We start from the raw sequence: 57,671 nt of genomic DNA on the forward strand, positions 1-57,671 counted from the left end.
GTTCCAGTATTTCTCCGTTGTACTTTTTGCTCATCGTTCCTGAAAGGTCCATCATGCGTAACTCCATCACCCGTTTCCTGCGCGACGAAGAAGGCGCTACCGCCATCGAGTACGGCATCATCGCGGGTCTCATCTCCATCGCTATCGTTGGCGTGCTGTCGGGCGACACCGGCCTTGGCAAGAAGCTTTCGGGCGTCTTCACCTACATCAGCGGCAAGCTGACGGTCCCGACCTCCTGAGCATCCCTATCAGTGATGCGTTTGGCGTGTTTGCTGTGGTTGCTGTTCGTTGCCGTGTATGACTTCCGTCAGCGCCGCGTCCCCAACTGGCTCGTGCTTGCCGGCGCCGCAGTGGCACTGGCCGCACCGGGCCTCGGGATGCAGCCCTTCGGCCTCGAATGGACCACAGCACTCACGGGCGCAGCCGTCGGCTTCGGCTGCCTGCTGCTCATCTACGCCGCCGGCTACATGGGAGCCGGGGACGTGAAATTCGCAGGCGCGCTCGGACTCTGGGTCGGCCTGTCCGCGCTGCTGCCCATCTGGATCGGCGCCAGCCTGCTGGCCGGGCTCCATAGCGCCGCATGGCTCGCGCTGCAGCGCTGGCCGCTTTCTCCCCGCCTTGCACTGATGCTGCAGGGGCCGGCTTCGCCGGTTTCGGTTTCCTCCTCAACCGCCGTCGAGTCCGACGGCAGCGCCCCGCCCAAGCGCCGGCGCATCGTTCCCTACGCGGCTTATCTCGCGATGGCCACAGCGGTCTGGATGGTCTGGGGGCGACAGAGCTAGCAGTCTTCTGCCTCTGTCACTGCGGGTCATCCATCTCTCCATTCCCATGATCGCTTGCCCCCACTCTTTCATCCGCCGCCCATGATCAACATCACGAAAATCATCGCCGCCGTCCTCGTGCTCCTGGCCATCGCGCTGGGAGGCTATGCGTGGATGCTGAGCCGGCAGGCCCCTGCTCCGGCCGTGGCGGCCGCGGGTCCGGCCGCCGAACCGGTCAAGGCCAAGGAAGTGCTGGTCTACCCGGTCGTGGTGGCGGCCAAGCCGCTGCCCGCGGGCGAGGCGATTCCGGCCGACGCGCTGCGTGTGGAGCGCCTCACGATCAACCCCGCCGGCGCGTTCCAGGACGTGAACGTGGCCGCGGGCCGCGTGCCGGTGCTGGACCTGGCCGAAGGCACGCCGGTGATGGAGAACCAGCTCGTGTCCGGCCTGGCGATGCGCATCGGCGAAGGCGAGCGCGCCGTCGCGATCAAGGCGGACGAAGTCATGGGCGTCGGCAACAAGATCCAGCCCGGCGACTTCGTCGACGTGTTCATCACGCTCAAGTCGGACGGCAAGGACGTGGACCGCAGCCAGGCGCGCCTGCTGCTCGCGCGCAAGCGCGTGCTGGCATTCGGCAATGCGTCGGTCGACGGCATGGCCTCGAAGTCGCCCGACAAGGCTGCGCAGCAGGCGCAGCGCAACGACAACGCCCGCACCGCGGTGCTCGCCGTGCCGATCGACGAGGTGAACCGGCTGACCATCGGCGACGCCAGCGGCCGCCTGATGCTCGCGCTGCGCAATCCGGCGGACAAATCGGAGCCCGATCCCAGGCTCTTCGCCGAACTGCCGACGGCCCTGCAGCCGGCGCAGCCCAAGGCCGGCGATGCACGCCGCGGACCACTGGAAGGACTGGACCTCGCACAGGCCGGCCTGACGACCGCCGACCTCGTCACCGGCGGCAAGGGGCCCACCGTCCGCCCACTGGCCACGGAGGCCCGCGCCGTCGCCGCCACCCCACGCGCGGCACGCACGACGCGCAGCGGCGGACTCCAGGTCGAGGTCATCCGCGGCGATCGCAGCGAAACCGTGAACTACTGAGCCGATGCCGGCCAGCCGCCACCAGACACAGGTCACCCAGGAAAATCAAATGGATCACATGCCCCGCGAGTCGTCGACCCGTGCAGCTCGCAGTCACAGGGAGTCCCGCAATGCCGCGCCGAGGCTGCTGCGCTCGTCGCTGATCGCCGCGCTCGCGATGTCGCAGGCCGCCTGGCCGCTCGCCGCGACCGCGGCCGATGCGCAAGGAACGGGAACGCGCCCGGAATTCCAGCCGCAGCGCTCGCTGGCGCTGCCGGTCGGCACGCAGCGTGAACTGCTGATCGCCAAGGGCATCGACCGCATGGCCATCGGCGACGAAGCCGTGGCGGCCGTCACCATCACCCGCCAGTCGCCGAATTCGCCGGCTGCGCGGCTGATCGTCACGGGCAAGGGCGTCGGGCGCACCACGCTGATGGTCTGGGAAAAGGGCAGCACCGCCGCGACCACCTACGCGATCGAAGTGCGCCGCGCCGTGGCCACGGTCACGGGCACCATGGACAACATGGCCTCGCACCAGGCGCAGCGCACCAATGCCCTCGCCAGCCTGCCGCCGGGCGCAGAGAAGACCGACCTCGTCGACCGCTCGGTGGTCAACGTGCGCAGCAGCACGGTGCAGGTCGAGGTGAAGGTCGTCGAGTTCAACCGCAGCGTGCTCAAGCAGGCCGGCCTGAACATCTTCAGCACCCGCACGAACTCGCACGGCTTCAGCTTCGGCGTCTTCGCCCCGTCTTCGCTCAACAAGAGCACTTACGCCAGCGACGGAAGCATCACGACCGAATTCACCAATCCTCTGACGCAGGCCTTCGATCTCCTTTTCAATTTCAGCAAGGCCGGCATCGGCGCCAACGTCGGCTTCCTGGAAGGCAACGGCATGGCCCGCGTGCTCGCCGAGCCCACGCTGGTGGCGCTGTCGGGCCAGAGCGCGAGCTTCCTGGCCGGCGGCGAACTGCCAGTGCCCGTGCCCCAGGGCCTGGGCACCACCAGCATCGAATACAAGCCCTTCGGCATCGGCCTCACGCTGACGCCCACGGTGCTGTCGAACGAGCGCATCGTGCTCAAGGTGGCGCCGGAAGCCAGCGACCTCGACTACACCAACTCGCTGAGCATCAACGGCGTCGCGGTGCCCGCGATCACCACGCGCCGCGCCGACACCACGGTGGAACTGGGCGACGGCGAAAGCTTCATCATCGGCGGCCTCGTCAGCCGCACCACAACCTCCAACGCCGACAAGGTGCCCCTGCTGGGCGACCTGCCGATCCTCGGCACCTTCTTCAGCAAGAACAACTACCAGATGAAGGAGAAGGAGCTGGTGATCCTGGTCACGCCGCACCTGGTCAAGCCCATCGCGCGCGGCACCGACCTGACGCCCTACATGCCCGGCACCGCCGAGCAGCGCGACGGCGCTGTGTGGCGCTCGTACTTCCTGGGCGGCGCGATCGACACGCCCGTTCCCGGCTTCTCCCGCTGACCTCTCCGATATCGATGACCCGGAACATGCATCGCAGGCTGGCACCATGAACGCACCACGCGACAGCATCCCAGAGACAGGCAGCGAGACCTACCTCTTCGCGTCGAGCAACGGCAGCCACATCACCTGGCTGACGGACGCGCTCGGCACCCTCGGCTCGGTGGTGGTCCTGCCGCCGGACACGAAGTCGATCGACGAACGCATCGCCCTGCTGGGGCCGGTGGCGGTCTTCATCGACTTCTCGCCCGACCAGGGCGCCACTGCCAGCCAGCTCCACCAGCGCCTGAAGCGCGACTGGCCCACGCTGCCGGTGCTGGCCACCGGTGTGTCGGCCGAGCCAGCCGCAATGCTTTCGGCCCTGCGTGCGGGCGTGGACGACTTCATCGACATGGCCGCGCCGCCTGCGGATGCGGTGGTCACGCTGCGCACGCTGCTCGAGCGGCGCAGCACGCTGCAGGGCGGCACGCGCGGCAGCACGCTGGCGCTGCTGGGCGCACGCGCCGGCCTGGGCGTGACCACGCTGGCCACCAGCCTGTCGCTCACGCTCAACGACCAGCTCACGCAGGCGCCGCAGCGCCCGCCAGGCCGCAGCTCGCGCCATGGCGTGGCCCTGCTCGACCTGGGCCTGCCCGCGCGCGACGGCCTGCTCTACCTCGACACGCAAAGCGGCTTCAGCTTCGTCGACGGCGTGCGCAACCTGCGCCGCCTCGACCAGACGCTGCTGCACACCGCGCTCGCACACCACACCAGCGGCGTGGCGATCCTGCCGCTGCCCACGAGCCTGGCGCAGGTGCGCGAGATCTCGCACGCCGACTCGGTCTCGCTGATCAAGCGCCTGGCCGACTTCTTCGACTTCCAGATCGCCGACCTCGGCGGCTTCTCGACCATCGACTTCATGGCCCAGACCGTGCGCGAGGCGCAGCAGGCCTGGGTGGTGTGCGACCAGAGCATCGGCGGCATCGTCTCGACCGCCAACATGCTCAAGGAGCTGCGCGCGCGCGGCATCGAGACCGAACGCCTGTCGCTGGTGGTGAACAAGTTCGACAGCCACGTGGGCCTGTCGGCCAAGGACATCGCCGAGCGGCTGGAGCTGCCCTTGCGGCACGTGCTGCCCTCGCGCAGTGCACAGCTGCTCGCTGCCGCGAGCCGCGGCGAGATGCTGGTGCGCACCGCGCGCAACGACCCCTACTCGCAGGCCGTGACGGGACTCGCCCGCAGCCTGCACCAGGAATACATGTCTGCCTCGGGCCAGCCACCGGCCAAGGATCCACGCTGGGTTGCGCTCATGTCGCAGGTCACCGGCTTCTGGAAGAGTTCACACGAAGGTTGAGCCCATGTCCACCGATATCGAATTCGCCGACGACGACCAGGCGTTCATCAACTCCCAGCAGTTCCAGGACATCAAGAGCTGGACGCACGACCACCTGCTCAGCCGCATCGAGGAGCTTGGCGCCGAGTTTGGCCGCTGGTCGCGCGCGTCGATCCAGCAGTTCGTCGAGCTGGAGGTCGACAGCTTCGTGCGCCTGCGCCGCGTGCCGATCAACGACCGCGAGATGCAGCTCATCTCCGACGCGCTCACCAAGGAGCTCGCCGGCTTCGGTCCGCTGGAAGACCTGCTCAACGACCCGGCGGTGGAAGACATCCTGATCAACGGCTACCAGAACGTGTACGTCTCGCGCCACGGCGTGCTGGAGCGCGAGACCGTGCGCTTCGCCGATTCGGAACATGTGATGCGCATCGTGCGGCGCATCCTCGCGCCGCTGGGACGCCGGCTCGACGAGTCGAACCCGATGGTCGACGCCCGCCTGCCGGACGGCGGTCGCATCAACGTCATCATCGAGCCGCTGGCCATCGACGGCCTGTCGGTGTCGATCCGCAAGTTCCGCAAGGAGCCGCTCACGCCGGCCGACCTGGTGAAGCTCGGCACCTTCGACGCGGGCATGGCGCAGCTGCTGGAGATCGCGGTGCGCGCGCGCTGCAACATCCTCGTGAGCGGCGGTACCAGCTCGGGCAAGACCTCGCTGTTGAACGCACTGGCCAGCTTCATCCCGGCGCGAGAGCGCGTGATCACCATCGAGGACACGGCCGAGCTCTCGCTGGGCACCAGCCACGTGGTGCGGCTGGAGAGCCGCCCCGGCGGCTTCGACGGCCAGGGCGTGGTGTCGATCCGCGACCTGCTTCGCAACAGCCTGCGCATGCGGCCCGACCGCATCATCGTGGGCGAGGTTCGCGGCGCCGAAGTCATCGAGATGATGCAGGCCATGAACACCGGCCACGAAGGCTCGATGGGCACCATCCACGCAAGCTCGCCGCGCGAATGCCTCTACCGCCTCGAGATGCTCGCGGGCTTCGCCGGCTACCAGGGCAGCGAGGTGAGCCTGCGCCGACAGATCGCCAACGCCATCGACTTCATCGTGCAGATCGGGCGCCTATCGAACGGGCAGCGTCGCATCATTTCGCTGAGCGAGGTCACGGGCGTCAACGACAACGTGGTGGCGATGCAGGAGCTGTACCGCTACGAGCCGATCGTCTCGCCCGACGGCGAGGAGCGCGACCGCTGGGTGTCGCTGGGCATCGCGCCGCACTCGCCGAAGATCACGCGCTTCCGCCAGTCGCTGCAGCGCGCCTCGCAGCACGCAGGAGACAACCGTGCGTGAAGCCCTGCTCGTGGCGTTCTGCATCGCGCTGCTGCTCGCGGCCGCGGGCCTGCTGCTGTGGCAGTGGGCAAAGAACCGGCAGGGGCGGCAGGCGACGGAGCGGCACCTGAGCCAGCAGATCCAGGCGAGCGCCGCGGCAGCCGACGCGGCGCCGATACCGATGCCGCTGCGGGACATGCCCACCGACGGCCTCGTGTCGGGATTGACCACGGACCCGTGGCTCGACGCGGGCACCACACCCGCGGCGCCGGTGCGCACCAGCCTGCTCGAGCGCGCGATTCCCGGCTGGATGATGGGCGTGGTCGAACCGCGCACCATCGTCTTCGCTCTGGCCGTGATCGCCGGCATCTGCCTGCTGATCGGTGTGCTGGTCGGGTGGCTCGCCGCACTGGGTGTGCTGTTCCTGCTGATGCTGATGACGAGCTTTGCACTGTGGCTGCAGCTGCAGAAGTTCCGCCGCAAGCTCATCCACCAGCTCCCGGGCTACATCGACGCCATGGTGCGGCTGATCACCATCGGCAATTCCACGCAGGCAGCTTTCCAGCTGGCGATCGCCACCACGCAGGCGCCGCTGCGCGGCCACCTGGAGCGCGCCGCGGCGCTGGTGCGCGCGGGCGTCGATCTCGACCGTGCGCTGCACCAGACGGCGGAGAACGTGCGCATCGAGGAGATGTACCTGCTGGCTTCCATCCTCGGCCTGGGTGTGCGCTACGGCGGACGCGCCGACCTGCTGCTGGAGCGCGTGGCCAACTTCATGCGCGACCGCGAACAGGCGGAGCAGGAACTCATCGCGCTGTCTTCCGAGACGCGCCTGTCGGCCTGGATCCTCGGCCTGCTGCCTGTGGGTGTGGGCGCTTTCCTCATCTTCACCAACCCCGGCTACTTTATGGGGATGTGGAACGACGACACGGGCCGTATCCTGATCTTCTCGGCGGCGGGGCTGCAGCTGACGGGCGCGGTGCTTCTGTACAGGCTCGCGAGACTGGCATGACGATCACGCCGAACCAACTGCTCATCCTCAGCCTCGTCCTGCTCGCGGTGGGGCTGATGGTCGGCGCCGGCGCGCTGGTCGCGGCGGAGATCCGCCGCACGCGCAGCGGCCAGGTCATCGGCCGCGCCATCCGGCAGGCCGTGGTGGCGCCCGATCTGAAGGCGGCCGTCGACGCTCCCGCCGACCCCGATGCGCCGATCAAGCCCGAACTCGAACTGCCCTTCCACTGGCTCGATTCGCGCATCGGCCGCGCCCTGGTCGCGGACGAAGACCGCAACCTCATCGACCAGTGCGGGCTGCCGTCGAAGCGGGCTCAGCTGGTGTTCCTGGTCACGCGCATCCTGCTGGCCTTCATGCTTCCGCTGCTGGCCTACGTGTTCTGGAGCAGCGGGCACACGCAGAACACCGTCACCTTCGTGCTGGCGGCGTACATCGCCATCGGCTTCATGGCGCCCAAGTGGGTGCTCGGCCGCATCGCCGCAGGCCGGCGCGAGCGCGCCGCGCAGGAGCTGCCGCTGTTCATCGACCTGCTGCGGCTGCTGCAGGGCGTGGGCCTGAGCCTGGACCAGAGCCTGCAGATCATGGCGACCGACTTTCGGCACGTACTGCGCGTGCTGGGCTTCGAACTCGCCATCGCCAACGCGCAATACAGCCAGGGCCGCACGCGCGAGCACTCGCTGCATCGCCTCGCGACCCTCCACAGAAACGAGAACATGCGCGGCCTCGTCTCGCTGCTGGTGCAGGTCGACCGGCACGGCGGTGCGGTGCAGGAACCGCTGCGCATCTTCAGCGACCGGCTGCGCGAAAGCCGCCGCTCCGAGCTGAAGGAGCGCATCGGCAAGATCACCGTGAAGATGACCGGCGTGATGGTGACCACGCTGCTGCCCGCGCTGGTCATCGTCACCGCAGGGCCGGGGTTCATCGCGATATTCCGTTCACTGGGAGCCATCATCAAGTGACATACGAAGACTTCTCCCGCATGTGCTCGCCCCGGGCCAGCCGCCTGCTGGCATGTGCCGTCGCCGCCGCGGCAACGTTCGCGCTCACCGGATGCGGCGCGCTCAAGGACCAGTACGCCGCTGCCACCGATGCGCAGCAGCGGGCATCCGCCGAGGCCACGGCCGACACCAAGGCCGGCGCCGCGGTCGACAGCAAGGCCACGTACCTCAAGCTCGTCGAGCAGATGCAGAAGGAAGGGCTGTGGTTCGCCTCGCTGGCCCACATCGATGCACTGGAGCAGCGCTGGGGCGTGTCGCCCGAGTCGACCCGCATGCGCGCCGATGCGCTGCGCCAGACCGGGCAGGCCGCGGCGAGCGAGCAGGCCTACAGACGGCTCGTGGGCACGCCGCTGGAAAGCGCCGGCTATCGCGGCCTCGGCCTGCTGGCCGGTGCGCGCGGCAGCTTCGCCGAAGCCGTGCAGCTGCTGAAGCAGGCGCAGCGCCTCACCCCCACAGACGCCGCCCTCCTCAGCGACCTCGGCTATGCCAGCCTGCGCGCAGGACAGATCGATGAAGCGCGGCTGCCGCTGATGCAGGCGCTGCAGTTGCGGCCCGACAGCACGCAGGCCCAGTCCAACCTCGCGCTGTACCTCGAAGCAACCGGGCAGGACGAACAGGCGAACAGGCTGATGGAGGCCAACCGCATGTCCCCTGCGGCGCGCGCCGCGGTCCGCGATGCCGCCCAGCAGCTGCGCGCCGGAGGTTCAAGGCCGCTCGCGTCCACCGGTTCCCTTCAACCGGCCGCAGCCGTCGACATCGTGCGCCCGCTGCCGGACACGGCCACCACCGCCGCACGCGAAGACCAGGCGCAGCAGCAGCAACCGCTGATGCTCAAGGCGTCGCGCTGGTCGGGCAGCGCAGGCGTGCGCACCGCCAGCCAGCTCAACCCTGCCACCGCCGACGCGGCGGCTTCCCTGTCGCCGAATTCGACCCCACGAGGCACCCCATGAGAAAGACGACCATCGCCCGCATCGCCTCGCTGCCGGCATTCGGACTTGCGGCCACGTTGCTGATCGCCGCTCCGGCGGCAATCGCCCAGCAACAACAGCAACCGCAGGCGCAGCCCCCGGCAGCCAAGGCACAGGAGCCCGCAACACCCGCTCCTGCTGCCGCCGCGCAGGCATCGACACAGCCGCAGGGCCAGGAAGAGATGGCGCAGGCCGAAGACTTCACCTACGAGCCGCTGCAGGTCGGCGACGCCACCCAGAGCCTGCTCGCCTGGCAGCGCGGCGGGGAGATCGCATCCAGGACGCCGAGAACCATCGCCGGCGACGTCGCCAGCCGCAGCTACCAGCGCTATCTGAAGAGCTTTGAATACCCCATTCCCGAGCGCATGACCTCGAGCCTGAAGTCCAACGCCGGCAACGGCAGTTCCGGCGCCGGCGGCGACCCCAGCGCGCCGAAGTAGCCAAGGCGCACAACGCAGATCCGGCAGCGCCATGACCACACCACGCCTTCGCAACCGCACCGCCGCGCACGCCCAGCGCGGTGCGTACGCGGTCGAGTTCGCCTTGGTGTTCCTGATCTTCTTCGCGTTGCTTTACGGGATCATCAGCTATGGGATGCTGTTCGCGTTCCGGCTCGGGTTGCAGAACGCAGCCGAAGACGGCGCGCGCGCCGCGCTGCGTTACCAGTCGACCTTTGCAGCGCGCGCCACCCAGGCTCAGACGACTGCCCTCGCGAGCAGCAACTGGATGCCCGCGGTGGTGACGCGCAACGCCACTGCCACCGTGTGCGGTGTGGTCAGCAACAACTGCACGGCTCCCGCCTGCGGCACCACCTGGGACACGCGCTGCCAGATGGTGGTAACCGTGACGGCAAGCAATTTGCAGATGCTGCTGCCGCCGTTCCCCAGCTTCGTCATGCCTACAACCATCGTCGGCAAGGCCAGCATGCTGCTGGACGGGAGAGCGCCATGAACGGCAATGGCAACGGCGGGGCTTGCACACGCAGGAAGGCTCGCGAGCGCGGCGTGGCCGCCATCGAGTTCGCGCTGGTCTTCAGCGTGCTGTTCAGCGTGCTGTATGCGCTCGCAACGTTCGGTGCGGTGCTCTACACGCAGCAGGCGGTGACACGCGCGGCGGAAGAAGGCGCCCGCACGGCAGGCATCATCACTTCGCCCGTTGCAGGTGACGGACGAGTAAAGGACGCCGTCTATGCGGCCCTGACCAATTCCCTCGTCGTGCCTGTTTCGGCGAACACCGACGTGACCAGCAGGCGCAACTGGATCGTGTCCAACGTGACCGTCGACCCCATCACCAGCGGCGCCGGAGCATCTGCCACCTACGTGGTGACGGTGATCTACCCCTACAGCGCGAACCGCCTGCTGCCGTCCATACCTTTCCTGGATATCAGCACGTGGATGCCCAATCAGCTGCGGAGTCGCTCGACCATCGCAATTCGATCGTCCTGAGGAGTTCCATTGCCATGAACGCAGCACTCCATCACCTCTCAAGCCGCAAGCGGATCCGCGGATCGGTCCTGATCAATACGGCCATCGCGCTGAGCCTTGTGGTCATCACGCTGCTTGGCACGCAGCTCGGCTATCTCTTCTTCATCAAGCGCGAGCTTCAGAAGACCGCGGACCTTGCGGCGCTGTCGGGGGCCCAGTCACTCCAGCCCTTCGTCTGCACCGACGCGAAGACTGCTGCGGTGACGAACGCTTCCCAGAACATGCCGCCCCTGCTGCCTGCCCTCACACAGGGGGATGTGGAATGCGGCAACTGGGATCCAGGCAATCCCAGCCGAACGGCACCCCAGTACTTCGGTACACCCGGCACAGGCCAGGCCTTCAATGCCGTACGGGTCACCATCACGAGGACTCCGGCCCTGCTCCTGCCAGGAATTTCCGGCAGTCCTGCAGCCACCATCAGCGTGCAGGCACTTGCGGCGCAACGACAGCCGCTCGCTTCGCTCACCATTCGAAGCACGCTGGTGACCATCGACTCCAACCAGTCGGCCTTGCTGAACGCCCTTTTCGGCGGCCTGCTGGGCGGCGCGCTGTCGCTGCAAGCCGCGGGCTGGCAGGGGCTGCTGAACACCGACATCCAGTTGTTGAGCTTTCTCGATCAACTCAAGGTCGCCCTGAACATCAGCGCCGCCAACTACGACCAGGTGCTCGCCACGAACGTGGACGCAGGCGTCCTGCTCCAGGCCATGATCTCCGTCATGGAACGCAGCGGCAACACCGCCGCCGCCACCATCCAGGCACTGCGGGATCTGCTGGTCACCGTCCAGGCTGCGCCCTTCACCCTCAAGCTCGCCGACCTCCTGGGCGTGGCGAGCGGAACGGACGCTGCCGGCCTCAACACCAACCTCCAGCTCTTCCAGCTCGTTCAGGGAATGATCCAGGTCGCGAACGGCAAGAACGGCCTCGCGGCCACCGTGCCGATCAACGTCCCCGGCATCGCCAGCGTCACGGCGAAGGTGCAGGTCGTCGAGCCGCCCCAGGTTTCTGCCGTGGGAAATCCGATGCTCATCAATCCGGCACTCGGGGTTAATGATCCGAACAGGATTTACGTCCGCACTGCACAGGTCCGCATGCTGCTGTCCGTCAATCTCGACGGGATCACAAATCTTCTTTCGAACTTGCTTTCCACGGTGACTGGTGCGCTGTCTCCGCTTATCAATTTTCTCGATAGCGTTGCAACTTTGAATCTCGGAACGATTGTGTCCGACTTGGTTGCAACAGTCGTCTGCAGCGGCAACTGCCCAGTGACCAAGGTGATCTACGCACAAGCTCTCCCCGCACCCATTGAAATTGGTCTCAGTGCTGGCAATGGTGCGGGACTGGTTACAGGCCATACATGCAACAGCTCTGATAGCAAATCATTGAATGTCCAAGCCAGCACTAGTGTGGCTCGGTTGAATGTCGGCAAGGTTTCGAACATCTTTTCGTCTTCTGTGCCGGCAACAGCCGCTCCTGTAGGCATCGTCGAGATCGGCTATCGCGAAGCCAAGTTCGACTGGTGTCTTCTGTCGCTGATCTGTAGCCCCAAAAAATGGAAAGCTGAGAACGGCACGTATGTGACTGACATGGGGCTTGCCCAGAAAACTGTCATCTCCGGACTTGGCCTTGTCGTCAACTCGGACGTCGGCGGAAGCGCAAGTGGCACCGCACTGACTTATGTTGCTCCAGCTCCGGCAAACCTACCAGAGATCGATGCCGCGCCATATGACGGCACAGGCAAAGATCCATCATTCAAGCCCATTAGCTCCACGTCGCTTGTGCAAAGCTTGGGGTCCACGCTAGGTGGAATCCAGATTCAGCCCTACTCGAGCGACAGCAGCGGCGTCCTCGGAGGCCTGCTGAATGGCACCTTCAGCCTGATCAGCAATCTCCTGAACACCCTGCAGACGGTGGTCACGAACGCACTCGGTCCCCTGCTCGACCCTACCGTCAATGCACTACTGAACCTCCTGGGAATCGATCTTGCGCAAGCGCAGGTCGGCGCTCGCCTCTCCTGTAATCGAGGTGCCCAGCTGGTCTACTGATATGCGCGTACTTCCAACATGAGCTCACCCGCCGCCAATTTCGACGAACTCGACCTCTTTGTCTGGGAAGGCAAGGCAGACATCCTCGACCGCATCGCGCGGTGCATGGCGAGCTTCGACGTGGAGGTGATCCGGGCCGACGGCATGCCGCCTCCGCATCAGGAGCAGGGGGCCGCGCTGCGGCCTTCGGTGGCGATCATCAGCGTCACGGTCATCGACGGGGGCGGTCTGGCGCATGCGACCGAGCTGCTGCAGGGCATGCCGGTGATCTGGGTGGCGGCCGGGTCGCGCGAGCGCGACTCGCGCACCTATCCGCCCGAGTACCTGCATGTGCTGCCATACGACTTCACCTGCGCCGAGCTGCGCACGATGGTCGCGAAGCTGGTGCGGCAGCTGCGTGCGCGCGAGGTGGCGCCGCAGCCGCCCGACGTGCTGGTGGCGCACTCCGATGCGATGAAGGCGCTGCTGGCCGAGGTGAACGCCTTTGCCGACTGCGACCACAGCGTGCTGGTGCGCGGCGAGACGGGCGTGGGCAAGGAGCGCATCGCGCAGCAGCTGCACATGGGCCACCAGCGCTACGGCAAGGGCGCGTTCGTGGCGGTGAACTGCGGCGCGATTCCCGACGGGCTCTTCGAGTCGCTCTTCTTCGGCCATACCAAGGGCTCGTTCACGGGCGCGGTGCATGCGCATCGCGGCTACTTCGAGCAGGCCACGGGCGGCACGCTGTTCCTCGACGAGATCGGCGACCTGCCGCGCTACCAGCAGGTGAAGCTGCTGCGCGTGCTGGAGGACAACGCGGTGACGCGGCTGGGCGCGACGGCGCCGGTGCGCGTGGACTTCCGGCTCGTGGCGGCCACCAACCGCAACCTGCGCGAGATGGTGGCCAGCGGCGAGTTCCGCGCCGACCTGTTCTACCGGCTCGCGGTGATCGAACTGCACGTACCCAGTCTCGAGGAACGCGGCGAGATCGACAAGATCGCGATCTTCAAGGCGCTGCTGAGCAACGTGCTCGGCGACGAGCTGGAAGCCCTGGGCGAAACGCCGCACTGGCTCAGCGACGCGGTGGCCGAGACCTACTTCCCCGGCAACGTGCGCCAGCTGCGCAACCTCGCCGAGCGCGTGGGCGTGATTGCGCGCCAGCTGCACAGCTGGGACCAGAACCTGATCCAGCGCGCCATCGCGCTCACGCGCGGCACGCCCGCGCCTGCGGCATCGGCGGGCGGCAACGGCCTGAACGGCAGCTCGGGCGGGCTGGGCGCGATCGACGGCAGCGCCGACCGCAAGGGCTGGAACAGCAGCGAGCGCAACCGCATCATCGCGGCGCTGGAGATCAACGACTGGAAGCGCCAGGACACCGCGCAGCACCTGGGCATCAGCCGCAAGGTGCTGTGGGAGAAGATGCGCAAGTACCAGATCCTCGACGGCGAACCGGGCATTCCCGAAGAGCAATAAGTTCGCCCCCAGGCAAGGCTTGGCTCCTCCCAGGCTGCGCGGCACTTGGTGTCCGCTTCGCCAACCCCCTTCCGGGGGCAACACCTGAGGCCCGGCGGAGCCGGTTTCTCGGTGGCACCAGGCTCTCCCCCAGGCTGCGCGGCACTTCGTGTCCGCTTCGCCAACTCCCTTCCGTGGGCAACACCTGAGGCCCGGCAGAGCCGGTTCCTCGGTGGCACCAGGCTCACCCCCAGGCTTCGCGCACTTCGTGTCGCTTCGCCAACCCCCTGCCGGGGGCAACACCTGCGGCCCGGCAGAGCCGGTTCCGCGGTGTTCGCGAATTGGCTCGCTTCGCTTGCCGCTTGCCCGCTTGCCCGCTTGCTTACGGGATCGAGAGGCGTTGGGCTCTGCGCAGGGCCGGAGGGGCGCCGGCTGCGCCAGTGGCGCGTTCGGTCACTACCGGCTCGCTTGTGCAGGCGGTGTTGCTCGATATGCAGAGCTTCGCGAGCAGGCCGTCCTCGGTGAGCACCTGGCGGCTGGGGGCGCCGAAGAGGCGGTCGATCCAGTTGTTGGGGCCGGCGGGGTCGATGCGCAGTTCGCCGGTGGTGCGTGCCAGGCGCAGCTCGGAGATGCGCAGGTCGAAGACGCCGTCGACGTAGTCGAACAGCAGCGTGTAGTAGTCGAGCTGCGCGTCGAGCACCTTGGGCAGGGTCTCGCGGCCGAACTCCATCAGGCGGCGGCGGCCGCGGAAGGCCTGGCCGGCGGTGCTGACGGCTTCCATCAGCTGCTTCTCGCGCTCGCGGCCGGAGACGGTGCGCGACCACGAGGCTGCGGTGAGCTCGAAGAGGTTGAGCTTCACGCCTTCGAGCTTGGCTTCCTGGTTGGCGACTTCGGCCAGCGCCGACTTCAGGCGCAGCTGGCGGTCGAAGCCGTTGCCGAAGTTCCAGTTGAGCTCGAACGCAGCGCGCGTCGGGTCCTGCGGCGAGACGCCGCGCGGGTCCTTGCTCTTCACGAGCACGGCGTCGAGCGTGGGGTAGAGACTCGCGTCCTGCTGGTCGGCCAGCGCCCTCGCCCGCTCGATGCGGCCCAGCGCCTCGGCGATCTCGGTGCTGCGCGATTCGGCCCGGCGCAGCGCTTCCTCCTGCGTGGCGATGCGCCACTGCACGGGCGCCGCGAGCACCGGCAGCGACTCGGGGTTGGGCGAGAACTTGAAGTAGTTGCGGAACTTGGCGAGCGCCTCGTCGCGCTGCGCCTCGAAGTCGGATTCACGCGCGGCCACCAGCGCACGGCGCGAGGCCGCCATGTTGAGGTCGTTGTCGCCGCTCACGCCCAGCGCCACGCGGCGGGCCTCGGCCTTCGAGAGTTCGGCCACCACCTCGGAGGCCTTGTGCGCAATCTGTTTCTTGAGGTCGAAGCGCTGCACCTGCAAATACGCAGTGAGCGCGTCCAGCACCACCTTCTGCGAGGTGGTGACGACGGCCTCGTCGTCGGCCTGGTTGCCGGCTTCCGCGGCGCGCTGCGCGGCGTTCATCGCGCCGCCGTCCAGCAGGCTCACGCGCGCCTCGGCGGTCAGCACGGTGTAGCTCTGCGTCTTGGCGTTGGCCGCCCCGCTGTTGTAGTTGCCCGAGGAGGTGCCGAGCCTGAACTTCGGATAGCGCGCCTGTCTCGCCGCATCCACGCCGTAGCTGCTGGTATTGGCGGCCGCCTGCATGGTCTGCACTTCGGGGTAGTCCTGCGAGAGCACGACCAGCGCCTGCTTCACCTGCTGCGCGTAGCTCGCCGCGCCGAGCGAAGGCGCCGAGAGCCTGCGCGCGACGGTGAGCCTCGCGGCGCTCTCCATCTCCTGCTGCTGCAGCAGGTAGTCGGGCAGCGGCTGGGGCTGCTGCTGCTGTTGCTCCTGGGCATAGGCTGGCGGCAGGGCGAAGCCCGCACACAGTGCCGCGCAGACGGCGCCGGTGCCCACGCGGCGCAGATCGACCGGTTTGCGGTACTTCATGGTTCGCGGAAAGCTTCGCGGCGAAGCTTGAGCACGGGTCGCAGGATGTACCAGATGAACGGGTCGGTGCCCACGCGCAGGTCCACTTCGGACTCCATGCCGGCGGTGATGCGGTTCTCGACGCGGCCCACGTGCGACTGCGACATGCTGATGAGCAGCCGGTAGTAGGGCGCGCCGCTGGAGATGGCGGGGTCGCGGTCGGCGTCGGCCGCAACCAGCCTCACCTTGCCGTCGACCGCGCCGTAGCGCAGGTAGTCGTAGGCGGTGATCTTCACGCGCGCCTCCTGACCCACTTCGATGAAGCCGCGGTCGTTGGGGTTGAGCCGCGCCTCGACCATGATCTCGTCCTCGTCGGGCACCACCTCGAGGATCGATTCGCCCGGCTTCACCACCCAGCCGGGGCTGGAATTGCGCAGGCCCTTCACGATGCCGTCCGACGGCGCCTTCACCACGGTGCGCGAACGCTGGGTGCGCGCACGCGCCAGGTCTTCGCTCAGGCTCGCGAACTGGCGCTCGACCGTGGCCAGTTCGTCCGAAGCGCGGCGGCGGAAGCGCCCCTCGGCCTCCGCCATCTTGGCCTGCGCCTCGGTGATGGAGGCGTTGGCCGAAACCACGCCCTGGCGCGCCACGGCGAGTTCGCTGCGCACGCTCTCGGCCTGGCGGCGCTTCTCGAGCACTTCGACCTGACCCACCAGCTTCTCGCTGAGCAGCTGTTCGGAGATTTCGAGTTCCTTCTGCATCAGCGCCAGCCGGTCGCTCAGGCCCTTGACCTTGGCCTCCTGCTCCAGCTTCTTGCTGCGCGCCTGCTCCAGGCCCGACACCGCGCCGGCCATCACGCCGCGCTGCTCGAGCGCGCGCGCCTGGTAGGCGCCGGTCTCGCCCTCGAACACGCCCTCGTCGATGTCGGCGGCGAAGGACTGGCGCGTGAGCGGCTGGCCGCGGCTCTCGGCCATCAGCCGCACGCGCGTGGCCTGCGTGGCGGCGTAGCGGGCAGTGAGCTCTTCGAGGTTGAGGCCGCTGCCGCCCAGGTCGATCTCGACCAGCGGCTGGCCCTGCTTGACCTTCTCGCCTTCCTTCACCAGCACGTTGCTGACGATGCCGCCCTCCAAATGCTGGATGGACTTGACGCGGTCCGACGGGATCACGCGGCCCGGGGCAACCACCACCGTCTCCATCGGAAAGCCGAGGCCGACCAGCGCGAGCACGGCGATCGCGCCGCCGATGATCCACTGCCGCCGCCGCCCCTGCGGCGAGGCCTGGGCCTCGCGCTTCTCGTTCTCTTCCTGAAGAATCTGCGGCAGGTCTATTTTCAAATCGCGTCCCCGGTCACTCTTCGTTCGTCAGTCGTTCGTTGCTCGTCGGTCGCCGCCCGTGCCTCAGGCCATCGAGCGCGAGGCCGGCGAGGCACCGCCGGCCGCGCCTTCTTCCGCGTCGCCCAGCGCCACCAGCGGCTTCTTCACGCCGAACAGCTTTGGCACCATCACCGCGGCCGTGCCCTGCTCCACGTTGCCGTGGCCGGTGACGTGGTAGACCACGTTGGCGGCGGAGACGATGCGCAGCGAGTGCGTGACGACCACCACGGTGCGCACCTTGGCCACCGCGAGCAGCGTGGCGAGCAGGTTGCGCTCGCTCTGGAAGTCGAGGTCGTTGCTGGGCTCGTCGAGCACCAGCACCGAGGGCTTGCGCAGGAAGCTCATGGCCAGCGCGAGCTTGCGCCGCTCGCCCACCGACACGCCGGTGCCGCCTTCGCCCACCATGGTGCGATAGCCGTCGGGCAGCCGCGAGATGAAATCGTGCGCGCCCGAGAGCTTGCAGGCCGCGACGATCTGCTCGTCGCTCTGGCCCGGCGCGTTGCGCCGCATCACGTCGATCAGCGAACCGCCGAACCAGTAGACCTCCTGCGAGAGATAGCTGATCCAGCGCGACAGCTCCTCGCGGCCGAACTGCGAGAGGTCGTACTCGCCGATGCTCACCACGCCGCGCGTGGGCGTGTACAGGCCCGACAGCAGCTTGACTAGCGTCGACTTGCCCGCGCCGTTGCGCCCCACGATCACGTGCAGGCCGCCCGGGCCGATGTCGAGGTCGACGTTCTCCAGCACCGGCTGCTGAGCGGTCTCGGTGAAGCTGAAGCTCACGTCCTTCAGCGTGATGCGGCCCAGCGGCTGGGGCAGCGTCATGCCCGTGGGCGGCTTCTCGACCGGCTCGCGCAGCACGGTCTCCAGCCGCTTGGCGGCCTCCTTGGCGGTGGCCAGCGAGCGCCAGTTCGACACCAGCCCGGCCACCGGCTGCAGCGCTTTCAAGGCCAGCATGTTCGACGCGACCAGGCCGCCCACCGTCATCCACTGCTCCATCACCGAGACGGCGCCAACGGTCACGACGACGACGGAGAAGACGGTGAGCAGCACGGTGGTGCCGTCGCGCGCTGTCTCGATCTGGCCGTTCTTGCTGAAGCTCTCGGCGAGCCAGGCGTTGTAGGTCTGGCGCCACATCTCGATGGTGGGGCCGTCGTTGGCCTGGGCCTTGAGCGTCTCGCGTGCGTTGCAGATCTCGGCGGTCACGCGCTCGAGGCCGCGCCCGCGCTGCACTTCCTCCACGCGGCCGGAGCGCACCTCGTCGGCCCACCACCACGCCAGGAACGACATGATCCCGAGGAACAGCACCACCACCGGCAGCACCGGCAGCGCGACGATGCCGATGACCACCAGGGCGAAGACGGCCATGGGCAGGTCGAAGATGGATTGGGCCAGTCCGCCCGTGATGGTGCCGCGCACCGAGGCCACGTCGCGGAAGTACAGGTGCCACACCGACGCCGGCCGCGCCTCCAGCGCGCGCAGCGGACGGCCCAGCATCGAGTTCAGCAGCGCGCCCGAGACGCCGTGGTCGACGATGGCGCCGGCGTTGCGCAGCAGGCGCGAGCGGCGCGTGCGCAGCCAGAACTCGATGCACAGGAAGAACAGGATGCCGCTTACCAGCGCGGCCAGCGTCGAGGTGCCGCTGCGCGACAGCACCCGGTCATACACCTGCAGCAGGAAGATGGAAGGCAGCAGCCCGAACAGGCTGATGGGCAGCGAGCGCCATGCCGCACTCTTCACCAGCGGATAGGCAGCGCGGAATGCGGCGTTCAGCGCACCCGCGTAGGGACTGGCTCCGGGCTCGTCCGGGGTCTCGGCAACCAGTTGGCTTGGCAGGAGGAACTTGATCATTGGAAAGAGCCGGTCCGTCGTGCAGTGACGCCTGCCTCATTATCAACTGTTACCCAGCTGTTACAAGGCAAATATTCACTCGCGGTGCGCTTCAAACACACATCAGCACGGCAGCCTTTGCCCCTTCGCCACATCGGCCCTGATCCCGTTAACCGGCACCGGTTGCGCGGCGCTTCCCGTTACCGCGCAACCGGCCGGCCTCCCTGCGCTGACCTCCCCCTTTCGCCCTGACAAATCCTGCGCGAACACCAGCGCGATGTTGGCGCACAGCAGCATGCACAGCACCCATGCGCACAGCAGCTGCAGCCAGCCCAGCCACCAGCGGCGGGCGGGCTGCTGTCGCGTGGCGGGGGCCTCGTATCCGAAGGCCGAGTGCAGGAGTGCGTTGAATCTCATGGCAGTGCTTTCAAAACCCGGGCCAGCCGCGAAAGGCCGACACCCGCGGAACTCTTCGCCAGCACCCAGTCGCCGGGCTGCAGCAGCCCGCCGAGCGCTGTCGACAGATCGGACACATCGACGAACCAGTGCGAGCGCACCTTGGTGCGGATGCGCGCATGCAGCGCGCGCATCAGCGGGCCGCACAGCAGCACGCGGTCAGGCTGCGATGCGAGCAGCTCGGCCTCCAGGTCGAGGTGGTGGCGCTGGGCGGCGGGGCCGAGCTCCTGCATGTCGCCGAGGATCGCCACGCGCCGCGCCGGCTCGCAGGGCGCCTGCGAGAGCAGCTCCAGCGCGGCGCGCATCGAGCTGGGGTTGGCGTCGTAGGTCTCGTCGATCAGCTTGAAGCTGCCGCCGCCGATGTGAATGGTGTGCAGCGCACCGCGGCCGCCCGGCGGCTCGAAGTGCGCGAAGGGCTCGACCGCGGCGGCCAGCGGCAGCCGCATGGCCTGCAGCGCGGCGAGCGCGGCGATAGCGCTCGCGCCCATGTGCCGGCCCGGCGCGTTCAGCCGCAGCTGGAAGGGCTCGCCCGCCACCATCGCCTGCACCTCGCCGTGATCGAAGGCGAGCAGGCGCACGTCGGCGTCCCTGTGCTCGCCGTAGGTCACGATCTGCAGCTGCTGCGCCATCGCCGCTTCGGCGAAGGTGGCGAATTCGGGAATGTCGCGGTTGAGCACCACCGAATCGCCCGGCGCCATGGCCTGGAAGATCCGGCTGTCCATGCGCGCGGCAGCCTCGCTCGGGCCGCGGTGCTTCTGCGAGGCGGCGGACAGCCCCGTGACGACCATCAGCGAAGGCCGCACCAGCTGCGCCGACGCCGGCATGTGCGAAGTGCCCATCTCCAGCACCCAGTAGGCCGCGTGCCTGGGCATGCAGGTCATGTTCCAGGCGATGCCCGACGGCAGGCTCACGTTGCCCTCGGGCTGGCCGACCTCGCCCCACACGGTGAGCGCACCGGCCAGCATCGCCGCCACGGTGCTGCTTCCGGCGCCGCTGCCGAGCACGCCGCACACGCGGCCGGTGAACTCGGCGCGCGCATGGTCGCCGAGCTCCAGCACCGCCTGCAGCACGTTCTGCACCTTGAGCACGGGCACGCGCTTGTCGAGGTGCGGCTTGGGGTCGGAGCACAGCACGGCCGCGGCCGGCTGCAGCACGCCCTTGAGCGTGACGGCGGCCAGCGGCGTCTTGGAAGGCCGCGTCTGGTGGTCGAACACCACGCGGCCCTTGCGCATGAAGGAGCGCTGCGCCACGCCCGCGGCGCGCCAGCCGTCCTCGGGCTTGACCACCCACTCGCCGCCGGTCACGCGCGCCATCTCGCTGGCGGTCCACACCGCGCCGTCGTCGCGCCCGCCCCCGGAGCCCGCGCCACCCGGCACTGCGCGCCGCTCCACCAGGTAGCGGTGGTAGGCGGCGAAGCCCGAGAGGTACTGCTCGACGTCGTCGATGCGCACGCGGAACGAGTGGTGGCGGATGAAGAACGAGCCCACCACGGTCGACGGCCGGCGGAAGTACATCGCCATCTCGGGCCAGAAGAATCCGTTGAGCAGGTAGTGCGCGCGGTAGTCGAGCGCGCGGTAGAACTTCTCGGTGTCGAGTTCGTCCAGAAGGTGCCGCATCGCGGGCATGCCTTCGAGCCGCTGCAGCATCTGCTGCGCGGCCAGCATGAGTTCGAGCAGCGTCGGGAAGGTGGTCTTCCGGTCGAGCACGAAGTCGAGGTACCCCGCCACGTTCTGCAGGCCGAAGCGGAAGTACTTCTCCTGAGGGCTCCAGTGCGTGAGTTCGCACACGCAGCAGCTGAGCCAGTGGTCGTGCGCCTGCCAGTGCTGGCTGGCGATGAAGTGGTCGAAGGCCTTCTCCACCACCGCCAGCCATTGCGGCTCGCGCGTGAGCGAGTAGAGGCGCATGAGCGCGTAGGCGGCCTCGCCGTCGTAGTAGATGATGCGCGAGGCCTGCTTGACCGTGAGGTCGGCGGCGTGCAACACGTGGTTGAAGCGGCCGGTGGCCGCATCCTGCATCGAGGCGATGCCCAGCGCGAGCTTCTCCAGCAGCGGCAGCCAGCGGCGCGTGTCCATCAGCTCGCAGTACTTCACCAGCGCGAGCACGCAGGCCGCGTTGCCGCCGAGCTTGATCTCGCCGCCGGTGTCGACCAGGAAGGCCACCGCGCGCCCGTCGAGCAGGATGTAGTCGCGGATCAGCGAGCCGGTGAGATGCTCCAGCGCCCGGTCGATGGCCGCGCGCAGCGTCTCGTCGCGCGTGAGCTCCCACGACTCGAGCATCGCGTAGATCGCGCTCGCATGGCGCATCGCGTCGTAGGTCGGGATGCGGCGGTCGAAGCACGGGAAGTAGCCGTACACGAAGAGGCCGTCGCCCTGCACCTGGCGCGCGAGGTACGACGAGCCGCTGCGCACGAGTTCGAGCACCGACTGCGGGTTGAGCGCAGGCAGCTGCCGGCGGCCCGCGTCGAGCCCCGTGCCCACCAGCTTGTGCACCACGCCGTCGGGCTGGCAGAACACGCCCACCGTCGCCAGCAGGTAGACCGGCTGGTCGGAGGGCATGTCCAGCGGCGGCGAGCATTGGAAGCGCGCCTGGCCGTAGACCTCGAAGTTGCGCGCGTTGACCACCGAGTGCGCGATGGTCGAGTCGCCGCACAGCATGGCGTTGGCATTGAGTTCCTGCTCGGTGAAGGCGAGCGTGAAGTCCTTGTCGAAGGCCAGGCCGAGGCGGAAGTAGTTGCGCTTGACGGCCGTGAGCTGCGTCTTGAACTGGGCCCAGTCCATCGGGCTCGCGCCCTCCACCCAGTCGATGCGCAGCCACGGCGAGACGATGCCGCGCTCGTGCACCCAGCGCTCGACGTGGCCCGCGCCTTCGCGCCACGCAGTCTCGAAGTCGGCGGCCCGCGCGTGCACGACGTGTGCGCGCTGCGAGCCGTCGCTGACCGAGAAGAACAGCGTGAATGCCGGATAGGGCGCAGGCAGCGCCGCGCACACCGACGCAAGGCGTTCGTGGCAGGCGTGGAGCTGGTCTGTGAAGGACATCATTCGGCCCCGTTCGAATGCGGGAAACCGGCCACGCCCGTCATCTGCTTTCGCTCTGACGTGTGCGCGGTCCGGGGACTGCCACCACCGAAGTCATCGCGGTGACCCGGCTTCAGCGATAGCTGAATTCGGCCCGGCGATTGAGCTGATAGCCCTCCTCGGTGGTTTCGAGCGATGCAGGTTTCTCCAGGCCCCAGCTGATGGCCTCGATGCGCTCGGCGGGCACGCCGAGCTGCGTGAGCGCGCGCTGGACCGAGTCGGCACGGCGCTGGCCCAGCGCGAGGTTGTATTCGCGGCCGCCGCGCTGGTCGGTGTGGCCCTCGATCACGACCTTGCTCTGCGGCCGGTTGCGCAGGTAGCTCGCGTGAGCTTCCACGATGTTCCGGTCGCCGGGCCTGATGTTGTATTTGTCGAAGTCGAAATAGACGATCTTCGGCACCCCGGCTGGGCCGTTCTGCACCGGCGGCGGCGGTGCCGGCTCCACCTTCGGCACCGCGGTCGCAGCCTTGTTCGAGTAGTAGTAGGTCGCATCGTCGCGGCCGGTCTTGGGGGCCGCGCAGCCCACCAGGACTGCGCCGAGCGCGACGATGGCCACTGTCTGGAAATTCTTCTTCATATCGGTCCTTTCGCGGGACAGGCCGGTGGCGGCCTGTCCCTGGTGCTGCGGCAAGCTCCCCCGCCCCTCTTCCTTCTTGTGTTCTCTCTACCGGTGTCCGCCGGCCGATCAGCCCAGCAGGCCGTGCAGGACGTTCGTCACCGGCGAAACCGCGTGCTCGACCAGGCTGGTGATCGGCGTCACGACTTCCGTCACCAGCGGGGTGACGGCGTGGTCGACGCTGCTCACCGTGGTGCTCACTGCCTCCGCCACCGGCGCGGCCGCCGAGGTGGTGCCGGCCAGGATGTCGGTCACCGGTGCCGTCACGTCGTGCACGGCGCTGGTCGCGGTCGAGACGATCGGCGTCGCGGCGGCGGTCACGCTGCTGGCGACCTCGCTCACCGGCTCCAGGATGTTGGCCACCGGGCTGTTGCCGCCGGTCAGGCCGCCGAGCAGGCTGCCCACCAGGCCGTCCTGGCCCAGGAGGCTGCCGACGAGGCCGTCGTTGCCGAGCACGCCGTTCAGCAGGCCGCCAGCGTCGCCGCCGGTCACGGTGCCGAGGACACCGCCGACCAGGCCGTCGCTGCCGAGCACGCCGTTCAGCAGGCCGCCAGCGTCGCCACCGGTCACGGTGCCGAGGACACCGCCGACCAGGCCATCGCTGCCGAGCACGCCGCCCAGCAGGCCACCAGCGTCGCCACCGGTCACGGTGCCGAGAACGCCACCGACCAAGCCATCGCTGCCGAGCACGCCGTCGAGCAGACCGCCAGCGTCGCCACCGGTCACGGTGCCGAGAACGCCACCGACCAGGCCATCGCTGCCGAGCACGCCGTCGAGCAGACCGCCAGCGTCGCCGCCGGTCACGGCACCGAGGACACCGCCGACCAGGCCATCGCTGCCGAGCACGCCGCCCAGCAGGCCGCCAGCGTCGCCGCCGGTCACGGTGCCGAGGACACCGCCGACCAGGCCATCGCTGCCGAGCACGCCGTCGAGCAGACCGCCAGCGTCGCCACCAGTCACGGCACCGAGGACACCGCCGACCAGGCCATCGCTGCCGAGCACGCCGTCGAGCAGACCACCGGCATCGCCGCCGGTCAGGCCACCCAGGAGGCCACCGACCACGCCGTTGTCGCCCAGGATGCCGTCAAGCAGACCACCAGCGTCGCCGCCGGTCAGCCCCCCCAGCAGCCCGCCGACCACGCCGTTGTCGCCCAGGACCCCATCAAGCAGGCCACCAGCGTCGCCGCCGGTCAGACCACCCAGCAGACCACCGACCACGCCGTTGTCGCCAAGGACGCCGTCGAGCAGACCGCCAGCGTCGCCGCCAGTCAGACCACCCAAGAGACCGCCGACCACGCCGTTGTCACCGAGGACGCCATCGAGCAGACCGCCAGCGTCGCCGCCAGTCAGACCACCCAAGAGACCGCCGACCACGCCGTTGTCACCGAGGACGCCATCGAGCAGACCGCCAGCGTCGCCGCCAGTCAGACCACCCAAGAGACCGCCGACCACGCCGTTGTCACCGAGGACGCCGTCGAGCAGACCACCGGCATCGCCACCGGTCAGACCACCCAGGAGACCACCGACAACGCCGTTGTCACCCAGGACGCCGTCGAGCAGACCACCGGCATCGCCACCGGTCAGACCACCCAGGAGACCGCCGACCACGCCGTTGTCACCAAGGACGCCATCGAGCAGACCGCCAGCGTCGCCGCCAGTCAGACCACCCAGCAGGCCGCCGACCACGCCGTTGTCGCCGAGCACGCCACCGAGCAGGCCGCCGTCACCGCCGAGCACGCCGCCCAGCAGGCCGTTGTCGCCACCCACGAGGTTGGCAACGCCGTCGGTCAGGTAGTCGACCTGCGTGGCGACCTGATCCAGCAGGGCGCCCGTGGCACCCGCGCCGAGCACCTGGTCGGTCACCGGGCTCAGCAGGCCGCCCACGCCATCGGTCACCTGGCCGACCACGTTGTCGACCGGGTCCAGCACGTTGGGATCGTTCGGCACGAAGCCGGTACCGAGCACGGGGCCCAGCAGGCCGTCGACCGTGTCGGTCAAGCCGTCGGTCAGGCCGACCACCGGGGTCAGGGCATCGCCCAGGCCCAGGCCGCCGAGCACGCCGTTGTTCAGGCTGTTCGCCAGGCCGCCGACCACGTTGTCGACCGGATCCAACAGGGCTTGAGCGCCGGTGCCGGGAGAGGTGCCGCCGCCGAGGCCGCCGAGCAGGCCACCCAGCAGGCCGTCGTCACCCAGGACGCCGTCGAGCAGGCCACCGGCATCGCCGCCGGTCAGGCCGCCCAGCAGGCCGCCGACGACGCCGTTGTCGCCCAGGACGCCGTCGAGCAGGCCACCAGCGCCGCCGCCGGTCAGACCACCCAGGAGACCACCGACAACGCCGTTGTCACCCAGGACGCCGTCGAGCAGACCACCAGCGTCGCCGCCAGTCAGACCACCCAGCAGGCCGCCGACCACGCCGTTGTCGCCGAGCACGCCACCGAGCAGGCCGCCGTCACCGCCGAGCACGCCGCCCAGGAGACCACCATCACCACCGAGGACGCCGCCCAGCAGGCCATCGCCGCCGATGAGGTTGGCCACGCCGTCGGTCAGGTAGTCGACTTGCGTGTCGACCGCATTCAGCAGCGCGCTGGTCGTGCCGGCGCCGAGCAGCTGGTCGGTCACCGGGCTCAGCAGGCCGCCCACGCCGTCGGTCACCTGGTCGACGACGCCGTCGACCGGGTCGAGCACGTTGGGGTCGTTGGGCGTGAAGGTGGAGCCGAGCACCGGAGCCAGCAGGCCGTCGACGGTGTCGGTCACGCTGTCGGTGACGCTGGTCACCGGGGCCAGCACGTCGCCCAGGCCCAGGTCGCCCAGCAGGCCGTTGTTCAGGCCGGAGGCCACGCCGCCGACCACGCTGTCGAGCGGGTCGAGCAGGGCGTCGCCGGTGCCGGGGGTGCCGCCGTTGCCGATGCCGCCCAGCAGGCCGCCGAGGAGGCCGCCCACGAGGCCGTCATTGCCCAGCACGCCACCCACGATGCCGTCGTCGCCCAGCAGGCCGCCGACCACGCCGTCGGGTCCGAGCAGGCCGCCGGCAAGGCCGTCGCCGCCGAGCACGCCGCCCAGGCCGTCGCCGCCCAGGAGACCGCCGACCAGGCCGTTGTCGCCGAGCAGGCCGCCCACCACACCGTCGCTGCCCAGCAGGCCGCCGACGATGCCATCGTCACCGAGCACGCCGCCCAGCAGACCGTCGTTGCCGAGCAGGCCACCGACGATGCCGTCATCGCCCAGCACGCCGCCGAGCAGGCCATCGTTGCCGAGCACACCGCCCAGCAGACCGTCATTGCCCACCACGCCGCCGAGGAGACCGTCGTTGCCGAGCAGGCCACCCACGAGGCCGTCGTCACCCAGCAGGCCGCCGACCAGTCCGTCGTTGCCGAGCAGGCCGCCGACGGCACCGCCCAGCAGGCCGCCTTCGCCGCCGAGCAGGCCGCCCAGCGGGCTGTCGGCGATGATCCCGGAGATCGCGCCATGCTCGCCGAGCAGGCTGTCGACCAGGCCGCCGTGGCCCAGCAGCTCGCCGGTGAGGCCGCCGCTGCCGAGCACGTTGGCCAGGGTGCCGTCGCCGCCGAGCAGGCCGCCGACGAGGCCGTCGTCACCCAGGACGCCGCCCAGTGCGCTGCCGTCGCCGAGCAGGCCGCCCAGCAGGCCGTCTTCGCCCAGCAGGCCGCCGGTCAGGCTGCCCACGGCGCCGTCGCCGAGCAGGCCGCCCACGATGCCGTCGCTGCCCAGCACGTTGCCCAGCAGGCCGCCCACGGCACCGTCGGAGCCCAGCAGGCCGCCGACCACGCCATCGGGTCCGAGCAGGCCGCCCACGACGCCGTCTTCGGCCAGCAGGCCGGAGACCACGCTGCCATTGCCCAGCACGTTGTCGAGCAGGCCGCCGACGACGCCGTCGTTGCCCAGCAGCTGGTCGGTGACGCCGCCGAGGCCCAGCGCATCGGTGAGGCCGCTGACGATGCCGTGATCGCCGACGAGGTTGTTCAGGCCGTTGTTCAGCGCGTCGGTCAGGTAGTCGACCTGACCCACCACCGTGCCGAGGATGGCGGTGGTGGCCCCGGCGCCCAGCAGGTTGTCGAGCGTGGGGCTCAGCGAGTCGCCCAGCAGGCCGGCGACGCTGCCCACGGTGTTGTCGATCGGGTCGAACTGGTTGGGATCGTTCGGCGTGAACTCGCTGCCGAGAACCGGCGCCAGCACGTCGTCGAGCGTGTCGGTGAGGCCGTCGACCGCATGGGTGACCGGAGTGAGCGAGTCGCCCAGGCCGAGCGCGTTGCCGAGGCTGTCGGTGACGTGGCCGACGAGGCCGTCGCCCGGGTCGAGGAGGTGGTCTGCGTCGGCGTCTGCGTCTGCGTCGGCATCGGCGTCGGCATCTGCGTCTGCGTCGGCATCTGCGTCTGCGTCGGCATCTGCGTCTGCATCGGCGTCGGCATCTGCGTCTGCGTCGGCATCTGCGTCTGCATCGGCATCTGCGTCTGCGTCTGCGTCTGCATCGGCATCGGCATCGGCATCGGCATCTGCGTCTGCGTCTGCGTCTGCGTCGGCATCTGCGTCTGCATCGGCATCTGCATCGGCATCTGCATCTGCATCTGCATCTGCATCGGCATCTGCATCTGCATCTGCATCTGCATCTGCATCGGCATCTGCATCTGCATCGGCATCGGCATCGGCATCTGCGTCTGCATCGGCGTCTGCATCGGCGTCGGCATCTGCGTCGGCGTCTGCGTCGGCATCTGCATCACCGTCCGCATCCGCATCAGCATCGGCGTCCGCATCGGAGTCGGCGTCCGCATCGGAGTCGCCAGGATTGGTCGGATTGCCCGAGCCGACGAGCAGCGGGAATGCGCTGTCGCTGCCGCCGCCACCACCGCTCAGTGCAGCACCCAGCGCCGCGGCGCCGAGGGCGCCCAGCGCGAATTCACCGAGGCCGATGCCGCTGCCGGCAGCGAGCTTCTTGGTGACGGCCAGGGCAGCGGCGTCGGCGTCGCTGTCGGGCGGGGTCACCTGCAGGTCGCCCGAGGCGACATCGACATTCACCTGTTCGAGGCCGCCGGGCAGCTTGGTCGAGCCGATGGTGGCGTCGGTGCCGCCGGTGAACACACCTGCGAGCGGGGCCTTGTTGGTGGCCGATCCGGGGAAGAGAACGTTGGCGTGGCCGTCCTGCGGAACGATCACGCGGTCGCCGGCCATCAGTGTCTGATTGCCATCGACGGGAATGCTGACACCGTCGCGCATGACGGTGACGCCGGGCGTGGCGTTCGATAATGTGCCGATGCTGGCCGGGGCGGCAGCTGCGGCCGGGCTCACCACGCCGGGGGTACCCAGCGGAGTGACGGTGGCCTGGGCGAGAACCACAGGGGCAGCGCCAGCGGCGGCAAGTCCCTCGGTCGAATTGGTCGATGCTTGTTGAGCGGTCATGGCAGCCTCTGTGACAAAAGATGCCTACTCAGGGGCAACTAGCGTGCCGCTTTTGCCGGGCTCCATTCCGAAGCTGCCTTGGACACCGCAACTCGTTGATTCGTATGGAAAATTTTCTTTTTGCAGGACCTTCGACGGGGTGTGGAAACAGCTCGTAAGGAGGTCAATTGGCGATTCGTTACGTTACGAAGTAACGCCGCGTACCCGGAACGTCCGACACATCCGAAGCGCCGCGAAGCCGCCGAAAAAACCGTTCTCGCCGGCCTCTCCCTTTCATCTTTTCGCCACCTCTATATAGATATGTTCAACCCCTCCCAGGAAGACGTGCGCCGCTTCTTCTGCGACGTCTACGCCAAGCACCGGCAGGGCCTGCCGATGGAAGCGCTCGAGACCATCGCAGCAGGCTGGATCGACCAGCACCCCGAGTACCACGAGGACCTTGCAGACGCCGACGCCGCGGTGGCGCGGGTGTACGACGGATCGAACGGACGCGAGAACCCGTTCCTCCATCTGTCGATGCACCTGTCGATCAGCGAGCAGTGCTCCATCGACCAGCCGCGCGGCATCCGCCAGGCGGTCGAGCTGCTCGCTGCGCGACGCGGCTCGCTGCTGCATGCGCATCACGAGGCGATGGAGTGCCTCGGCCAGATGATGTGGGAGAGCCAGCGCGCGGGCCGCCCGCCCGATGGCGAAGGCTACGTGGCCTGCGTGCAGCGCAGGGCAACGAAAGACTGACCCCCAGGCTTCGCGCACTTCGTGTCGCTGCGCCACCTGGCGAAAACACGTTAGCCCTTGCGCTTGCGCCTGGCTGCGGGGGGCACCGCGCCCTGCTCCTTGGCGGCCTCTCGCAGCAGCACGGCCATGGCGGCTCGCAGCGCCGAGGGCTCGGCGTCGCTGCGCTGCAGCAGACCGACGGGCTCTTCCGTGCCGGCCGTCTCGATGCGCAGCCGCACGAGGCGCCCATCGTCCAGCTCGCCGCGCGCGGCACCCAGCGGCGTGATCCACACCGCATCGGACACTGCCGCCAGCGCACGAGCCACCGCCACGTCGAGCGTCTGCAGCGCATTGGCCGGCAGCACGAGGCCGCGCGCCGACAGGAAGCTCTCGGTGTTGTGGCGCGGGCTGGTGCCCTCGCCGTACACCACCAGCGGATAGGCCAGCACCGCCTGCACCGACGCCGCCTTGTACGCCAGCGGATGGCCCGCGCGCACCGCGAACACCAGCGCCTCGGTGTGCAGCAGCTCGAAGCTCAGGCCGCCCATCAGGCGCGGATCGCTCATGCGGCCCACCACCAGGTCGAGTTCGCCGGCGCGCAGCTCGTCGAGCAAGGCGGCGTTGGCAGCGCTCTTCACCACGATCTGCACCGATGGCCTGCTGTCGCGCAGCCGCGCCAGCGCCTGCGGCAGCAGGGCCGGCGCCACGCTGGGCAGCGCGCCGATGCGCAGCCGCTCGATGCGCTCGCCCGCCGCGGGCGCCACGGCCTGCGCGCTGGCGTCGAGCGCCTCCAGCACGCGCAGCGCATGCGCCAGCAGCTGCTCGCCGGCGGCCGTGAGGCCCTGCACGCCGCGCCGCCCGGCGTTGCTGCGCTCGACCAGCCGCGTGCCGGCAATGGCCTCGAGCTCGGAGAGCGTCTTCGACACCGCCGGCTGGCTCAGCGCCAGCCGCCCGGCGGCGCGCGCGAGGTGTCGCTCCTGCGCCACCGTGACGAAGCAGCGCAGGTGCCGCAGCTGCACGTTGCGCACGAAGTCCTGGCGAAGATCGGTGAGTTGGTCTTTCAATTCCTGCAGGTTATTGAAAACGTAGCAATCTTCAATTTACATCATCGGATGCCGCTTCTACAGTGGCGGCTTCCGAAGCGTCCCACGACAGGAGACAACGTTCATGCCGACCCATACCAAGGGCGACTCGCCCATCCTCACGCCGCGCGACTGGGATGCCCACCCCAGCTACATCTACCCCGGCTACAAGTCCACCGTGAAGCGCGGCCCGCAGAAGCCGCTCATCCCGCTGAAGGCCTCGCTCGGCGAGCTGCAGCAGCCGGTGTACGGCCACGACAGCATCGGCGAGTTCGACCACGACCTCACGCGCAACGCGCGCAAGAACGGCGAGCCGCTGGGCGAGCGCATGATCCTCACCGGCCGCGTGCTCGACGACCGCCGCCGCCCGGTGGCCAACACGCTGGTCGAGCTGTGGCAGGCCAACGCCGCCGGCCGCTACGTGCACAAGGTCGACCAGCACGACGCGCCGCTGGACCCCAACTTCCTCGGCGCCGGCCGCTGCCTGACCGACAGCGAAGGCCGCTACCGCTTCCTCACCATCAAGCCCGGCGCCTACCCCTGGGGCAACCACCCGAACGCATGGCGTCCGCAGCACATCCACCTGTCGCTGTTCGGCCAGAGCTTCGCGAGCCGCCTGGTCACGCAGATGTACTTCCCCGGCGACCCGCTGCACCAGTACGACCCGATGATCACCGGTACGCCCGAGCGCTACCGCAACCGCCTCATCGCCGACTTCAGCCTCGACATCACCGAGGACGGCTACGCACTGGGCTACCAGTTCGACATCGTGCTGCGCGGCGCAGACGAGACGCCTTTCGAAAATCGATGAGCCAGGAGACGCAAACCATGTTGATGACCGCACTGGAAGCCGACTTCGGCCAGACCCCCTCGCAGACCGTGGGCCCCTACTTCGCCTACGGCCTCACCGCCACGCAATACGGCTACGACTTCGACCAGCCCTTCGACGCGGTGCTCGCGCTCGACGGCGCCAAGGGCCAGCGCATCCGCCTCGAAGGCCGCGTGCTCGATGGCGACGGCAACCCGATCAACGACGCGATGGTCGAGATCAGCCAGCCCGACGGCGAAGGCCGCTATCCGCAGACGCCCGAAGAGGCACGCGCCATGGGCTTCCGCGCCTTCGGCCGTGTCGGCACCGGCACGCACGAAGGCAACCGCTTCGTGTTCCACACCGTCAAGCCCGGCGCCGAGTCGCCCGGCGAGGCACCGCACATCAACGCGATCGTGCTGATGCGCGGCCTGCTGCTGCATGCCTTCACGCGCATCTACTTCAGCGACGAGGCTGAAGCCAACGCGAAGGACGCGGTGCTGCAGAGCGTGCCCGCCGAGCGCCGCCACACGCTGATCGCCGAGCGCGTGGAGCAAGGCGGGGCCGTCACCTACCGCTTCGACATCCGCATGCAGGGTGCCGACGAGACGGCGTTCTTCGACGTCTGATCCATCTGATCTCTCAGGGAAATCCCGGACATGAAAAAGCCCGCATCAGCGGGCTTTTTTTGTTTTTGGAAGCGCTCGACTTGGTTACTCGGCGCCGTGGTGGATGCGCGATTCGGGCACCGTCTTCAGCTCGCCCGGCAGCGAGCTGATGTAGCTGGCCAGCGTCTTGAGCTCGGCGTTGGTGAACTTCTTCTCCTCGACCTGCTGGCCCATCACCGCATTCGAACGGCCCAGGTGCGAGTTGTTCTTCACGCGGTACGACTTGAGCGCGACGAAGAGATAGTCGGCATGCTGGCCGGCCAGCTTGGGCACGGTGCCGTCATTCGGCGTGTTGAAGTTGGCGCCGTGGCACTTGGTGCAGCTGTTGTCGGCGTTGCGGGTGATGAGTGCCTCGACGTTGGCCGGCGTGGCCTTGGCCAGCGTGGCGGGAGGTGCGCTGCCGTCCTTCAGGCCGAGCTGGCTGTAGTAGGCGGCGATGTCTGCGATGTCCTGCTCGGTGAGCGTGTCCGCGATGGCGCGCATGGTGGGATGCTTGCGGTCGCCGCCCTTGTACGCGGTGAGCGCTGCCGTGATGTAGGTGGCGCTCTGGCCAGCGATCATCGGCACCTTGTGGATCTCCGGAAAACTGGCCTGGTAGCCGATGATGCCGTGGCAGCCCACGCACATCTGCACCTTCTTTGCTCCGTCCTGGGCCTTGCCAGTGACTTGTTGGGCTTCAGCCGAGACCGTCACGGAAGCGACAGCAAGGGCAAACATCGTGGTCAACAACTTGTTCATTTTGCGCGCACAATCTCGTGGAGAGTACAGTTTTTCGGATCAACATTCGATTATATGCAGGGGTCCCCTGGAACCCTGTGCAGGCCAACCCTGAGGCTGCACGACGCACATCGGGTGTGTTCTTTTCTCCACCCCCGTCCTCGTTCCATCCGTTCCATTCATCGCACTCATGAAATTCCAGGGCTCAGACAACTACGTCGCCACGCAGGACCTGATGCTCGCGGTCAACGCGGCAATCACGCTCAAGCGCCCGCTGCTCGTCAAGGGCGAACCCGGCACAGGCAAGACCATGCTTGCGGAGGAAGTGGCCCAGTCGCTGGGCCTGCCGCTGCTGCAGTGGCACATCAAGTCGACCACCAAGGCGCAGCAGGGCCTCTATGAATACGACGCGGTGAGCCGCCTGCGCGACTCGCAACTCAAGGACCTCGACGGCGGCGAGCGCGTGAGCGACATCAACAACTACATCGTCAAGGGCGTGCTCTGGCAGGCCTTCACGGCCGACCAGCCGGTGGCGCTGCTGATCGACGAGATCGACAAGGCCGACATCGAATTCCCGAACGACCTGCTGCGCGAGATCGACCGCATGGAGTTCTACTGCTACGAGACGCGCGAGCTCATCCGCGCCAAGCACCGCCCGGTGGTGTTCATCACCTCCAACAACGAGAAGGAACTGCCCGACGCCTTCCTGCGCCGCTGCTTCTTCCACTACATCAAGTTCCCCGATGCCGAGACGATGAAGCACATCGTCGGCGTGCACTTCCCCGGCCTCAAGCAGGAGCTGCTCGCGGCCGCGATGAAGACCTTCTACGACGTGCGCAACCTGCCGGGCCTGAAGAAGAAGCCCTCCACCTCCGAGCTGCTCGACTGGCTCAAGCTGCTGGTGGCCGAGGACATCCCTCTCGAAGCCCTGCAGAGCAAGGACGACAAGGTCGCCGTGCCGCCGCTGGTGGGCGCGCTGCTCAAGAACGAGCAGGACGTGACGCTCTTCGAGAAGCTCGTCTTCATGCAGCGCAACAACCGCTGAGCCATGAGCAGCCAGAAACACTCCACCAGACAGCTCATGAAGCTGGGCATCGCCCAGGCCGTGATGTTCATGGTGGGCGCGCTGCTGGGCCGCGGGCTCGGGCTGCTGCTGGGCCTCGACGCCTTCGGCAGCGGCGAGTACAACAAGCGCGAGCTCATCGGCATCGCGCTGATCGGCCTGGGCGGCGGCGCCGGCGCACAGGCCGCGCGCGTCTGGTACACGGGCAAGTACGGCGACCCGCGCGGCTGAGCCCTGCGAGCCCGGAGGAAAGGGACAAATGGCATTCGTCGAACCCGTCACGCTGAAGGCCCGCGGCATCGCACTGGTGCCGCTTGCGCTCGCGCATGAGGAAGGACTGCGCGCCGCGGCCGCCGACGGCGAGCTGTGGAAGCTGCGCGTCACCTCCGTGCCCGAGCCGGAGAACACCCGCGCCTACATCGAGACCGCACTCAAGACCGCCGACCGCTTCGCCTTCGCCGTGACCGACGAGGCCACCGGCACCGTGCTCGGCACCACCAGCTTCCACGACATCCTGCCCGCAGTGAAGCGAGTGGAGATCGGCTACACGTGGTACGCCGCGCGCTGCCAGCGCACCCATGCCAACACCACCTGCAAGCTGCTGCTGGGGCATGCCTTCGACGCGCTGGGCTGCAACGTGGTGGGCTGGCGCACCGACAACTTCAACTTCGCCTCGCAGCGCGCCATCGAGCGGCTGGGCGCGAAGAAGGACGGCGTGATCCGCGGCCATGCGATGCGCCGCGACGGCACCATCCGCGACACCGTCATGTACAGCCTGCGTTCGGGCGAATGGCCCGAGGTGAAGGCGCAGCTGCTGTATCTGCTCGACAAGCCGCGCGGCTGACGCGCGACGACGGCCACACACGAGAAACAATGAAGGAGCGCCCCATGCTCATCGACTTCTTCTACACCCTGCGCTCGGCCAAGCTGCCGGTGTCGGTCAAGGAATACCTCACGCTGCTGGAGGCCCTGCAGGCCGACGTGGTGGGGCCGAACTCCGACGGCGCCTACGGCATCGACGACTTCTACTACCTCTCGCGCACCGCCCTCGTGAAGGACGAGAAGCACTACGACAAGTTCGACCGCGCCTTCGCCGCCTACTTCAAGGGCGTGGAGATGCTGACCGACTTCACCAAGGAAGTGCCGCTCGACTGGCTGCGCAAGACGCTGGAGCGCGAGTTCACGGCGGAAGAAAAAGCCAAGATCGAGAAGATGGGCTGGGACGAGCTCATGGAGACGCTCAAGAAGCGCTTCGAGGAGCAGAAGGAGCGCCACGAGGGCGGCAGCAAGTGGATCGGCACCGGCGGCACCTCGCCCTTCGGCAACGGCGGCTACAACCCGCAGGGCATCCGCATCGGCGGCGCGGGCAAGAACAGGAGCGCCGTGAAGGTGTGGGACCAGCGCGCCTACAAGGACTACGACGACACGCAGGAACTGGGCACGCGCAACATCAAGGTCGCGCTGCGCCGGCTGCGCAAGTTCGCGCGCGAGGGCCATGACGAGGAGCTGGACCTCGACGACACCATCCACTCGACCGCCGCCAACGCCGGCTTCCTCGACATCAAGATGCGGCCGGAGCGCCACAACAACGTCAAGGTGCTGCTGCTGATGGACGTGGGCGGCACGATGGACGAGCACATCCAGCGCGTGGAGGAGTTGTTCTCGGCCGTGAAGACCGAGTTCAAGCACCTGGAGTTCTTCTACTTCCACAACTGCGTGTACGACTTCATGTGGAAGAACAACAAGCGCCGCTTCTCCGAGAAGTTCGCCACCTGGGACATCCTGCGCAAGTACAACAAGGACTACAAGCTCATCTTCGTCGGCGACGCGACCATGAGCCCCTACGAGATCCTGCAGCCCGGCGGCAGCGTCGAATACAACAACGAAGAGGCCGGCGCCGAGTGGATCCAGCGCCTGACGCACACCTTCCCGAAGTTCGCGTGGATCAACCCCGAGCCGCAGGGCGTGTGGCAGTACCGCCAGAGCATCGCGGTGATGCAGCAGCTGATGTCCAACCGCATGTATCCCCTCACGCTGCGGGGCCTTGAGGAAGCGATGCGCATGCTGTCCAAGTAGGACGATGCCGTCGATCCGGCCCGCCCTTCAGGAAGCGGCCGGGCTTGCTGTCAGAATCCGCCCATGGTCAGGGCGGTTCCTGTTTCTTCGCCGGCGTGGTGGCCGGCTTTGCTTTTGTGCGGCGTCCTGCTTCTGCAAGGCTGCAGCCTGCTGCCGAAGAAGGAATCCGCCGAAGAAAACAAACCCGTGTCGGGCCTCGTGCGCAGCGGCGCGGCCGGCGCCGGCGCCGGCACCACCGACGCAGACAGGGACGGCAAGGAAGGCGAAAGGAAGCCCGGCGACAAGCGCGACGCCTTCACCGTCGACGTGCGCGGCCCCGAGGCCGTGCGCGACTACCTCCGGCTGCATCTCGAGCTCCAGCGCTACCGCGAGCTCGACGACCTGGGCGCCACCGAGATCTCCCGCCTCATGGTGGCCGCCGAGGCCAATGCGCGCGAGCTGCTCGCCACGCTCGGCTACTTCACGCCCACGCTGACGCTCGAACTCAACGAGACCCCGCAGGGCGAGAAGGCGCCGCGCGAGATCGTCATCAACGTTTCGCCCGGCGAGCTCACCAAGGTGAGCAACGTGCAGATCAGCTATGCCGGCCCCATCGCCGACGACCCGGCCGCCGAGTCGCAGCGCGACACCATCCGCACCGCCTGGGCCCTGCGCGCCGGCCAGCCGTTCACCCAGCAGGCCTGGGACGACGCCAAGACCACGGCGCTGCGCAGCCTCACCGCCAGGCGCTTTCCGACCGGCAGCATCGCGATCAGCCGCGCCGAGGTGGATGCCGACCGCAGCGAGGCGCGACTGAGCGTCACCTACCAGTCGGGCCCGGCCTACAAGTTCGGGCCGCTGGTGCTGCGCGGCATCCAGCGCTACGACCCCGACGGCGCGCGCCGCATCGCGCGCCTGCCCAGCGGCCAGGACTACGACCAGCAGAAGCTGCTCGACGCACAGCAGCGCCTGGCCAGCAGCGGCTACTATGACTCGGTGTTCCTCACGCTCGACACCGACAGCGGCAACCCGCTGGCCGCGCCCGTCATCGCGCAGCTGCGCGAGGCGCCGCTGCAGAAGGTGGTGCTGGGCGTGGGCTTCACCACCGACAACGGGCCGCGGCTGTCGATCGACCACATCCACAACCAGGTGCCGCTGCTGGGCTGGCGCGCCGTCTCGCGGCTGTCGGTGGACAACGACATCAAGTCGCTGTCCACCGAGCTGAAGGCCATTCCCGACGACCACGGCTGGCGCTGGTTCGCCGGCGCCGAGCTCAAGAGCGAGCAGTCGGGCAGCTACGTGGTCGACAGCGGGCGCCTGCGCGGCGGGCGCAGCAAGTCGGGCGACCACATCGACCGCAGCTACTTCCTGCAGTACGACTACGCCCAGAACCGCGGCATCAACGCCCCGCCCTCGGCCTCGGCCGTGACGGCCAACTGGGGCTGGACCGGACGCTACTTCGACGACAACTCCGCACCCTCGCGCGGCTACGGCCTCGCGCTCGAGGTGGCGGCCGGCTACACGCTTACCGGCGAGCAGGTGCCCTTCACCCGTACCTACGCGCGCTGGCTCGGCGTGCTGCCGCTGGGCTCGGCCGAGGACAAGGAACTGCGCGCGCGCCGCAGCCGCCTGCAGCTGCGCGTGGAGGCCGGCGCCGTGTCGGCGAAGGACAGCGCGCAGATCCCCTCCACGCTGATGTTCCTGACCGGCGGCGACACCACCGTGCGCGGCTACAGCTACAAGCAGATCGGCACCGTGCGCGCCGACGGCACCACCGTGGCCGGCCGCTACCTCGGCGTGGCCAGCGTGGAGTGGCAGCGCCCCTTCGTCTACAACAACAAGCTCACCGAATGGGAGAGCGTGGTGTTCGTCGACGCGGGCGCCGTGGCCGACAAGCCCGGCGAGCTCAAGCCCAAGGTCGGCGTGGGCGTGGGCGCGCGCTGGCGCAGCCCCGTCGGGCCGGTGCAGGCCGACCTGGCCTATGGCGTGGACTCGAAGAAGTTCCGCCTGCACTTCCGCCTCGGCTTCACCTTCTGACGCAGGCACCGCCAGATGCAGACCGACGAACAGTCCACACCGCCATCGCCTCCCCGCCGCTCGCGCGCGCGGCGTGCGATGCGCGCCCTTGCCTGGACGGTCGCCGGCCTGCTGCTGGCCGTGGTTCTGCTGGTCGCCGGCGCATGGTGGTGGCTGGGCTCGAATACCTCGCTCGCCTTCGCGCTCGCCCAGGCGGCGCAGCGCCTGCCGGCCGGCCAGACGCTCGAAAGCCGCGACGTGAGCGGCTCGCTGCGCACCGGCGGCCGCATCGGCTGGCTCAAGTACCAGAGCGAGAGCATCGCCGTGGAGGTGAACGACGCCACCATCGGCTGGCAGCTCGCGCCGCTGCTGAACCGCAGGGTGCAGCTTGGCGAGGTGCATGCGAAGCAGGTGCTGATCGAGAAGCGCGGCCCGCCGAGCGACAAGCCCACCGAGCCGCTCGAACAGCTCGCCCTGCCGATAGAGGTCGAGCTGCCCTTCCGCATCGACGAACTGCGCTGGGCCGGCCCGCCCGTGCTGCAGGCGCTCAATCTCTCGGGCAGCTACAGCTACAAGGCGGCCGAGCATGCGCTCGAGGTCAAGGGCGTGGACATCGCCAGCGGCCACTACAGCGCCCGCGTGAAGCTGCAGGGCCCTGCGCCGATGGCGATCGACGCCGCACTCGACGGCCGCGTGAAGGCGCCCGTGGCCGAGGATCACGACATCGACGTGATGGCCACCGCCACTGTCAAGGGCACGCTCGCCGGCGCCGGTGCGCGCCTGCAGGTGGCGGCAGAGCTGAAGCCTGCCGAGGAGAACGCCGACGCGCCCATGGCGGCCAGCCTGCAGGCGCAGATCGCGCCCTGGCTGCCCCAGCCGGTGATCGACGCGAAGGCCGACCTGCGCAACGTCGACGCGTCGAGCCTGTGGCCCGGCGCACCCGAGACCCGGCTCACCGGCACCGTCGAACTGCAGCCCGATGCCGACACCGGCCCCGCCGCGTGGAAGGCCTCGGCCGACATCCGCAACGCCCTGCCCGGCCCATGGGACAAGCAGAAGCTGCCGCTCGAACAGCTGCTGGCCAGGGTCGGCTTCGACGGCACCAGCTGGACCCTCTCCGAAGCCACCGTGCGCGCGGGCGGCGGGCGCATCGACGCGGCCGGCAAATGGAGCCCGGCGCCCTCGCCCTGGCAGGCGCAGGCCACCGTGCGCGGCGTGCGGCCCGCGGCGCTCTACAGCGAGCTTTCGGGCGCGCCGGTCAGCGGCCAGCTCAAGGCCGAGCAGAAGGACAGCACCATCGCCTTCGACGCCAGCCTGCGCGCCGAAGGCGGCGGCGCGGGCAGCAAGGCCCTGCCCGGCTTCGCGCTCGACCGCGCGCTGGCACAGGGCCAGTGGAAGGACCAGGTGCTCGACCTGCGCACGCTGCGCATCGATGCGCAACGCGCCAGCATCGACGGCCGCGTGCAGGTGCGCGTGGCCGATCAGGCGGCGAGCGGCAAGCTGGCCCTCGCCCTGCCCGGCGGCAGCGCGCAGGTCGAAGGCCGCATCGCGCCCGATGCGGGCAGCGGCGAGGTCAGGGCCGCCATCGACGACGCCGGCACCGTGCAGCGCTGGGTGCAGGGCCTGCCGGGGCTGTCCGGCGTGTTCGGCAATGCCGGCGCCAAGGGTTCCGCGAAGCTCGATGCCAGCTGGCAGGGCGGCTGGCGCACCATCCAGCGCCGGCTCGAGAACCCCAACGCACCCGCTCCGCGAGGCGTCGCCGAGCCCAGCATCAAGGCCGCGCTCGCCGTGCCGCGCCTCGAACTCACCCTGCCCTCCGAGCAGCCCGGCGGAACGGGCACCGATGTCCAGGTGCGCAACCTGCAAGCCGACCTTGCGGGCAGCCTCGCGCAGGCCACGCTCGCGCTGAAGGGCGAGGCCGCCACCGGCACGCAGAAGTTCGACATCGATACCCGCGCCAGCGGCGGCATCGCCGGTGCCGGCCAGTGGCGCGCGGCGCTGACCAGCCTGAAGCTGCAGGCGCAGGACAGCGCCCGCCCCGGCGCACCATGGGTGCTGGAGCTGGGCCGCGAAGTCACCGCGACCATCCGGACCGCGAGCGGCAACGCGCCGCGCCTCGACGTGGAAGCCTCCGCCGCCTCGGCCACGCTGCGTGGCCCCGTGCCCGGCACGGTGCGCATCGACTGGCAGCCGCTGCGCTTCAGCCAGAGCGGCGCCGCGCCCAACCGCGTGTTCCGCGTGCAGTCCAAGGGCCAGCTGCAGGGCCTGCCGATGGCCTGGGCCGGCGCCTTCGGCGCCAACACCACGCTCGGCGAATACGGCATCAGCGGCGACCTGATGTTCAACGGCGACTGGGACATCGATGCCGGCGACACGCTGCACGCCAAGGCCCGCCTCGCGCGCCAGAGCGGCGACATCCGCGTGCAGGCCGGCGAGGCCGCGCTGGTCACGCGCATCACCAGCACCGGCACGGGCACCGCGAGCGAGCGCACGATGAATTCCGCCTCGGCCAGCGGCGACGCGCCCAGCACGCCGGCCGGCCTGCGCCAGGCCGAGCTGCGCCTGGATGCCGACGGCGACGCGGTGCGCGCCGTTCTCGCCTGGGACAGCGAACGCGCCGGCAAGATCGACGCCGACATCAACACCCGCGTGCAGCAGCGCGCCGGCGGCTGGCAGTGGGCGCCCGACGCACCGCTGGGCGGCAACATCAAGGCCACGCTGCCGAACCTGGGCGTGTGGTCGATGCTCGCGCCGCCGGGCTGGCGCATCGCCGGCACGCTGGACGCCAACGCCACGCTCTCGGGCAACCGCGCCGCGCCGCGCTGGAACGGCACGCTGGGCGCCGACAAGCTCGCGCTGCGCGCGCCCGTCGAAGGGCTGGACCTGCGCGACGGCCGTCTGCGCGCCACGCTCACGGGCGAGCGCGTGGAGATCACCGAATTCACGCTCAAGGGCGGCGCCGGCAGCTCCGCACGCATCGGCGGCCAGAGCGGCAACCGCAGCACCGCAGCGAGCGAGGCCCGCACCGATGGCGGCACGCTCTCGGCCAGCGGCGACCTCAGCTGGGGCCCGGCCGCCGGCGGCGCAACCGGCATCCGCATGGCGGTACAGGGCCAGCTGCGCGCGCTGCGCGTGCTGGTGCGCACCGACCGGCAGGTCACGCTCTCGGGCGACCTGCAGGCGCGGCTGGACAACGGCCAGTTCACCGTGCGCGGCAAGCTCAGGACCGACCGCGCCGTCATCATCCTGCCCGACGAGACCGCGCCCAGCCTGGGCAGCGACGTCGTCGTGCGCTCCGCCGCCAAGGACCGCGAGGCCGCCGAGGCGGCGAAGCGCGAAGCCGCCCGCGCCGACGCGCAGGCCGCAAAGCCGCAGACCGCCAGGCCGCCGGACATCACGGTCGAGTTCGACCTGGGCGACGACTTCGCGGTGCAGGGCCGCGGCATCACCACGCGCCTCGAAGGCAACCTGGAGATCCGCAGCACCCGGCTCGACGCGCCGCCGCGCATCACCGGCGAGGTGAAGACGGTGAAGGGCCAGTACCGCGCCTACGGCCAGCAGCTCGACGTGGAGACCGGCATCGCGCGCTTCAACGGCCCCTTCGACAACCCGGCGCTCGACATCCTCGCCATCCGCCCCAACCTCTCGCAGCGCGCGGGCGTGCAGATCACCGGCACCGCGCAGTCGCCGCGCGTGAAGCTGTACTCGGAGCCGGCGCTGTCGGATGCCGAGACGCTCTCATGGGTCGTCCTGGGCCGCGCCTCGGCCACCAGCGGTGGCGAATCGGCGCTGCTGCAGCAGGCGGCGCTGTCGCTGCTGGGCAAGATCGGCGGCGCCTCCACCGGCGGCAGCCTCGCCAGCCGCTTCGGCCTCGACGAACTGGGCTTCAAGGGCCCGGGCGACGGCGGCGACCTGCGCGAGTCGGCAGTGACCCTGGGCAAGCGCCTCTCGAAGGACTTCTACATCACCTACGAACGCAGCATCGGCGGCACCTTCGGCACGCTCTTCATCTTCTACGACCTGACAACGCGCCTCACCCTGCGCGGCCAGGCCGGCCAGACCAGCGGCCTCGACCTGATCTACACCGTCAAGTACGACTGAAGCGGGGATCGGGAGCGGGCGAGGACAGCGAGCGCAGAAGAAATACAAGAGCTGCGCAGAGGTCGCAAGAGAAACCCAAAACACTTTTTGGTTTTTCTTTCGCGACCTTCGCGCAACCTTCGCGCCCTCTGCATCCGCTGTCCGCTCCCGCTCCAAGACTTCGGCCTTGACCCGCGTCTTGCGCGCGTGATAAGAACCGTCCCTCGCCTTCACCGAGGAGCGACCACGATGAAAAGAGTTGGAGACAAGGGCGAGAGCCTTCGGGAATTTCCAGAAAGCTCTCGGACATCCGCCCCGCCGGGGCTCTCGCGCATCGCCCTCACGCGCGGTGCGCTGCGCGGCACGATCGCGCTGATCGCGGGCCTCGCGCTCGTGGCGTCCATTCCCTACTGGGGCGGCATGCACTTCCCCGTCACCAGCCTCGTGATCTACGTCGCGGGCATGGTGTTCGTCGCGATGCCGCTGTGCCTCTACTACGAGTCGCTGCTCATGGCGCAGGCAGCAGCGTCGCCCGATGGCTGCGAAGCGCCGATGCCACGATAGGCATCAGCTGCGGCGTCCTGCCCGCATCGAAATCGCGCAGCAGCTGGATGCGCATGCTCGGTGCCCAGAACGACTTCAGGTGCGCCGCGATGGCCTGCGTGGCCGCGCCCGCGTCGCTGGGCGATTGCGCCTGGAAGAAGCTGCCGATCTGGTTAGCCATCTTCACGAGTTGCGCCGATTGATCGTGCTCCATGTGGCTTCCGGAAAGTTGTGGGTGGCGTTGAAAGAGGAAAAAGAGGCTCAGCGCAGCCGCTGGGCGTGGCTGTACACGCCGAGGTCCTGCTGCCGCACGAAGCCCACCAGCGTGAGGCCCGCGCGCTGCGCGGTGGCCACCGCGAACGAGGTCGGCGCCGACACCGCGGCGAGCAGCGGCGCGCCGGCCATCGCGGCCTTCTGGACCATCTCGAAGCTCGCGCGGCTGGTGACGGCGATGAAGCCGGCCGATGCATCGACGTCGTTGGCCGCGAGCGCACCCACCAGCTTGTCGAGCGCGTTGTGGCGGCCCACGTCCTCGCGCAGCCACATCACCTCGCCGTCGGCCGAGCACCATGCCGCGGCGTGTACCGCGCCGGTGGCCTCCTGCAAGGTCTGCTGCGAGGGCAGCTGCGACATCGCGCGGGCGATGGCCCCGCGCTCGAAGCGTACTGCCACGTCGTCCCGCAGCACGGGGATCTCGCGCGACACCTGCGTCAGGCTCTCGGTGCCGCACAGGCCGCAGCCGGTGCGCCCGGCCATCGAGCGGCGGCGCTGCTTCAGGCGCGCGAAGGCCGCGCCCGACACCTGCATGTGCACCGTGAAGCCCAGCGCCGACTGCTCGGCTTCCACCGCATAGAGCTCGTGCGCCGCATCGAGGATGCCCTCGCCCAGCGAGAAGCCGAGCGCGAAGTCTTCCAGGTCGAGCGGTGTCGCGAGCATCACCGCGTGCGAGATGCCGTTGTATTCGAGCGCGACCGGCACTTCCTCGGCCACCCAGTCCTGCACGTCGAAGGGCCGGCCGCCGCGCACGCCGCGCACGGGCAGCAGCTGCGCGCCTTCGCAGAAGCGGACGGTGTCGGCGGCCTGCATGGTCATGCGCGGTGCATCCTCACTTGGCCGGCACCGTCTCGTTGCCGTGCTGCGAGGCGGCGGCGAGCAGGTCGTGCTGCTTCCGGTTGAAGCGGCTGTACTCCTGCTGCCAGGCCGAGGGCTGCATCACCGGCGTCACCTGCACCGCGGTGACCTTGTACTCGGGGCAGTTGGTGGCCCAGTCGGAGTTGTCGGTGGTGATCACGTTCGCGCCCGACTCGGGGAAGTGGAAGGTGGTGTAGACCACGCCCGGCTGCATGCGCTCGGACACCGTGGCGCGCAGCACCGTCTCGCCCGCGCGGCTCTGGATGCCGACCCAGTCTCCTTCCTTCACGCCGCGCTCCTCGGCGTCATGAGGATGGATTTCCAGGCGGTCCTCGCTGTGCCACTGGTTGTTCTCGGTGCGCCGCGTCTGCGCGCCCACGTTGTACTGCGAGAGGATGCGCCCGGTGGTCAACAGCAGCGGGAACCGGCGCGTGACCTTCTCGTCGGTCGCCACGTACTGCGTGACGATGAACTTGCCCTTGCCGCGAACGAAGCGGTCGATGTGCATGGTGGGCGTGCCCTCGGGCGCGTTCTCGTTGCAGGGCCACTGGATGCTGCCGAGCTCGTCGAGGCGCTTGTAGCTCACCCCGCGGAAGGTGGGCGTGAGCGCGGCGATCTCGTCCATGATCTCCTCGGGGCTCTCGTAGTCCATCGGGTAGCCGAGGGCCTGCGCGAGCTTCACCGTCACCTCCCAGTCGGCGAGGCCCGCCTTGGGCGGCATCACCTTGCGCACGCGCGAGATGCGGCGCTCGGCGTTGGTGAAGGTGCCGTCCTTCTCGAGGAAGGAGGAGCCCGGCAGGAACACATGCGCGTACTTGGCGGTCTCGTTGAGGAAGATGTCCTGCACCACCACGCATTCCATGGCCATCATCGCGGCGGCCACGTGCTGCGTGTTGGGGTCGGACTGCACGATGTCCTCGCCCTCGCAGTAGAGGCCCTTGAAGCTGCCGCCGATCGCGGCGTCGAACATGTTGGGAATGCGCAGCCCCGGCTCGGGGTCGATCGGCACGCCCCAGGCGGCCTCGAACGAAGAGCGCGTGGTGCTGTCCGACACATGCCGGTAGCCCGGCAGCTCGTGCGGGAAGGAGCCCATGTCGCAGGAGCCCTGCACGTTGTTCTGGCCGCGCAGCGGGTTCACGCCCACGCCCTCGCGGCCGACGTTGCCGGTGACCATCGCGAGGTTCGCGATGCCCATCACCGTCGTCGAGCCCTGGCTGTGCTCGGTCACGCCCAGGCCGTAGTAAATGGCGGCATTGCCGCCGGTGGCGAAGAGCCGCGCGGCCGCGCGCATCTCGGCGGCCGGCACGCCGGTCACCGCCTCGGTGGCCTCGGGCGACTGCTCGGGGCGTTCGACGTACGACTTCCACTCCTTGAAAGAAGCGGTGTCGCAGCGCTCGGCCACGAACTCGTCGGCCATCAGCCCCTCGGTCACGATGACGTGCGCCAGCGCCGTGACCACCGCCACGTTGGTGCCGGGGCGCAGCTGCAGGTGGTGCGCCGCCTCGATGTGCGGCGACTTCACGATGTCGATGCGGCGCGGGTCGACCACGATCAGCTTCGCGCCCTGGCGCAGCCGCTTCTTCATGCGCGAGGCGAACACCGGGTGGCCGTCGGTCGGGTTGGCACCGATCACCATGATCACGTCGGCCTTGTCCACCGAGGCGAAGGTCTGCGTACCCGCCGATTCGCCCAGCGTCTGCTTCAGGCCGTAGCCAGTGGGCGAATGGCACACGCGCGCACAGGTGTCGACGTTGTTGTTGCCGAAGGCGGCGCGCACCAGCTTCTGCACGAGGTAGGTCTCCTCGTTGGTGCAGCGCGAGGAGGTGATGCCGCCGATGGAATCGCGGCCGTACTTGGCCTGCAGGCGCTTGAACTCGCTCGCGGCGTAGTTGAGCGCGGTCTCCCAGCTCACCTCCTGCCACGGGTCGCTGATGTTCTTGCGGATCATCGGCTTGAGCATGCGGTCCTGGTGCGTGGCGTAGCCCCAGGCGAAGCGGCCCTTGACGCAGGAGTGGCCCTCGTTGGCCTTGCCGTCCTTCCACGGCACCATGCGCACCACTTCATTGCCCTTCATCTCCGCCTTGAAGGCGCAGCCCACGCCGCAGTAGGCGCAGGTGGTGATCACGCTGTGCTCGGGCTGGCCGAGCCAGATCACCGACTTCTCCTGCAGCGTGGCGGTGGGGCAGGCCTCGACGCAGGCGCCGCAGCTCACGCATTCCGAGTCCATGAAGGCCTCGTCCTGGCCCGGCGACACGCGCGACTCGAAGCCGCGGCCGCTGATGGTCAGCGCGAAGGTGCCCTGCGTTTCCTCGCAGGCGCGCACGCAGCGGTTGCACACGATGCACTTCGACGGGTCGTAGCTGAAGTAGGGGTTCGACTCGTCCTTCTCGCTCTTCAGGTGGTTGGCGCCGTCGAAACCGTAGCGCACGTTGCGCAGGCCGGTCACGCCCGCCATGTCCTGCAGCTCGCAGTTGCCGTTGGCCGAGCAGGTGAGGCAGTCCAGCGGATGGTCGGAGATGTAGAGCTCCATCACGCCCTTGCGCAGCTCCTGCAGTTTCGGCGTCTGCGTGCGCACCTTCATGCCGGCCTCGGCGGGCGTGGTGCACGAGGCCGGGAAGCCCCGCCTCCCTTCGATCTCGACCAGGCACAGCCGGCACGAGCCGAAGGGCTCCAGGCTGTCGGTGGCGCAGAGCTTGGGCACCTGGATGCCCGCATCCACCGCCGCGCGCATCAGCGATGTGCCCGCGGGCACCGTGACTTCGTTGCCGTCGATCTCCAGCGTCACCTCGCGCTCCGATTCGCGCCTGGGGGTGCCGTAGTCGATGTCCTTGAGATGGTCCAACATGTCTTTAGCTTTCTCTCTGATCTGGCAATTCACCACGGCCGTGCGAAGCGCGAACCGGCTCCCTCACACCTGCGGCGCCCGCCCCTGGGTCGCGGAACACCGTGGAACCGGCTTTGCCGGGCCACCGGTGTTGCCCTCTCGAGGGGGAGGCGGCTACACGAAGTGAGCAGGCGACGAGGGTGGGCATGTCACGCAGCCTTGCGATCGGGCGCTTCGATGCCGAAGTCCTGCGGGAAATGGTCGAGTGCCGAAAGCACAGGGAACGGCGTCATGCCGCCCATGGCGCACAGCGAGCCGTGGACCATCGTGTCGCACAGGTCGCGCAGCAGCATCACCTGCTGCGGGCGGTTCTGGTTGCCGCGGATCTTGTCGATGACCTCCACGCCGCGGGTCGAGCCGATGCGGCAGGGCGTGCACTTGCCGCAGGATTCGAGCGCGCAGAACTCCATGGCGTAGCGCGCGAGCTTCGAGAGGTCGGCCGTGTCGTCGTGCACCACGATGCCGCCGTGGCCCACGGTGCCGCCGACGGCCGCGTAGGCCTCGTAGTCGAGCGGCAGGTCCCACTTCGATTCGGGCAGGTATGCGCCCAGCGGGCCGCCGACCTGCACCGCCTTGATCGGCCGGCCAGAGGCCGAGCCGCCGCCGTAGTCGTAGAGCAGCTCGCGCAGCGTGACGCCGAAGGCCTTCTCGACCAGGCCGCCGTACCTGATGTTGCCGGCCAGCTGCATCGGCAGCGTGCCGCGCGAGCGGCCCACGCCATAGTCGCGGTAGAAGGCCGCGCCGCGCGCGAGGATCAGCGGCACGCTCGCCAGCGTGATGACGTTGTTGATGAGCGTCGGTCGCCCGAACAGCCCCTCGATGGCCGGCAGCGGCGGCTTGGCGCGCACGATGCCGCGCTTGCCTTCCAGGCTCTCGAGCAGCGCCGTCTCTTCTCCGCACACGTACGAGCCCGCGCCCTTTCGCACTTCGAGCGAGAAGCGCTTGCCCGAACGCAGGACGTTGTCGCCGAGGAAGCTCGCAGCCTCGGCGACGCGGATGGCCTCGTTCAGCGTCGCGATCGCATGCGGGTACTCGGAGCGCACGTAGATGTAGCCCTTCGTCGCGCCGGTGGCCAGGCCCGCGATGGTCATGCCCTCGATCAGCATGAAGGGGTCGCCCTCCATCGTCATGCGGTCGGAGAAGGTGCCCGAGTCGCCCTCGTCGGCATTGCAGACGACGTACTTCTGCGCCGCCGCCGTGCCCAGCACCGTCTTCCACTTGATGCCCGCCGGAAAGGCCGCGCCGCCGCGCCCGCGCAGGCCGGAGTCGAGCACCTGCTGCACGATCTCGCCGGGCTCGAGCGCCAGGGCACGGCGCAGGCCGGCGAATCCTTCGTAGGCCTGGTAGTCGGTGAGCGAGACCGGGTCGGTGATGCCCATGCGCGAGAAGGTCAGGCGCTCCTGCTTCTTCAGGTACGGGATCTCCTCTGTCGGACCGAGCGCGAGCGGATGCCTGCCGCCGGTGAGGAAGCCGGCGTCGAACAGGCCCGCCACGTCGTCGGGCGTCACCGGCCCGTAGGCGATGCGGCCGGCGGGCGTGTTCACCTCCACCAGCGGCTCGAGCCAGAACATGCCGCGCGAGCCGTTGCGCACGATCTCGAGCATCAGCCCGCGCGCGGCCGCTTCCTTGGCGATGCGCCGGGCCACGCTGTCGGCGCCGACGGCGAGCGCGGCCGAGTCGCGCGGAACGTAGACGGTGATGGTGCTCATGGGGCGACCTGCGCAAGGAGCGCGTCGAACGTGCGGGGTGTCACGCGCGCGTGCGGCTGGTCGTCCAGCGTCATCGCAGGCGAGGAGGCGCACAGGCCGAGGCAGAAGGCCGGCTCCAGCGTGAAGGCGCCGTCCTTCGTGGTGCCGTGCGCGCTGCAGCCCAGCCGCAGTTCGGCATGGGCCAGCAGCGCATCGGCGCCCATCGACTGGCACGCCTCGGCGCGGCAGATCTGGATCACGTGGCGGCCGGCGGGCGCGCTGCGGAAGTGGTGGTAGTAGGTGACCACGCCGTGCACCTCGGCGCGCGAGAGGTTCTGCGCCTCGGCGATGACCGGCACCGCGTTCGCGGGAATGTGGCCGAGCGCGTCCTGCACGTCGTGCAGTATCGGCAGCAGCGCGCCGGGTTCGTTCTCGTGCGCCTGCAGGATGCGCCGCACCGTGGCGAGCTCTTGCGTCTCGTCCCCCTGCTGCGCCTGCTGAACCTGTTCTTGTCCCATGGTCCGTCCGATCTGCTCCGCCGCTGCATGAAGCCTCGGGGGCCTGCAGGCGGAGCTGGTTTCATCGTGGTTCCGTCACGGGCCCGGCGTCTCGAATTCGACGCGAATCCCGTGGTGGTCCGCTTGGGGACCAATGTCGATGAATCGGGCGTCGGGGGCCTTGACACAAGTCAATTTCCGCCGAAACAGGCACGGTGCCAATGCGCACAAACCCTGCGGGCGTGCAGGGTTCGCAAGGACCGCAAGAACTGTCGGAAAGACCTTAGCGGGCGGCGGCTTCGCGCGCCCTGCGCAGCTGCGCTTGCGCCTCTACGTCGCTCACCTCGCCGGCGACCTTCGCGGGGCGGCCCGCGATGCGCGAACGGTCGGGAAAGACCTTGCCTTCGGTGAGCAGCGAACCGGGCTCGACGATGCAGCCGCGGCCCACCACCGAGCCGTTGAGCGCGACGGTGTTCTCGCCGATGGCGGCGCCGTCGCCCACGGTGCAGCCGTGCAGCATCACGTGCGGGCCCACCGTCACGTCGGCGCCGATGGTGAGCGGGAAGCCGGGGTCGGCATGCAGCATCACGCCCGCCTCCACCTGGCTGCCGCGGCCGACGGTGATGGGCTCGTTGTCGCCGCGCAGCACCGAGTGCGCGCCGATTCGGCTGCCGGCCGCGAGCACGACCTGGCCGATCACGCTGGCACTCTCGGCCACGCGGGCGCTGGCGTCGATGGCCGGTTCATGCGCATCAAGTCGGTAGATCGTCACTGCAAAGGCTCCTGTTCATCGGCAAAAGGCCCCGCCATCTTCATGGCGGGGCCGTGTGTGGGGAAGACGGCTTGTGCGGATGGTACCGGTGCAGGCGCTTCGCGTGGTGTCCAGGTGTTCTCCGACCTAGTCGGCGCGGCTCGCCTCGATGTGCCTGCGGCGCATCGGCCGCAGCACGAACCAGGCCATCAGCGCCGCGAGCGCGTTGACCGCGCTGGCCGCGATGAAGACGGCCTGCCAGCTGCCGGTGGAGGCAGCCAGCACGCTCGACAGCGGCACCAGCAGCGAGGCCGTGCCCTTGGCGGTGTAGAGCATGCCGGCGTTGGAGGCCGCATACTTCGACCCGAAGGTGTCGGCGCAGGTCGAGGGGAACAGGCTGTAGATCTCGCCCCAGGCGAAGAACACGATGCCCGTGAGGATCACGAACAGCAGCGGGTTCTGGCCGTAGTGGTAGAGCATCAGGATGCCGACCGACTCGATCGCGAAGGCGATGAACATGGTCTGCTCGCGGCCGATCTTGTCCGACACCCATCCGAAGAAGGGCCGCGTGAGGCCATTGAGCACGCGGTCGATGGCCAGCGCGAAGGTCAGCGCGGGCAGCACCAGGCCCATGATGTTGACCGGCACGTCGATGATCTTGAAGTCCTTGGCGATGGGCGCGAGCTGCGCGGTGGCCATCAGGCCGCCGGCCGCCACCATCACGAACATCGCGTACATCACCCAGAACACCGGCGAGCGCAGCACCTCGGAGGGCGCGTAGTCGCGGCGCGACTGCTGCACGTTGCGGGTGCCGGACGACTTGGCATGGTCCGGTGCGCGGGTCAGCAGCCATGCGAGCAGGAACACGATCAGCCCCTGCCCGATCCCGAAGTACAGGAAGGCCGCCTCGTAGCCGCTGGACTTGATCATCGCGGAGATCGGGATGATCGTGAGCGCGGAGCCGGCACCGAAGCCCGCCGCGGTCATGCCTGCCGCGAGCCCGCGCCGGTCGGGGAACCACTTGAGCGCATTGCCCACGCAGGTGCCGTAGACCGCACCCGCGCCGATGCCGCCGATGGCCGCGGCGACGTACAGCATCGCGAGCGAATCGGCGAACGAGTTGAGCACCCAGCCCACGCCGCACAGCACGCCGCCCACCAGCACCACAGGACGCGGACCGAAGCGGTCGACGAGGTAGCCCTCGATGGGCACGAGCCAGGTTTCGGTAAGGACGAAGATGGTGAACGCGACCTGGATCGCAGCGCGGCTCCAGCCGTGCTTGTCGGCGATCGGATTGACGAAGAGCGTCCAGCCGTACTGCAGGTTCGCGATCATCGCCATGCAGACGATGCCGATGAGCAGCTGACCCCATCGATACGCCTCGGATCGGGTCGCGCTGGCGCCATAGGTTTCGGACGGAGGATACATCGCGGGGTTGGAACCTGCGATCGTTGAGGTGGGCCGAGTCATGGAGTTGTCCTTGGTGTTTTCGTTGAAATCCGACAGGCTGCAAAGCTGAGCAATCAGTCGAGCGATCTGTGCGCATCGACGGGCGACGAGGCTTCGTTGACATCGATACACGGCATGGGAATCACCAGTTGTCTGCGCGTGGATGACTGTCGGACCGAGCGAGTCAAAAACTCTTGACCTCAGTCAAGTTCACACGAATCGCGCTCTCTCGAAACCCCCGTGATATCCCTAGCACAGGCAGTGCATCGAATCGCTGCTTGCACGACGCGCGATCACGCCGATGAACGCAGGTGCAATGAGCAGTGGCATCGGCACGCATCGCACGATGCGCGGTGCATGACGGATAAGGAATCGATGATGCGATTTCGATGATCCATGCGTGATGCATGGCATGTGCCGTCGATCGATCTTGAGATGTTCTTCAGCGGCCTGGACGATGGCTTTGGCGCGCGTCGTGCGATCTGCGCGCGTGCGTGCGAATGGCTCTGGCAGCCGAAGTTCGCACGCAGGAAGGGAATCTGTCCGACACCGAAAAAATTGACCTGGGTCAAGAAACGCAAAAATCGCGTTTGCCCTCGTCTAGGGTAAACCCTAAAATTCAGGGTAATCCCTTCGGTCTTTCCGATTCAGTTTCAGATTCTTTTTTGGAGCAAGCAAATGAGCCACACCACCCTCGATTCCAACGCGCTGCGCGCCCCCGCCTCTTCGTCGACCGCCGGCAACGTCATGCGCGAGCTGTTCGCCGTGATGCCCATCGTGATCTTCTACAAGGCCGCACGCGCCGCGCTGATGCAGCGCCGCTCGTCGTTCGTGCAGCGCTGAACAGCCGCACGCCGCAGCACATCAAGCCCCCGCAAGGAGCGCGCGCGAGTCACTCGCCGCGCTCTTTTTCATTGGGGCACTCGAAGGGAACGATCTGCGAGATCAACGCGGGCCCGTCGCTCAGCAGGAAGTCCTTGAAGGCCTGCGCCACCGGCGGCAGCCGCTTGCTGCGGCGATGCACCACGTACCAGTTGAGCATCAGCGGAAAGCCTTCCACGTCGAGCACGCAGAGGCTGCCCGTGCGCAGTTCCTGGCTCACGGTGTGGGCCGACACGAAGCTCACGCCCATGCCTGCGATCACCGCCTGCTTGATGGTCTCGGTGCTGCGTATCTCCATCGCGACGTTGATGCCGCTCAGGTCGCCGCCGAAGCCGTCCTCCATCGAGTGCCAGGTGTCGGACGCCTTCTCGCGCACCACGAAGGGCTCGCGCATCAGCCGCGCCCGCGGGATGTTTCTCTCTCGCGCCAGCGGATGGCCGGGCGCCGCGACGATCACGTAGGGGTGCGGCGCGAAGGGCTGGTTGACGGTGTCGAGGTCGGTGGGCGGGCGCACCATGATCGCGAGGTCCGTGAGGTTCTCGGCGATATGGGTCAGGAGCCCCGCCCGGTTGTGCACGGTGAAGTTCAGCGTCACGCCCTGATGGCGGCTCGCGAACTCCACCAGCAGGCGCGGGAAGAAGTAGTCGCCCGCGCTGATCACGCCCACGTTGAGCTTGCCGCCGGAGACGCCCTTGAACTGCATCATCGCGTTCTCGGCTGCCTCGAACTGCTGGATGATCGATCGGCTGATCTGCAGCAGTTCGTTGCCTGCGGGCGTGAGGTAGATCTTCTTGCCGAACTGCTCGAAGAGCGCATTGTCCGCATGCTCCTCGAGCTTGCGCACCTGCGTGGAGACCGCAGGCTGCGTCAGGTGAAGCTCCTCGGCTGCGCGCGAGAAGCTCAGCAGCCGCGCCACCGCCTCGAAGACCTTCAGCTGGCGCAAGGTCGCATGCTTCATCGCAACTGCCAGCAACAGCGCTCAGCGCGGTATCCGGGCGACGTGCAGCAGGTTGGTGGTGCCCGATTGCCCGAAGGGCAGGCCCGCCACCACCACCACGTCGTCGCCTTCCTTCGCGAAGCCCTCGGCGCGCGCCGTTCGGCAGGCGCACTCGATCATCTCCGCCACGTCGCGCACGTCGTCGACGAGCACCGCATGCACGCCCCACACCATCGCCATGCGCCGCGCGGCGGCCAGGTCGGGCGTGAGGCTCAGGATGGGCACAGCCGGGCGCTCGCGCGCCGCGCGCAGGCTCGTGAAGCCCGACGAGGTGTAGGTCACGGTGGCGGCCGGCGCGAGCAGCGACGCCACCTGGCGCATCGATGCGCACACCGCATCGGCCGTGGTCGACAGCGCCGCATCGTGCGTGGCGTCGATGCCCGCGCGGTACGAGGGATCGGCCTCCACCCGCTCGACGATGCGGTCCATCATCGCCACCGCCTCCAGCGGGTACCTGCCCGAGGCCGACTCGGCCGAGAGCATCACCGCGTCGACGCCGTCGTACACGGCGGTCGCCACGTCCGACACCTCCGCACGCGTGGGCACCGGCGAGGCGATCATCGATTCGAGCATCTGCGTGGCCACCACCACCGGCTTTCCGCGCCTGCGGCAGGCGCGCACTATCAGCCGCTGCAGCTCCGGCACCTGCTCGGGCGGCAGCTCCACGCCGAGGTCGCCGCGCGCCACCATGATGCCGTCGCACAACGACACGATCGCATCCAGATGCTCGATGGCGGCGGGCTTCTCCAGCTTGGCCATGATCCAGGCACGCGCGCCGACGATGGTGCGCGCCTCCTCGATGTCCTCGGGCCGCTGCACGAAGGAGAGCGCGACCCAGTCCACGCCCATCGACAGGCCGAAGGCCAGGTCTTCGCGGTCCTTCGGCGTGAGCGGCGAGATCGGCAACAGCACGCTCGGCACGTTGACCCCCTTGCGGTCGGAGACGGGTCCTCCGACCAGCACCGTGGTCTCGGCGAAGTCGTTGCCGTGGCTGTCCACGCGCAGGCGCAGCTTGCCGTCGTCGAGCAGCAGCTCGGTGCCGTCCTGCAGCGCCGCGAAGATTTCCGGATGCGGCAGCGGCGCGCGGCGTGCGTTGCCTGCGGCCTCGTCCATGTCGAGCCGGAAGCGCGTGCCCGCATCGAGGTGCGCCCGCCCGCCCTCGAAGCTGCCCAGCCTCAGCTTGGGCCCCTGCAGGTCGAGCAGGATGCCGATGGGCCGGCCGTGTTCCTTCTCGAGGCGGCGGATGGTCTCGATGCGCCGTGCATGGTCGTGCTGCGTGCCGTGGCTCAGGTTGAGCCGGAACACGTCCACGCCCCGGCCGAACAGCGCACGGATGGCCTGCTCGTCGCTGGTGGCAGGACCGAGGGTGGCGACGATCTTCGCGCTGCGCGTGCGTCTCATCGAACCACCTCGGAACCTGTGGCCTTGCTCCCTCTTCCGCTGCGGAGAGGACTGGGGTGAGGACCGGCGACAGTGGTCGAGACAGGGCTGATGCGCAGGCCCTCCCCCTCACCCCTGCCCCCTCCCCGAGGGGAGAGGGAGAAAGACCCGCCGCTCATGCCGCCAGCTCGTGCAGCTTGACGCGACCGCGCTGGTCTTCCATCGTGCGCGCGAGCAGCTTCACGAGGCTGTAGACGGTGTCGATGTGCGGCGTCGGCGTCTCGGTGAGCCGGGCCAGTTCGACCACCGCGCCGACCAGCGCGTCGATCTCTGGCGCGCGGCCCGCTTCCACGTCCTGCAGCATCGAGGTCTTGTGCTTGCCGACCTTCTCCGCGCCGGCGATGCGCTTTTCGAGCGTCACGCGGAACTCGATGCCGAGCTTGTGCGCGACGGCCTGGGCCTCGCGCATCATCGCGGCGGCCAGCTCGCGCGAAGGCGGGTACTGGCAGATGTCGACGAGCGTGGAATGCGAGAGGCTGCTGATCGGGTTGAAGGTCAGGTTGCCCCACAGCTTGAGCCAGATCTCGGCGCGGATGTTGTCGAGCACCGGCGCCTTGAAGCCCGCACCGGTGAAGCAGGCCGAGACGCGACTCACGCGCTCGCTCGCCGAGCCGTCGAGCTCGCCCACCGGGAAGCGGTCGCCCTCGATGTGCCGCACCACGCCCGGCGCGACGAGCTCCGACGCGGGGTAGACCACGCAGCCGATCACGCGCTGGGCCGGGATCTTCGCCGCGACGGTGCCAGAAGGATCGACGCTGCGCACCGGCGTGCCTTCGAGCGTGCCGCCGTGCTTGTGGAAGTACCAGTACGGAATGCCGTTCTGCATGGTCACAACCACCGTGTCGGGCCCGAAGAGCCTGGGCACGTCGTTCGTCACGGCCTCGACCTGGTGGGCCTTCATCGCGAGCACGACGATGTCCTGCGGGCCCGCCTCGTCGTAGCGGTCGGTGGCCTTCACGTTGCGCGCTACCTGCTCCTCGCCCTCGGCCGAGACCAGCTTGATGCCGTTGCGCGATATGGCGTCGAGGTTGGCGCCGCGCACGATGAACGTGACGTCCTCGCCGGCCAGCGCGAGCTTCGCGCCAACCAGCCCGCCGATGGCGCCTGCGCCGATGATTGCAATCTTCATATCGTCGATCCCCAAGAGTTGAATTTCTTGCGCGACCCTTCGGCTGCGTTCAGCCGAAGCGGTTGCCGAGCTTTCCGATGCCGCCGATCTCGATCTCCACGAGGCTGCCGGGCTTCATGGAGCCGACGCCGACCGAGGTGCCGCAGAGGATCACGTCGCCGCGGTGCAGCGTCATGTCCTGCGAGATGAGGCTCACGAGCTGCTGCACGGAGAAGCGCATGTCGCTGATGGGGTAGTCCTGGCGCACCTCGCCGTTGAGCAGCGTGGTCACGGTCAGCGTGGCGGGGTCGAGGCCGGTGGCCACCACCGGGCCCATGGGGCAGAAGGTGTCGAAGCCCTTGGCGCGCACCCACTGCGCGAAGGAGGCGTCGCGATGGAGGATGTCGGCCACCGTCACGTCGTTGGCACAGGTGTAGCCGAACACATGGTCGAGCGCATCGGCTTCCGAAACGGCGGTGGCGGTCTTGCCGATGACGATGCCGAGCTCGCCCTCGAACACCACCTTGCCGTCGCACAGCGGCTTGCGGATGGGCCTGCCGGGCGCAAGGTAGGAGTTGGGCGTCTTCAGCAGGTACAGCGGCTCGGCAGGCACCGGCAGGTTCAGCTTGGCGCCGAGCGCATGGAAGTTGTTCCACAGCGCGATCACCTTGGTGGGTTCGGTGGGCGTGAGCAGCTGCAGCCCCGCAAGCGCGAACACGCGGCCCGTGGGCTCGGAGCTGGCGAACATGTCGCCCTGCCGCTCGTGCACCGCGTCGCCTTCGAGCGTGCCGAAGCCGATGCCGCCGGCGTGCTCGAAGCGGACCCATTTCTTCGTCTGTTGCTGCTGCTGTTCCATGTTGTTGTCGTCTTTCTGGATGTCGAGGATTCGGGTTCGCCGCGGTCAGTCGAACGGCAGGTAGTCGGGCACCACGAGCGAGGCGAGCAGCTTTCCCATCTCCGCCGGATTGCGCGTGACGTGGATGCCGCATTCCTTCATCACCGCGAGCTTTTCCTGCGCGGTGCCGCGGCCACCCGAGACGATGGCGCCCGCATGGCCCATGCGTTTGCCGGGCGGTGCGCTGGCGCCCGCGATGAAGCCGACCACGGGCTTGGTCATGTGGTCGCGGATCCAGCGGGCGCACTGCTCCTCGGCGTCGCCGCCGATCTCGCCGACCATGATCACGGCGTCGGTGCGCGGGTCGTCGTTGAACATCTTCAGCACGTCGATGTGCCGCAGCCCGCCCACCGGATCGCCGCCGATGCCCACCACCGTCGACTGCCCGATGCCGAAGCTCGCGAGCTGGCTCGCGGCCTCGTAGGTCAGCGTGCCCGAGCGCGAGACCACGCCGATGCGCCCGCGCTGGTGGATGTGGCCGGGCATGATGCCGATCTTGATCTCGCCGGGCGTGATGAGCCCCGGGCAGTTGGGCCCCAGCAGCAGCGTCTTGCGGCCCTGCATGCGGTGGCGCGTGCGGATCATGTCGCGCACCGGGATGCCTTCGGTGATGCAGATGACGAGATCGAGCTCCGCATCCACCGCCTCGTCGATGGCGGCTGCGGCGAAGGCCGGCGGCACGTAGATCACGGAGACGGTCGCGCCGGTCTGCGCCTTGGCCTCCTTCACCGTACCGAAGATCGGGATGCCGGCCATCGACTGGCCGCCCTTCAGCGGATTGACCCCGGCCACGAAACAGTGCCTGCCGTTGCCGTATTCGAGGCAGGCCTGCGTGTGGAACTGGCCCGTCCTGCCGGTGATGCCCTGCGTGATGACGCGGGTATGCCTGTCGATCAGGATGGACATGGCGCGGCCTCCATCGGCTTGGGGAATGGGCGCTTCATCGCCGGCGCTCCCAGTTGCCGGCCGCGCCGACGGCGCGCTGCGCGGCCTCGGCCATGTCGTCGGCGTTGATGATCGACAACCCCGACTGCGCGAGGATGGTCCGGCCCAGGTCCTCGTTGGTGCCCTTCATGCGCACGACCAGCGGCACCCTGAGGCCGGTCTCGCGCACCGCGTCGACCACGCCGTGCGCGATCACGTCGCACTTCATGATGCCGCCGAAGATGTTGACCAGCACGGCCTTGAGCCTGGGGTTGCGCAGCATCAGCCGCACGGCCTCGGCCACCTTGTCGGCCGTCGCGCCGCCGCCCACGTCGAGAAAGTTGGCGGGCTCGCCGCCGTAGAGCTTGATCGCGTCCATGGTCGCCATCGCGAGGCCGGCGCCGTTGACGAGGCAGCCGATGTCGCCGTCGAGCGCGATGTACGAGAGGCCGGCACTCGACGCCTCGATCTCCACCGGGTCTTCCTCGTCGAGGTCGCGCATCGCGGCGATGCCGGGCTGGCGGAAGAGCGCGTTGTCGTCGAAGTCGAACCTGGCGTCCAGCGCGATCACGCGGCCGTCGCGGGTGAGCACCAGCGGGTTGATTTCCGCCAGCGATGCGTCGCTGCCGTCGAAGGCCTGCCAGAGCT

The 57,671-nt window shown here is 68.6% G+C and carries 47 protein-coding genes (1 of these 47 only partly in view); 25 read left to right on the forward strand and 22 right to left on the reverse strand.

From position 1 onward, the window contains the following. The first annotated feature begins 53 nt into the window (after positions 1 to 53). From G369_RS0121950 to G369_RS0122015, 14 genes are all read left to right on the forward strand, one after another. Positions 54 to 239 (forward strand): Flp family type IVb pilin, encoded by a 186-nt coding sequence (locus G369_RS0121950; protein WP_019656192.1) that lies wholly within the window; start codon positions 54 to 56, stop codon positions 237 to 239. A gap of 15 nt (positions 240 to 254) precedes the next feature. Next, positions 255 to 782, forward strand: coding sequence for an A24 family peptidase (locus tag G369_RS0121955; RefSeq protein ID WP_019656193.1), 528 nt, complete (start codon positions 255 to 257; stop codon positions 780 to 782). Positions 783 to 863: 81 nt separating this feature from the next. Then, the gene (gene cpaB / locus G369_RS0121960) at positions 864 to 1,859 is read left to right on the forward strand and encodes a Flp pilus assembly protein CpaB (protein WP_019656194.1); all 996 of its coding nucleotides are present in this window, start codon (positions 864 to 866) and stop codon (positions 1,857 to 1,859) included. A gap of 49 nt (positions 1,860 to 1,908) precedes the next feature. Further along, positions 1,909 to 3,327 (forward strand): type II and III secretion system protein family protein, encoded by a 1,419-nt coding sequence (locus G369_RS0121965; protein WP_019656195.1) that lies wholly within the window; start codon positions 1,909 to 1,911, stop codon positions 3,325 to 3,327. A 46-nt stretch (positions 3,328 to 3,373) separates the two neighbouring features. Next, positions 3,374 to 4,657 (forward strand): CpaE/TadZ family protein, encoded by a 1,284-nt coding sequence (locus G369_RS0121970; protein ID WP_019656196.1) that lies wholly within the window; start codon positions 3,374 to 3,376, stop codon positions 4,655 to 4,657. Between the two features lie 4 nt (positions 4,658 to 4,661). Next, on the forward strand, positions 4,662 to 5,984 hold the full coding sequence (locus G369_RS0121975) for a TadA family conjugal transfer-associated ATPase (RefSeq protein ID WP_019656197.1): 1,323 nt from the start codon (positions 4,662 to 4,664) through the stop codon (positions 5,982 to 5,984). Further along, positions 5,977 to 6,975: a type II secretion system F family protein gene (locus G369_RS0121980; RefSeq protein ID WP_019656198.1), complete on the forward strand. Its 999-nt coding sequence runs from the start codon at positions 5,977 to 5,979 to the stop codon at positions 6,973 to 6,975. Before G369_RS0121975 ends, G369_RS0121980 begins: the two co-directional genes overlap by 8 nt. Continuing rightward, on the forward strand, positions 6,972 to 7,934 hold the full coding sequence (locus G369_RS0121985) for a type II secretion system F family protein (protein ID WP_019656199.1): 963 nt from the start codon (positions 6,972 to 6,974) through the stop codon (positions 7,932 to 7,934). The genes G369_RS0121980 and G369_RS0121985 overlap by 4 nt, the downstream gene beginning before the upstream one ends. Continuing rightward, on the forward strand, positions 7,931 to 8,923 hold the full coding sequence (locus tag G369_RS0121990; protein ID WP_019656200.1) for a tetratricopeptide repeat protein: 993 nt from the start codon (positions 7,931 to 7,933) through the stop codon (positions 8,921 to 8,923). The genes G369_RS0121985 and G369_RS0121990 overlap by 4 nt, the downstream gene beginning before the upstream one ends. Then, positions 8,920 to 9,381, forward strand: a complete 462-nt coding sequence (locus G369_RS0121995) for a DUF3613 domain-containing protein (RefSeq protein WP_019656201.1) — start codon at positions 8,920 to 8,922, stop codon at positions 9,379 to 9,381. Before G369_RS0121990 ends, G369_RS0121995 begins: the two co-directional genes overlap by 4 nt. A gap of 31 nt (positions 9,382 to 9,412) precedes the next feature. Continuing rightward, the gene (locus G369_RS0122000) at positions 9,413 to 9,892 is read left to right on the forward strand and encodes a TadE/TadG family type IV pilus assembly protein (protein ID WP_019656202.1); all 480 of its coding nucleotides are present in this window, start codon (positions 9,413 to 9,415) and stop codon (positions 9,890 to 9,892) included. Further along, positions 9,889 to 10,386, forward strand: coding sequence for a TadE/TadG family type IV pilus assembly protein (locus G369_RS0122005; protein ID WP_019656203.1), 498 nt, complete (start codon positions 9,889 to 9,891; stop codon positions 10,384 to 10,386). The genes G369_RS0122000 and G369_RS0122005 overlap by 4 nt, the downstream gene beginning before the upstream one ends. Before the next feature lie 14 nt (positions 10,387 to 10,400). Continuing rightward, positions 10,401 to 12,467, forward strand: a complete 2,067-nt coding sequence (locus G369_RS0122010) for a TadG family pilus assembly protein (protein ID WP_019656204.1) — start codon at positions 10,401 to 10,403, stop codon at positions 12,465 to 12,467. Between the two features lie 18 nt (positions 12,468 to 12,485). Then, positions 12,486 to 13,919 (forward strand): sigma 54-interacting transcriptional regulator, encoded by a 1,434-nt coding sequence (locus G369_RS0122015; RefSeq protein ID WP_019656205.1) that lies wholly within the window; start codon positions 12,486 to 12,488, stop codon positions 13,917 to 13,919. A 361-nt stretch (positions 13,920 to 14,280) separates the two neighbouring features. Here the strand turns inward: G369_RS0122015 and G369_RS0122020 are convergent, their stop codons facing one another. From G369_RS0122020 to G369_RS37365, 7 genes are all read right to left on the reverse strand, one after another. Further along, positions 14,281 to 15,894, reverse strand: coding sequence for a TolC family protein (locus G369_RS0122020; RefSeq protein ID WP_019656206.1), 1,614 nt, complete (start codon positions 15,892 to 15,894; stop codon positions 14,281 to 14,283). Continuing rightward, a complete protein-coding gene (locus G369_RS0122025; RefSeq protein WP_019656207.1) occupies positions 15,891 to 17,207 on the reverse strand; it encodes an HlyD family type I secretion periplasmic adaptor subunit in 1,317 nt (438 codons plus the stop codon). Before G369_RS0122025 ends, G369_RS0122020 begins: the two co-directional genes overlap by 4 nt. A gap of 63 nt (positions 17,208 to 17,270) precedes the next feature. Continuing rightward, positions 17,271 to 19,097, reverse strand: coding sequence for a peptidase domain-containing ABC transporter (locus G369_RS0122030; RefSeq protein WP_019656208.1), 1,827 nt, complete (start codon positions 19,095 to 19,097; stop codon positions 17,271 to 17,273). A 102-nt stretch (positions 19,098 to 19,199) separates the two neighbouring features. After that, positions 19,200 to 19,493 carry a hypothetical protein gene (locus tag G369_RS36150; protein ID WP_019656209.1) on the reverse strand — a complete coding sequence of 98 codons (294 nt, stop codon included), beginning with the start codon at positions 19,491 to 19,493 and terminating at the stop codon, positions 19,200 to 19,202. Beyond that, on the reverse strand, positions 19,490 to 22,570 hold the full coding sequence (locus tag G369_RS0122040) for a glutamate ligase domain-containing protein (RefSeq protein WP_019656210.1): 3,081 nt from the start codon (positions 22,568 to 22,570) through the stop codon (positions 19,490 to 19,492). Before G369_RS0122040 ends, G369_RS36150 begins: the two co-directional genes overlap by 4 nt. Before the next feature lie 109 nt (positions 22,571 to 22,679). Continuing rightward, positions 22,680 to 23,183, reverse strand: coding sequence for a peptidoglycan-associated lipoprotein Pal (pal, locus tag G369_RS0122045; protein WP_019656211.1), 504 nt, complete (start codon positions 23,181 to 23,183; stop codon positions 22,680 to 22,682). A 108-nt stretch (positions 23,184 to 23,291) separates the two neighbouring features. After that, entirely contained in the window at positions 23,292 to 28,631 is a 5,340-nt protein-coding gene (locus G369_RS37365) for a hypothetical protein (protein ID WP_019656212.1), read from the reverse strand. 300 nt (positions 28,632 to 28,931) lie between these two features. On the opposite strand from G369_RS37365, the gene G369_RS0122055 reads away from it, so the two are divergent. Beyond that, the gene (locus G369_RS0122055) at positions 28,932 to 29,366 is read left to right on the forward strand and encodes a DUF1841 family protein (protein WP_019656213.1); all 435 of its coding nucleotides are present in this window, start codon (positions 28,932 to 28,934) and stop codon (positions 29,364 to 29,366) included. 50 nt (positions 29,367 to 29,416) lie between these two features. Here G369_RS0122055 and G369_RS0122060 read toward each other — a convergent pair whose 3' ends face one another. Then, on the reverse strand, positions 29,417 to 30,409 hold the full coding sequence (locus G369_RS0122060; RefSeq protein WP_019656214.1) for a LysR substrate-binding domain-containing protein: 993 nt from the start codon (positions 30,407 to 30,409) through the stop codon (positions 29,417 to 29,419). A 103-nt stretch (positions 30,410 to 30,512) separates the two neighbouring features. On the opposite strand from G369_RS0122060, the gene pcaH reads away from it, so the two are divergent. After that, positions 30,513 to 31,238 carry a protocatechuate 3,4-dioxygenase subunit beta gene (pcaH, locus tag G369_RS0122065; RefSeq protein WP_019656215.1) on the forward strand — a complete coding sequence of 242 codons (726 nt, stop codon included), beginning with the start codon at positions 30,513 to 30,515 and terminating at the stop codon, positions 31,236 to 31,238. A gap of 23 nt (positions 31,239 to 31,261) precedes the next feature. Beyond that, positions 31,262 to 31,864, forward strand: coding sequence for a protocatechuate 3,4-dioxygenase subunit alpha (gene pcaG, locus G369_RS0122070; RefSeq protein ID WP_208604401.1), 603 nt, complete (start codon positions 31,262 to 31,264; stop codon positions 31,862 to 31,864). A gap of 84 nt (positions 31,865 to 31,948) precedes the next feature. Here the strand turns inward: pcaG and G369_RS0122075 are convergent, their stop codons facing one another. Beyond that, complete coding sequence (locus G369_RS0122075) at positions 31,949 to 32,641, reverse strand: c-type cytochrome (protein WP_019656217.1); 693 nt, start codon at positions 32,639 to 32,641, stop codon at positions 31,949 to 31,951. 169 nt (positions 32,642 to 32,810) lie between these two features. On the opposite strand from G369_RS0122075, the gene G369_RS0122080 reads away from it, so the two are divergent. The 7 genes from G369_RS0122080 to G369_RS0122110 all read left to right on the forward strand — a co-directional run bounded on the left by G369_RS0122080 (position 32,811) and on the right by G369_RS0122110 (position 42,398). Next, positions 32,811 to 33,665 carry an AAA family ATPase gene (locus G369_RS0122080; protein ID WP_019656218.1) on the forward strand — a complete coding sequence of 285 codons (855 nt, stop codon included), beginning with the start codon at positions 32,811 to 32,813 and terminating at the stop codon, positions 33,663 to 33,665. A 3-nt stretch (positions 33,666 to 33,668) separates the two neighbouring features. After that, the gene (locus tag G369_RS0122085) at positions 33,669 to 33,914 is read left to right on the forward strand and encodes a hypothetical protein (protein ID WP_019656219.1); all 246 of its coding nucleotides are present in this window, start codon (positions 33,669 to 33,671) and stop codon (positions 33,912 to 33,914) included. A 28-nt stretch (positions 33,915 to 33,942) separates the two neighbouring features. Continuing rightward, complete coding sequence (locus G369_RS0122090) at positions 33,943 to 34,527, forward strand: GNAT family N-acetyltransferase (protein WP_019656220.1); 585 nt, start codon at positions 33,943 to 33,945, stop codon at positions 34,525 to 34,527. 44 nt (positions 34,528 to 34,571) lie between these two features. Next, a complete protein-coding gene (locus G369_RS0122095) occupies positions 34,572 to 35,759 on the forward strand; it encodes a vWA domain-containing protein (protein WP_019656221.1) in 1,188 nt (395 codons plus the stop codon). A 63-nt stretch (positions 35,760 to 35,822) separates the two neighbouring features. After that, positions 35,823 to 37,775: an autotransporter assembly complex protein TamA gene (locus G369_RS0122100; RefSeq protein ID WP_026346539.1), complete on the forward strand. Its 1,953-nt coding sequence runs from the start codon at positions 35,823 to 35,825 to the stop codon at positions 37,773 to 37,775. Positions 37,776 to 37,790: 15 nt separating this feature from the next. Then, the gene (locus G369_RS0122105; protein WP_019656223.1) at positions 37,791 to 41,855 is read left to right on the forward strand and encodes a translocation/assembly module TamB domain-containing protein; all 4,065 of its coding nucleotides are present in this window, start codon (positions 37,791 to 37,793) and stop codon (positions 41,853 to 41,855) included. A gap of 228 nt (positions 41,856 to 42,083) precedes the next feature. Then, the gene (locus tag G369_RS0122110; RefSeq protein WP_019656224.1) at positions 42,084 to 42,398 is read left to right on the forward strand and encodes a hypothetical protein; all 315 of its coding nucleotides are present in this window, start codon (positions 42,084 to 42,086) and stop codon (positions 42,396 to 42,398) included. Here G369_RS0122110 and G369_RS0122115 read toward each other — a convergent pair. From G369_RS0122115 to oxlT, 7 genes are all read right to left on the reverse strand, one after another. Next, positions 42,343 to 42,591, reverse strand: a complete 249-nt coding sequence (locus G369_RS0122115) for a formate dehydrogenase subunit delta (protein WP_019656225.1) — start codon at positions 42,589 to 42,591, stop codon at positions 42,343 to 42,345. The two genes, G369_RS0122110 and G369_RS0122115, sit on opposite strands and share 56 nt — an antisense overlap. Positions 42,592 to 42,638: 47 nt before the next feature. Continuing rightward, positions 42,639 to 43,469 (reverse strand): formate dehydrogenase accessory sulfurtransferase FdhD, encoded by an 831-nt coding sequence (fdhD, locus tag G369_RS0122120; protein ID WP_019656226.1) that lies wholly within the window; start codon positions 43,467 to 43,469, stop codon positions 42,639 to 42,641. Between the two features lie 13 nt (positions 43,470 to 43,482). Continuing rightward, positions 43,483 to 46,353 (reverse strand): formate dehydrogenase subunit alpha, encoded by a 2,871-nt coding sequence (gene fdhF, locus G369_RS0122125; RefSeq protein ID WP_019656227.1) that lies wholly within the window; start codon positions 46,351 to 46,353, stop codon positions 43,483 to 43,485. Positions 46,354 to 46,541: 188 nt separating this feature from the next. After that, the gene (locus G369_RS0122130) at positions 46,542 to 48,101 is read right to left on the reverse strand and encodes a formate dehydrogenase beta subunit (RefSeq protein ID WP_019656228.1); all 1,560 of its coding nucleotides are present in this window, start codon (positions 48,099 to 48,101) and stop codon (positions 46,542 to 46,544) included. Beyond that, positions 48,098 to 48,598: a formate dehydrogenase subunit gamma gene (locus tag G369_RS0122135; RefSeq protein WP_019656229.1), complete on the reverse strand. Its 501-nt coding sequence runs from the start codon at positions 48,596 to 48,598 to the stop codon at positions 48,098 to 48,100. Before G369_RS0122135 ends, G369_RS0122130 begins: the two co-directional genes overlap by 4 nt. A 262-nt stretch (positions 48,599 to 48,860) precedes the next feature. Then, entirely contained in the window at positions 48,861 to 49,349 is a 489-nt protein-coding gene (locus tag G369_RS0122140; protein WP_019656230.1) for a gamma carbonic anhydrase family protein, read from the reverse strand. Between the two features lie 126 nt (positions 49,350 to 49,475). Then, the gene (gene oxlT / locus G369_RS0122145) at positions 49,476 to 50,756 is read right to left on the reverse strand and encodes an oxalate/formate MFS antiporter (RefSeq protein ID WP_019656231.1); all 1,281 of its coding nucleotides are present in this window, start codon (positions 50,754 to 50,756) and stop codon (positions 49,476 to 49,478) included. Positions 50,757 to 51,455: 699 nt separating this feature from the next. Between oxlT and G369_RS39135 the strand changes: the two genes are divergently transcribed. Beyond that, the gene (locus G369_RS39135; RefSeq protein WP_019656232.1) at positions 51,456 to 51,620 is read left to right on the forward strand and encodes a hypothetical protein; all 165 of its coding nucleotides are present in this window, start codon (positions 51,456 to 51,458) and stop codon (positions 51,618 to 51,620) included. Between the two features lie 49 nt (positions 51,621 to 51,669). Here G369_RS39135 and G369_RS0122155 read toward each other — a convergent pair whose 3' ends face one another. The 6 genes from G369_RS0122155 to sucC form a co-directional block, all read right to left on the reverse strand. Next, positions 51,670 to 52,617, reverse strand: a complete 948-nt coding sequence (locus tag G369_RS0122155; RefSeq protein ID WP_019656233.1) for a LysR family transcriptional regulator — start codon at positions 52,615 to 52,617, stop codon at positions 51,670 to 51,672. Between the two features lie 21 nt (positions 52,618 to 52,638). Beyond that, on the reverse strand, positions 52,639 to 54,057 hold the full coding sequence (pyk, locus tag G369_RS0122160; RefSeq protein ID WP_019656234.1) for a pyruvate kinase: 1,419 nt from the start codon (positions 54,055 to 54,057) through the stop codon (positions 52,639 to 52,641). 154 nt (positions 54,058 to 54,211) lie between these two features. Further along, on the reverse strand, positions 54,212 to 55,225 hold the full coding sequence (locus G369_RS0122165) for a 2-dehydropantoate 2-reductase (RefSeq protein ID WP_019656235.1): 1,014 nt from the start codon (positions 55,223 to 55,225) through the stop codon (positions 54,212 to 54,214). Positions 55,226 to 55,274: 49 nt separating this feature from the next. Further along, positions 55,275 to 56,060, reverse strand: a complete 786-nt coding sequence (locus G369_RS0122170) for a fumarylacetoacetate hydrolase family protein (RefSeq protein ID WP_019656236.1) — start codon at positions 56,058 to 56,060, stop codon at positions 55,275 to 55,277. Positions 56,061 to 56,105: 45 nt separating this feature from the next. Beyond that, positions 56,106 to 57,005, reverse strand: a complete 900-nt coding sequence (gene sucD / locus G369_RS0122175; protein ID WP_019656237.1) for a succinate--CoA ligase subunit alpha — start codon at positions 57,003 to 57,005, stop codon at positions 56,106 to 56,108. 34 nt (positions 57,006 to 57,039) lie between these two features. After that, positions 57,040 to 57,671, reverse strand: partial view of an ADP-forming succinate--CoA ligase subunit beta gene (sucC, locus tag G369_RS0122180; protein ID WP_019656238.1) — the 3' portion only. Its footprint extends 547 nt past the window's final position; only the last 632 of its 1,179 coding nucleotides appear in the window; its start codon lies off the right edge, out of view; the stop codon is at positions 57,040 to 57,042.

Source organism: Variovorax atrisoli 110B (genome assembly GCF_000382045.1).
GTDB classification, from domain to species: domain Bacteria; phylum Pseudomonadota; class Gammaproteobacteria; order Burkholderiales; family Burkholderiaceae_C; genus Variovorax; species Variovorax atrisoli.

Excerpts from the sequence above, each read along its gene's own strand:
- G369_RS0121950 (WP_019656192.1), top strand. The coding sequence starts at position 54 with ATGCGTAACTCCATCACCCGTTTCCTGCGCGACGAAGAAGGCGCTACC.
- G369_RS0121955 (WP_019656193.1), top strand. The coding sequence starts at position 255 with ATGCGTTTGGCGTGTTTGCTGTGGTTGCTGTTCGTTGCCGTGTATGAC.
- cpaB (WP_019656194.1), top strand. The coding sequence starts at position 864 with ATGATCAACATCACGAAAATCATCGCCGCCGTCCTCGTGCTCCTGGCC.
- G369_RS0121965 (WP_019656195.1), top strand. The coding sequence starts at position 1,909 with ATGGATCACATGCCCCGCGAGTCGTCGACCCGTGCAGCTCGCAGTCAC.
- G369_RS0121970 (WP_019656196.1), top strand. The coding sequence starts at position 3,374 with ATGAACGCACCACGCGACAGCATCCCAGAGACAGGCAGCGAGACCTAC.
- G369_RS0121975 (WP_019656197.1), top strand. The coding sequence starts at position 4,662 with ATGTCCACCGATATCGAATTCGCCGACGACGACCAGGCGTTCATCAAC.
- G369_RS0121985 (WP_019656199.1), top strand. The coding sequence starts at position 6,972 with ATGACGATCACGCCGAACCAACTGCTCATCCTCAGCCTCGTCCTGCTC.
- G369_RS0121995 (WP_019656201.1), top strand. The coding sequence starts at position 8,920 with ATGAGAAAGACGACCATCGCCCGCATCGCCTCGCTGCCGGCATTCGGA.
- G369_RS0122000 (WP_019656202.1), top strand. The coding sequence starts at position 9,413 with ATGACCACACCACGCCTTCGCAACCGCACCGCCGCGCACGCCCAGCGC.
- G369_RS0122005 (WP_019656203.1), top strand. The coding sequence starts at position 9,889 with ATGAACGGCAATGGCAACGGCGGGGCTTGCACACGCAGGAAGGCTCGC.
- G369_RS0122010 (WP_019656204.1), top strand. The coding sequence starts at position 10,401 with ATGAACGCAGCACTCCATCACCTCTCAAGCCGCAAGCGGATCCGCGGA.
- G369_RS0122015 (WP_019656205.1), top strand. The coding sequence starts at position 12,486 with ATGAGCTCACCCGCCGCCAATTTCGACGAACTCGACCTCTTTGTCTGG.
- G369_RS0122020 (WP_019656206.1), bottom strand. The coding sequence starts at position 15,894 with ATGAAGTACCGCAAACCGGTCGATCTGCGCCGCGTGGGCACCGGCGCC.
- G369_RS0122030 (WP_019656208.1), bottom strand. The coding sequence starts at position 19,097 with ATGATCAAGTTCCTCCTGCCAAGCCAACTGGTTGCCGAGACCCCGGAC.
- G369_RS36150 (WP_019656209.1), bottom strand. The coding sequence starts at position 19,493 with ATGAGATTCAACGCACTCCTGCACTCGGCCTTCGGATACGAGGCCCCC.
- G369_RS0122040 (WP_019656210.1), bottom strand. The coding sequence starts at position 22,570 with ATGATGTCCTTCACAGACCAGCTCCACGCCTGCCACGAACGCCTTGCG.
- pal (WP_019656211.1), bottom strand. The coding sequence starts at position 23,183 with ATGAAGAAGAATTTCCAGACAGTGGCCATCGTCGCGCTCGGCGCAGTC.
- G369_RS37365 (WP_019656212.1), bottom strand. The coding sequence starts at position 28,631 with ATGACCGCTCAACAAGCATCGACCAATTCGACCGAGGGACTTGCCGCC.
- G369_RS0122055 (WP_019656213.1), top strand. The coding sequence starts at position 28,932 with ATGTTCAACCCCTCCCAGGAAGACGTGCGCCGCTTCTTCTGCGACGTC.
- pcaH (WP_019656215.1), top strand. The coding sequence starts at position 30,513 with ATGCCGACCCATACCAAGGGCGACTCGCCCATCCTCACGCCGCGCGAC.
- pcaG (WP_208604401.1), top strand. The coding sequence starts at position 31,262 with ATGACCGCACTGGAAGCCGACTTCGGCCAGACCCCCTCGCAGACCGTG.
- G369_RS0122075 (WP_019656217.1), bottom strand. The coding sequence starts at position 32,641 with ATGAACAAGTTGTTGACCACGATGTTTGCCCTTGCTGTCGCTTCCGTG.
- G369_RS0122080 (WP_019656218.1), top strand. The coding sequence starts at position 32,811 with ATGAAATTCCAGGGCTCAGACAACTACGTCGCCACGCAGGACCTGATG.
- G369_RS0122085 (WP_019656219.1), top strand. The coding sequence starts at position 33,669 with ATGAGCAGCCAGAAACACTCCACCAGACAGCTCATGAAGCTGGGCATC.
- G369_RS0122090 (WP_019656220.1), top strand. The coding sequence starts at position 33,943 with ATGGCATTCGTCGAACCCGTCACGCTGAAGGCCCGCGGCATCGCACTG.
- G369_RS0122095 (WP_019656221.1), top strand. The coding sequence starts at position 34,572 with ATGCTCATCGACTTCTTCTACACCCTGCGCTCGGCCAAGCTGCCGGTG.
- G369_RS0122100 (WP_026346539.1), top strand. The coding sequence starts at position 35,823 with ATGGTCAGGGCGGTTCCTGTTTCTTCGCCGGCGTGGTGGCCGGCTTTG.
- G369_RS0122105 (WP_019656223.1), top strand. The coding sequence starts at position 37,791 with ATGCAGACCGACGAACAGTCCACACCGCCATCGCCTCCCCGCCGCTCG.
- G369_RS0122110 (WP_019656224.1), top strand. The coding sequence starts at position 42,084 with ATGAAAAGAGTTGGAGACAAGGGCGAGAGCCTTCGGGAATTTCCAGAA.
- G369_RS0122115 (WP_019656225.1), bottom strand. The coding sequence starts at position 42,591 with ATGGAGCACGATCAATCGGCGCAACTCGTGAAGATGGCTAACCAGATC.
- fdhD (WP_019656226.1), bottom strand. The coding sequence starts at position 43,469 with ATGACCATGCAGGCCGCCGACACCGTCCGCTTCTGCGAAGGCGCGCAG.
- fdhF (WP_019656227.1), bottom strand. The coding sequence starts at position 46,353 with ATGTTGGACCATCTCAAGGACATCGACTACGGCACCCCCAGGCGCGAA.
- G369_RS0122130 (WP_019656228.1), bottom strand. The coding sequence starts at position 48,101 with ATGAGCACCATCACCGTCTACGTTCCGCGCGACTCGGCCGCGCTCGCC.
- G369_RS0122135 (WP_019656229.1), bottom strand. The coding sequence starts at position 48,598 with ATGGGACAAGAACAGGTTCAGCAGGCGCAGCAGGGGGACGAGACGCAA.
- oxlT (WP_019656231.1), bottom strand. The coding sequence starts at position 50,756 with ATGTATCCTCCGTCCGAAACCTATGGCGCCAGCGCGACCCGATCCGAG.
- G369_RS39135 (WP_019656232.1), top strand. The coding sequence starts at position 51,456 with ATGAGCCACACCACCCTCGATTCCAACGCGCTGCGCGCCCCCGCCTCT.
- G369_RS0122155 (WP_019656233.1), bottom strand. The coding sequence starts at position 52,617 with ATGAAGCATGCGACCTTGCGCCAGCTGAAGGTCTTCGAGGCGGTGGCG.
- pyk (WP_019656234.1), bottom strand. The coding sequence starts at position 54,057 with ATGAGACGCACGCGCAGCGCGAAGATCGTCGCCACCCTCGGTCCTGCC.
- G369_RS0122165 (WP_019656235.1), bottom strand. The coding sequence starts at position 55,225 with ATGAAGATTGCAATCATCGGCGCAGGCGCCATCGGCGGGCTGGTTGGC.
- G369_RS0122170 (WP_019656236.1), bottom strand. The coding sequence starts at position 56,060 with ATGGAACAGCAGCAGCAACAGACGAAGAAATGGGTCCGCTTCGAGCAC.
- sucD (WP_019656237.1), bottom strand. The coding sequence starts at position 57,005 with ATGTCCATCCTGATCGACAGGCATACCCGCGTCATCACGCAGGGCATC.